The following is a 54,319-nucleotide window of genomic DNA, read 5'->3' as shown; positions in this document are numbered from 1 at the left end:
CCCTTTTTTCGGCCGCTTTTTTGTTTTTTCGCCGCTTATGCTATGATGGGCGTATGAAGAACATCCTGTTTTTACTGTCTTTTTTCATGCTGTTTGTACCGCCTGCTGCCGGCGCGGAAATCAAGGACAGCTACTATTTCATGCGGGATGACGGCGAGCAGTCCCCCGAAGAGATGGAGGAAGAGGCTCTGTACGTTTTCGAAACGTGCGACACCAACGTCTACCAGAAAAATTATTTCGATTGCGCATGTATTGCCGGCGCTTTTTTAAAAGAACGGGAAAGGTTGGGCTCCATCGCCCCGCAGGAAGAAATTGTCCATAGCCTGTACCGCAACGGTCCCCCGGAATGCACCAATACGAGCGTTATCGCGGGAGAGGCGTATCAGAACTGCCTGCGCTCCTCCGCCATTTTCCGGGAATTCAAAAAGGATAACGAGGAATATTGCAGCTGCGTGGGAAAAACGGCGGCCAAAAAATTTGCGCAGATGCCCTATTTGCGCACCGACTATATCGAACAGATACACGTGGATTCGATGGTCCTTTGCAACGAACGCGACGAAGACGGCAATCCCCTGCCGCGGGATTAATCCGCCCGTTTAAAATTTCGCGCCCAAAACGGTTTCCGGATCGCTCATCGCGGCCTGCGCCGATATCAATGCGACCGGCAAAACCTGCTGCATGTAAAAGCGCGCCGTTTCTATTTTCCGGGTCAGGAAATCGGAATCGCCTTCGCCCGCTTCCAGTTGCCTGCGCGCAGCCCTTGCAGATTTTTTCATCATCGCCCCCCCTGCCAGCACGGCAAAACTTTTCAGATAGGCGGAAGAGGCTGCCGCCACGGCTTCCGGATTTTTATCGCCGGTTTCCAAAATCCAGTCTGTCGCCTGTTCAACCGCCTCCAAAGTCTCTGCCTGCCGCCCGTCAAAAATATCCTGTATTTCCTGAAGATAGGCTTTGGCCGCGGCGCCGCCGTCGCGCAGGACTTTGCGGAAAACAAGGTCGGCGGCCTGGATACCGTTTGTGCCTTCGTAAATCGGCAGGATCCGCGCATCCCGGAAAAACTGCGCCGCGCCCGTCTCCTCGATAAAGCCCGTTCCCCCATGTACCTGCACGCCCAGAGAAGTCACTTCCTGCGCCAGATCCGTGCACCATGCTTTTACAAGCGGCGTCAATAAATCAACACGGGCCTGCGCCTTTTCATCCCCCCCGCGCGCCAGATCGATCTTCAAGGCCGCCTCATATGTCAGGGCCCGTCCGGCCTGCGTCAGGCTGCGCATCGTCAGAAGCATGCGTTTGACGTCGGCATATTCTATAATCGCTTTTTTGCCCTGCTGCCTGTCTTTGGCATAGGCTACGGCCTTTTGACAGGCGGCCTCCGCAATCGCCACGCCCTGCAACCCCACGGACAAACGGGCATTGTTCATCATCGTAAACATATATTTGAGCCCCTCATGCTCGGCGCCGATCAAATACCCGACCGCGCCGTCTTTTTCGCCAAACACCATCGTGCAGGTGGGAGAGGCATGGATGCCCAGCTTGTGTTCCAGCCCGGCGCATACGACATCGTTCCTGCGCCCGTCTTTTAAAATTTTGGGCACGATAAAAAGGGAAATCCCCTTGACCCCTTCCGGGGCATCGGGCGTGCGCGCCAGCACCAGATGGATAATATTCTCCGCCAGGTCATGCTCGCCATAGGTGATGAATATTTTCTGGCCCGTTATTTTATAACTGCCGTCTTCCTGCAAAACCGCCTTCGACCGGATGGCCGACAGATCGGACCCCGCCTGCGGCTCCGTCAAATTCATGGTGCCGGTCCATTCGCCCGAGATCAATTTTTCAAGATATTCCGATTTTTGTTCTGCGCTTCCGTGACTTTCAATCGCCTCCACCGCGCCCTGGTTAAGAAGCGGACACAGGCCAAAGGACATATTCGCCCCCTGCCACATTTCCTGCACCGCGAAGGCGAGCAGCCACGGCAGTCCCTGCCCGCCAAACTCGGGCGAAAACGGGACGGCGTTCCAGCCCCCTTCCCGATACGCGGCATATGCCTCTTTCCAGCCCGGCGCCGTTGTCACGTCTCCTGTCTTCAGGCTGGCGCCTTCCTGATCCCCGCGATGATTGATCGGCGCCAGAACCTCCGCCGCCAGTTTTGCCGCCGGGTCTAAAATCGCGTCCGTCATCTCGCCGTCTATGACGCCCAAATCGGGATGCGCCGGCAAAGACGAAAGCCCCACCACATGCTCCAGCACAAACCGCATATCCTTCAGCGGCGGAAAATAATCAGGCATATCCATTCCTCTTTCTGTTAAAAACGGGCAAAACTGGCACGGCTCTTGAAACGCTCTTTATCAGACACAGATAAAGCAGGGTTTGTAAGACATGATGAGTTTAAACGGAAATCTTTTACAAAACAACACGTTAGCAGCTCTTAGCGCACGGGCTCCCCAGAATATTCTGGGCGCGATCCAAAAAGCCAGCGCCAAAACGGGGGTCGATTTTGCCTATTTGCTGGAAAAAGCGGATGCGGAGAGCAATTTCGACGCTGCCGCAAAGGCCAAAACCGGCAGCGCAACGGGGCTGTTCCAGTTTATCGAGAAAACATGGCTCAGCATGGTTAAAAATTACGGGCATAAATACGGTCTGGGCGAATTTGCGGAAAAGATCGACGCCCGCAGCCGTGTCTCCGACAAGCTTCTCCGGCGTGAAATTCTGGATTTGCGGACGGACCCTGAAATTTCTTCCTATATGGCGGCGGAATTTGCCAGCGAAAACGAAAACTATCTGAAACGTCATGTCGGCGGCGAGATCGGCTCGACAGAGCTGTATTTTGCGCATTTCATGGGCGCCGGCGGCGCGGCGGCGTTTTTGAAAGAGATGAAAAACAACCCCATGGCGACCGCCGCAGATATTTTTCCCAAGGAGGCGCGGGCCAATCGCGGCGTTTTTTATGATCCCAAAACGGGAAATCCCAGAACCCTGAAACAGGTTTATGATTTTTTTGACCGGAAATTTTCAGGGCAGGAAACAGGCAGCTACATCCCCACCGTGCAGGCGGAAAAAGCCGAAGCCTACAAAGTCGCCGCCGCCCCCGACATGGCCAGAAAACGCGGCTATCAACATATCCCGCCGTCCCTGCAACAGCCGGTCCGTCTGGTTTCCTCCACGAACTTCCGGACCAGAAGCCTGAGCTCTCTGGCGGCTCTCTTATCGGAAGATCAGGCTCCGCGCCTGAGCCGCCTGAATACGGCCGCGGCAGGGACGGGCTTTCCCCCGTCCCTGTACAGCCGCCTGTCCATAAGCCCTTCGGAGCTTTTATTCCTCTCCGCGTTTAAGAAATAAAAGAACCTTTATTTTTCGCGCCGCCAGGCGTAAAAGCCCCAGACGGACAGGCCGCCTGTTGCAACCAAACCGACCCATGAGAGCCAAAGCGGCACCTCAACAGACCCGGCCTGAAGCGGCCAGCCATACACAACGCGGGACAAATGCGCCAGCGCCACAAGAACAAACAGGCAGGCCGAAACAATGATATACATTTTTGAGCACATTATTTTTCTCCTTTCCTTATTGTAATCCGTCTTATCACACTTATCCGGAAGACGCACGGCTCAAACGGTCGTTTATGGCAAGCCCCAGCCCGCGATCCGGGATATTCATCACCGCGATAGCCTTATGTTCCGGACGGTCCAGATCGCGCAGCATGGTAAAAAGATTTGAGGCTGCTTCGACCAGGTCCCCGCTTTCACTCAGATTTTTATACTGCGTGCCGGGCAGGTCCGACGCCGCGCCACCGCCCCGGATGCCCATAAATTTTATCGGGCCGAACGCAAGCAACGCCTCCCCCGCAGCCAAATCCACCGCATTCAGCCGCACCGGAAGAGACGGCGCATAATGTTTCAAAAGCTGCCCCGGGGACTTAATTTCCGACGGGGGCTTTCCAGAACTTCCAAAATCATATGCCACCGGGCCGAGCAAAGGCGCCAGATCCTCCGCCGTCACCGCCCCGGGCCTTAAAATCACAGGCGCCTTGCCGGATAAATCCAAAACCGTGGATTCGAGTCCGACCTCGCAGGCCCCCCCCGCAAGAATAAAAGGCACGCGACCCCCCAGGCTTTCCTGCACATGGCGGGGCGTGGTCGCGCTCGGCTCTCCTGAGGCATTGGCGCTGGGCGCGGCAACGGGAATACCCGCCGCCCGCAGCAGGCTTTGCGCAACCTTATGCGCGGGGACCCGGATGGCCAGCGTGGGCAATCCGGCGCTGGCCAGATCGCTCACGGCGCTGGCCTGTTTGCGCGGTAAAATGAGCGTCAGGGGGCCGGGCCAGAAGGCCTTCGCCACGCTGCGCGCCCGGTCGTCCATTTCCACGTATTTTTCCGCCGCTATCCGGTCCGGCACATGGACGATCAAAGGATTAAAAGACGGCCTGTTCTTGGCTTCGAAAATCCGCGCCACCGCCCGTCCATCCAGCGCATTGGCTCCCAGCCCGTAGACCGTTTCCGTCGGAAAGGCCACAAGGCCGCCCGCGCGTAAAAGCAAGGCGGCTTCCTGAATGGCGTCCTCACCGGCTGTCTTCATCTGTGTCATGGCTTATAGAATACCCCGCCGCTTAAAGGCTCTTTTACACCTGTTGTCTCCGGCAAGGTCAAGGGCAAACCCAGTTTCGCGCGCACGGCCAGATAGGCGAAGCCTTCCGCCTCCAGCGCATCGCCGTTCCAGCCGACCTCTTCCACGGGCGCGACAGGCATATCCAAAACACGGCGAAGCCCTTCCATAATGGCCTTGTTTTTCCGGCCGCCGCCCGTAACCAGAAAGCGTTTGGGCCTTGCCGGCAGGTATTTTAAAGATTCCAAAACGCTACGAACCGTAAATTCTGTTAATGTGCAGGCCCCAGCGGCATCCGGGAGCGCGGCGACCCCCGAAACATCCCAGTCCTGCCGGTCCAGCGATTTGGGCGGGGATTTTTGAAAATAAGGATCGGAAAGCCAGCCCGCCAGACGCGCCTCGTCCGCCTGCCCCTGCAGGGCCAGCGCGCCATCCTTGTCATAAGGAAGGCTCAGGCGCTCTTTTACAAAATCATCTATCAACGCGTTTCCCGGCCCAGTATCAAAAGCCAAAAGCGCTTCCCCCTCTCCCAGATAGGTCATGTTCCCGACCCCGCCGAGATTTAAAATCGCGAGCGGCTTTTCGAGCGGCGCCGCCAGCGCCTGATGGTAGAGCGGCACAAGCGGCGCGCCCTGTCCTCCGGCCTTTACGTCGGCGCTGCGAAAATCGCAGACAACCTCCATCCCTGTTTCCCGCGCCAAAAGCGCCCCATCGCCGATCTGCCATGTGAAACCGGCGGCGGGATCGTGGGTCAGGGTCTGGCCGTGAAACCCGATCACATCCGCCGGATGTCCGAAAGAGGCCACAGCCTCTATATGGGCTCCGGTCAGCAACGCTTCGGCTTCCTTTACGGCCTCATCGTGCGCCCGCCGCCCGAAACAGGCCCGCAAAACCTCCCTCAACGCCTCATCATAGGGAAAGCTCTGGAAGGCGAGAGCTTCAACATATGACCCGCCGTCACTGCGCAGAAGCGCGACATCCACCCCGTCCAGCGAGGTGCCGGACATCAGGCCAATTGCGGTATAGACTTCTGAGCTGTGCATGCGTATAGAAATGGGTTATGACTTACAAATCCGATTTTCTGAATATCTTAACCGAGCGCGGCTTCATTCACCAGTGCAGTGATTTCGATGCGCTGGATGCGCAGCTTTGTGAAGGGGTGCAAAGCGCCTATATCGGCTTTGACGCCACGGCGAAATCCCTGCATGTCGGCAACCTGACGGGAATCATGATGCTGCGCTGGTTTCAGGAATGCGGGCACAAGCCCATCACCCTGATGGGCGGGGGCACCAGCAAAATCGGGGACCCGTCCTTTAAGGACGAACAACGCCAGCTTCTGGACGACGACACCATCGATACCAACATCAGGCATATTCAGGACACCTGTTTTAAACAGTTCCTGACCTATGGCGACGGGCCGACGGATGCCCTGATGGTCAACAATAACGACTGGCTGGATGGGCTGCATTATCTGAGCTTCCTGCGGGATTACGGGCGGCATTTCACCGTCAACCGTATGCTCTCCTTTGATTCGGTTAAAACGCGGCTGGAGCGCGAAAGCCCCTTAAGCCTCCTCGAGTTCAACTATATGGTCATGCAGGGCTACGATTTTGTAGAACTCAACAAACGCTATGGCACGATCCTGCAAATGGGCGGATCCGACCAGTGGGGCAATATCATCAACGGGGTCGATCTCGGTCATAAGGCCCACCAGATGAAACTCTTTGCCCTGACCGCGCCGCTCCTGACCACGCCGGACGGGGCCAAGATGGGAAAAACCGTGAGCGGCGCCGTCTGGCTGAACGCGCACATGCTCTCCCCCTATGACTACTACCAGTTCTGGCGCAACACGGATGACGTTATGGTCGGCACGCTGCTGAAACGTTTCACGATGTTGCCGATGGAAGAGATTACCAGACTGGAAGCGCTGCAGGGACAGGACATCAACGAGGCCAAGAAAATACTGGCGTTTGAGGCTACAAAACTCTGCCATGGAGAGGACGCCGCGACAGAAGCGGAAAACACCGCGCAAAAAGTCTTCGAACAAGGCAGCGTCGGTGATGACCTGCCCTCCGTCGAAATAAACGAAAAAACACTGGAACAAGGCGTGCCGATTCTGGATTTGTTCGTTCAGGCCGGACTGGCCGCGTCCAAAGGGGAGGTGCGCCGTTTGGCCAAAGGCGGCGGCGCAAAACTAAACGACAACAAAATAGACGATATCGAAGCCGTCGCCACCAGTGCGGACCTGACCCCGGAAGGCTACATCAAACTCTCCGCCGGGAAAAAGCGCCACGCGCTTGTCAAAGCGTTAGCTGAAACTGGCCAAAGCTGAGTGAGGGGGCACAATGTTGAATAGTAGCCCTACTCTCCCGGCGCCTTGCCTTCGAAGCCCCCTTCAAACAGGATTTTGCGCAGGAAACCCGGCGTTAAAATAGAAAGCGGATTGACGGAGACCTGCGGGTCTTTGGAAGGTCCTTTCATCGTGTAAGTCGCCGCGATCAGACCGCTCCCGCCCGTCAAAATTTCTCCCACCAGCGGAATGGAGCTTAAAAGAGAGTTCACTTCCGTCATGGGAATCAACGTGCCCCTGATATCCGTCGTATTGTCCCGCTGGTCGACCGTTCCTTCGAAAGTCAGCCCGATGGAAGATCCGGAAGTGCGCCCGTCTTTCAGGATCAGAAGGTTTCCGCCCGGGCGAAACCGCCATTCAAAATTCGACTCCAGCTTGCTGAAGGAAAGACCCTCCTTGTCCAGAAGACTCTGGACCCCGCTTAAGCTCATCACGGACAAAAGCTTGGCCAGTGCGGGCGCTTTCACAACATGGAAATTCTCGATTCTGGCCACGCCGTCCAGATCCCCGTAAAGATTCCGGCCTCTTGGCTCGCCATAGATCAAAAGCGTTCCGCCGCGCGCGTTGCTGTAAAGGTCCATGGCATATAAAAACGCGCCGGCATCCTCGGCCTCCATACGGAAGGTTCGCTTTCCGGCCGCGTCCGGTTTAAAGCGGATATACATTTGCCCGCTTCCCGCCACGGCGTCCATTTCCAGGCGGGTCATGTCTCCCTGCCGGTCCGTCTCCACATAAAGATTTGTGTTTTTGAGACTGCGGTCGTCTTTCGTAATCATCTTGTCCGCGCGCACAGAAATCATCATCGGCTGCTGTTTTTCGCCTGACGGTTTTTCTTTTTCTTCTCTGGACGTAAAGGGCTGCGCGTCCAAAACCGGGCCGCTGGCAGACACTTTTAAAATATCCTGCCCTGTCACTTCAAAATCCAGAGACGTCATATGCGTCGCCCCGATCACGGCCTTTTTCGCCGTCCCGCGGCGAAGCTCGGCCTGTTTTCCGTTCATCGGCGCAAAGATCAAACGCGTGTCCGATAAAAGAAACGCATTTGTTTCCAAATTCAGATTTTGAATCTCTTTCAAAACGCCTTTGGTCAGGAAAGCTTTCAGGCTCAATGTGCCTGCGGTGCCGGACGGTTTTTTATAGTCGAAAGGGTCAATGTGAATCTCAAGGGGCGCCAGATCTCCTGTCACCTGAATGACGGCGCTCCGGTCGCCGCGATCCGTATACACCACATCGACGGGCAACGGGCCGCTCATATATTCGTCCAGCGCGATTCCGAAATGGTTTCGGAGGCTCTGGTCGGTAACAATTTGCGCCTTTATTTGCGACTCGAACGGTTTGCCTGCAGGATCGAAATACTGCGTCCAGTCCAGCGTGACATCCCGCCCGTCCAGCTTCCCGTCTCCGTTTACGAAAAAGGCGCCTTCTTTCGTTTCCAGCTTGAGCGGTCCGCCGGTCAGGTCCAGCCCTTCAACCACTTTCGGAATGGTCACCTCCGTCAGCGTCGCCTGAACCTTCACATCGACCTGCTCCTTTGGAACATCCTTGATCGTTGGAAAATTAAGCTGCGCCGCCATGTCGATGCGGCCCTTGACGCCGTTCACATCGAACCCCAGCGTATCGCCCATCGCAATCGGTTCGTCGGAAATATATTTAAACGCCGTAGAAAGTGGCCCGGCGGCTTCGAAAGAAATATTGGCCATGCCGCCGCCGGCCACCAGGATATCGGTAAAAACGAGTTTGGCATTCCGCCCGGTCACGTCACCGATTTCGGCATATTCTCCGTTGATTTCCAGGCGGTCGCCGGAAAAATCGAACCGGCCCGTGCCTTTGCCTTTTTTGGCGGGCATCAGGCTGTCGCTGTATTTGACATCCACCCCGTCAAAGGAAAAATCAACAAGCGTGTCAGACGTTTTGACGCCCCACCCGGACCCGGCCTCTTCCTTTTCCGCCAGCAGGGTCGTCTTAAAAGACACGTCTGAAAAACCGCCGCCGCTCAACCTGTGCAAAAGCCACTCCGCCGCCTCGCCGTCTTTTTCGGACTTCGGGAAAAAGGGCGGGAAAGCCTCCAGCGGAAGTGTCTTGACCTGCAAAGACAAGGGCGCCGTTATTTTTTCCGCCTCAAACAGGGCCTCTCCCTGCCCGTCAAAGGACACATTGTTTATGTCCGCCTTGAACGAGCGGACGGACAACTTCTTTCCCCCGGCATACGCAAGTTGGGACGAAAGGTTTTTAAGAGTAATCGGATGATCGAAGTGATCGGGAAGATCGAGTGTTCCTTCCGGGATGTCCAGTTTTACGCTGGCCTCCTGCAGGTTTAAATTTTGGTCGAGGCCCGCCAGAATTTCCCCGTTTAAAATAAAATCCTGTCCCTCCATCCGAATATCTTCCGGAAGAAACTTTGAGAAGATAACAGGATTCATCTCATGAATATTGGCGCTCAACGTAAAATCTTTCTGGGCGTACCGGTACATCAGATCAAGCTTCACCCCGGCAAATCGGTCCGCCGCCGAAGGCAGGCTCAGCCCGAGAAAGGCGTGAATACCCTCCTTTTGCTCCCGCAGGTAAAAATTTAAATTGCTCAGGTACCATGACGTTCCCTGTTCGTAATCGCGAATAAAGGCGCGCGCCTGCCGGATTTCGATGTTACGCAAGGCTTCAAAAACGGTCATTTTCCGGAACTTCGGATCTGCCGCTTTTTCAAAAAAGCGGATGACTTCCTCTTTTATGCCGGACGTACCCTGATCCTGCGGTTTTTCCTTTGGCGTATCCCCGGTGATTTCCTGATCCTGAATGAAAAAATCTATATTCCCGTCCCTGCGCACCAGCAAAACGGAAGGACTTTGCAAAATCAGGGAGACAGGCCGCACACGCCCGAGCAAAAGATGCGGATAGGAAAACCGGAGATCCACATCATCCACCGACAAAGCGGACGTTCCCGCTTCCTCTTTCAGCAAGGACACCTCTTCCATATGAAAGAGAATGGGCCCCTTCCGCTCCGGCCAGGCCAGCGACAGCGCGCCGATTTTAACATGAAGGCCGCTTTCGCGGTCTTTCAGCGCGGCCTCGACATAGGGCTTGGCGAAAGCCAGATCGACAGGCCCCGCGCTCATCCGCCAGACAAATATGCCGCCCGTGACAAACAGGAAAACGGCCAGAATGCCCAGACCGTGCAAAAAATGCATCAAAGAGCGGTGACTTAACTGTAGAAATCCTGATTTCAAAACCGGCCTTCCGGGGTTAAAATGTTCACACTTCATTTATACGCATTTGCGCAGCGGAAAGCACATAAGAAAAAGGAAATAAATCATGGCAAAACTCAAAACAGGACAAAATGCGCCTGATTTCACGCTCCCCCTTGACGGGGGCAAGACACTCACGCTCTCGGCATTGAAGGGAAAGAAGATTGTCCTCTATTTTTATCCAAAGGACGACACGCCCGGCTGCACAAAGGAATCCTGCGCTTTCAGGGATCATCTGGAAGAATTCGGCGCCCGGAACGCCCTTGTCCTCGGCCTGTCGAAAGACAGCGTCAAGAAGCACGATAAATTCAAGCAAAAATATGACCTGAATTTCCCGCTGGTATCCGACGAGGAAGGAAAGGCGTGCGAGGCTTACGGCGTCTGGGTTGAAAAAAGCATGTATGGCCGGAAATATATGGGCATCGAACGCACGACCTTCCTGATCGACGAAAGCGGAAAGATTTCGCATATCTGGCATAAGGTAAAGGTCGAAGGCCACGTGGAAGACGTTTTGAAGACCCTGACGAAAAAAGCAAACGAAGCCGCCTAGGCGATCTTTTTCAAATCGAGCTTGACGTTGCGGCCGCTCTTTTCGGCCTTGTTCATATGGTCATGAACGTGGGAAATCATAAGATCGGTCTGGTCGTGGAAAAAGTGGTTGGCCCCGTCGACCACGCGGTAGTCGATCTTTATGCCTTTTTGCGCATGAAGTTTCTCGACCAGTCCGCTGACGGAAGATTCCAGCACGACATCATCGTTCCTGCCCTGCAAAATCAGGCCGGACGACGGGCAAGGCGCCAGAAAGCTGAAATCGTAGAGATTGGCGGGCGGCGCAATCGAAATAAAGCCTTCGATTTCCGGGCGGCGCATCAAAAGCTGCATGCCGATCCAGGCCCCGAACTGGAATCCGGCCACCCAGACATAAGGCGTTTCGGGATTAAGGTCCTGCATCCAGTCCAGCGCCGTGGCGGCGTCGCTCAGCTCCCCTTCGCCGCGATCGAAACACCCCTGGCTTTTCCCCACGCCGCGAAAATTAAACCGCATGGTCGAAAATCCCCGCAGGCGCATGGCCTGATACAGCAGGTAGGTAATCTTGTTGTTCATCGTCCCGCCATGCTCGGGATGAGGGTGCAGGATAAGGGCCAAAGGCGCATTTGGAAGTTTGGAAGGAGAGTAGCGGGCTTCAAGACGGCCTTCGGGGCCGTTAAAAATAATCTCGGGCATTTTAAGCGACTCTACTCCTTATGATTTTTCTATAATCTTTTACAAGAGTTGTCCGTCCTTATAGATGAGCGAATCGGTAAAGTCCAAATATTTCTTATAACGTGTTGATTTTATTGTGGATAGTCACTATACAGGCAAAAACTGATTCAAAGGGCCTTGAATATGGACTCTATCTATCTTGACTGCAACGCGACAATGCCGATCCGGCCTGAGGTGCTGGAGCTGGTCGGGCAGGTCATGCAGGAAACGGGCAACACGTCTTCCGTCCATCATTTCGGACGCCGCGCCCGCGCGCATACGGAGCAGGCCCGTGAAGCCGTCGCCAACCTGACGGGCGTCCGGCCGCAACAGGTGGCATTCAATTCCGGGGCGACGGAAGCCAACAACACGGTCTTGTCCGCTTTTCGTGAAAGCCCTGTCCTTATTTCCGCGATCGAGCATCCTTCGGTTTTCAAAAACGCCCCGCAGGCCCGCATGATTCCCGTCACAAAAGACGGCGTTGTCGATCTGGAGGCGTTTGAAAAAATCCTGAAAGAAGGGAAGCCGCCCGCCCTTGTCTCCGTTATGCTGGTGAACAGTGAAACCGGGGTCGTGCAGCCCGTCAAGGAGATTGCCGCGCTGGTCAGGGAAACGGGCGCGCTGGTCCACACCGATGCCGTGCAGGCCGCCGGACGCATTGCGCTGGATTTCGAAGATCTGGGTGTGGATTTTATGAGTCTCTCCGCCCACAAAATGGGCGGGCCGCAAGGTGTCGGCTGTCTTGTTATCAGGGAAGGCGCAGACTTGCCCTCTTTTATGTGCGGCGGCGGGCATGAGCAGGGACGGCGGGCAGGAACGCTTAATACCGCAGGTATCGCCGGATTCGGGCTGGCTGCAAAGCTGGCGCAGCAAAATCTTGGCACATGGGAAAAAATCGAAAAACTGCGCGATCATCTGGAAAAGGAACTTCAAAAAACCGCTCCCGAAGCGGTCATATACGGGCAAAACGTCCCGCGGGTGGGTAACACGTCCAATATCGGCCTGCCCGGCGTTCCGGCACAGACGCAGCTTATGGCCCTTGACCTGGAAGGCATTGCCGTATCTTCCGGCAGCGCCTGTTCTTCCGGCGCCTTTAAACCCTCTCACGTTCTCACCGCGATGGGCGCCGACGAAGACGCGGCCAAAAGCGCCTTGCGGATTTCCCTCGGATGGGCTACGACGGCGGACGAAATAGAACGCTTCATCGAGGCCTGGTCAAACATTTATCAAAGGACAGCGTAAAACAAATGCCCAAAATAACCATGATTATGAAAGACGGGGCCGAGAAAATCATTGAAGCCCCTGCCGGGCTGTCCCTGATGGAAATCGCCGTCAAAAACGGAATCGAAGCCATTGAGGGCGCTTGCGGTGGGTCCCTTGCCTGCGCGACCTGTCATCTCTACGTCCATCCCGACTGGTGGGACAGGTGCCTCGGCGAGGAAGACGAAAAATCCGAAGAGGAAGAGGACATGCTCGACCTGGCCTTTGACATCCGCAAAAAGTCCCGGCTGGGCTGCCAGATTATGGTTACCGAAGACATGGACGGCCTGATTGTCGCCATGCCAGGCGCAAAGGTGGACTGGGCCTGAACGTACAAACATCTTCCGAACGTCCTTGCCGGATGCTTTTTCCTTTTTCCTGTGTTAGCATGGGCGTGGAAAAAAGGAAGCGCATTACATCATGACAACTCACCCCCTTCCCCTGACAGGCGTCGAGCGCCTTTTGAAAAAGGACGACATCATCGTCAGCAAGACAGATCTCAAAGGCCGGATTACCTACGCCAACCGGGTATTCATGGATATTGCCTGTTATGAGGAACATGAGCTGATCGGCGCGCCGCACAGCATCGTCCGCCATCCCGATATGCCCCGCTGCGTTTTCAAACTGCTGTGGGATACGATCGAAGCCAAAGGCGAGATCTTCGCCTACGTTGTCAACAGGGCCAAAAACGGGGATCATTACTGGGTGTTTGCCCATGTCACGCCGAGTTTCGATGCAAACGGAAACCTGACCGGTTATCATTCCAGCCGCCGCGCCCCCGATAAAAACATTGTGCAGAATACGATCGTTCCGCTGTACAAGACGCTTCTGGAAGAAGAAAACCGCCACAGCAACCGCAAGGACGGCATGAACAGCGCTACCAATATGGTGCTCAACCTGCTCAAGGAAAATAACGTAGGGTATAACGAGTTTATTTTCTCGCTGCTTTAACGTTGAAACATTATGGCAATTTATTGCTTTTTGGCGCATAAAGCCATATAGTCCGCGCCATGACCGGAAACCTCAACAGCCTTGGAATAGATAAGGACCCGAAAGACACCCGCGTCGTGGTGGCCATGTCCGGCGGCGTGGACAGCTCCGTCACGGCGGTGCTTTTGCATGAGCAGGGCTATGACGTGGTGGGCGTCACGCTCCAGCTTTACGACCATGGCGCGGCGACCATGCGCAAAGGCGCCTGCTGCGCGGGGCAGGATATCTATGATGCCAAGCGCGTGGCCGAAGAAAAAGGCTTCCCGCACTATGTTTTGAATTATGAAGACAAATTCAAAGAATCCGTGGTGAACGATTTTGCCGACAGCTACATGGAAGGCCACACGCCCATCCCTTGCGTCCGGTGCAACCAGACCGTCAAATTCCGCGATCTTCTGAACGTTGCCCGCGATCTGGGCGCCGAATGCATGGCCACAGGCCATTATATCCGGCGCACGGTCAACCCCGAAACGGGGCGGGCCGAATTACGGCGCGCCGTTGATGAAGACAAGGACCAAAGCTACTTTCTTTTTGCCACGACACAGGAGCAGCTTGAGTTCCTGCGCTTTCCCCTCGGTGGCTGGACCAAGGAAAAAACGCGGGAAGAGGCCCGGCGTCTCGGGCTGCTTGTCTGCGACAAACCGGACTCGCAGGATATCTGCTTTGTCCCGAACGGCGATTATGCGGCGGTCGTTAAAAAAATCCGCCCCGAAGCCGGGACACCGGGCGACATCGTGCATATAAACGGGCAGGTTCTGGGCCGGCATAACGGCATCGTGAACTACACCGTCGGACAGCGCAAAGGGCTGGGTATTGGCGGCGGGTTCAATGACAATAACGACCCGTTCTATGTGGTGCGCGTGGACCCGAAAACCCGCCGGGTGATCGTCGGCCCCAAAGAGGCGCTGGCCCGCGATATCATCGAAATAGAAGAATGTAACTGGCTCGCCGATATCCCCGCGGAGGGGCTGGATGTCGAAGTCAAACTCCGCTCCGTCAGTTCATCTTCGCCCGCGCGGCTTTTTGCAAAAAATGGCGGGAAAGCCGAAATCCGTCTCGAAACCCCGCAATATGGCATCGCCGCGGGGCAGGCCGCCGTGGCCTACGCGCAAAACCGCGTGCTGGGCGGCGGCTGGATTATTGCGGCGCACAACAGCGATAATTCTATTTAAAATCAACAGGGTAACCCCCCCTAAAAACAGCCTCTTATGCGCCCCAGTCTTAGGAAAGCGTTAAGGGGTGTGTGTTATTATGTCCACTATTGGAAATAAAGCACGGTCTTGTAGTATAATTATACATAATATTACAAGATGGTAAAAAAACGGGGAAAAATAACATGGCAGACTGTACAGATATAAAAGGTTCGGCGCTTGCCAAAACCGACATGGCTATGGTCAGAGAAGGGCTGATGACACCTCAGAATGCCTGCGAAGCGAAAGGCGGGACATGGAATGCCGAAGGCGAGGCCCTGCAGGCAAAAAACGTTCCCCCGATAAGACAGGAATTCGAGGGCAACAGACAGGAACTCTCCTCAAATGAACGGGACTTTATGCAGCGCTACGACAGGCAGGCCCTCTTTGCCAATAACGGGGTGGCCTCTCCCGATCCTGCGTCGAAGCAGATCACGCCCGAAATCATGGAAGGAATTGACGCGCAAGAGGCAAGACATCCTATTGTCCAAAGGGCTTTTGACGACGTCATGGGCCGGCCGGAAGCTTTCAATCTGAAAGTTGAAGAAAATAACTTTGTAGAGCAAAAACTCGGACAGGGCGCGCACGACTTTACGGCGATGAATCCCTAGAAACCGGACAAACCTCCAAAACCATTCCGGGCCGCGGGCGGACGTAAGCACGCCCGCAGGTCTTTTCTCGCATCAAAAAATAGCGGCGCCCAACACCATGCGCTTGACAAAATCATCCTAAAAAGGCGATAACGTCGCGGTTGGTGTACGCCAAAAGGCGGTGTAGCTCAGTTGGTTAGAGCAGTGGAATCATAATCCATGTGTCGGGTGTTCAAATCACCCCACCGCCACCATTTAAGGACCGATCATATGAATCAACCGAAAATCGCCGCCACGTCCCCGGTCGAAGTCGAACTGGAAAAAGGAAAATCTTACTTCTTCTGCACCTGCGGGCACTCCGGCACGCAGCCTTTTTGCGACGGCACGCATAAAACCGAAGCGCCGGATTTTAAGTCTTTTAAATTTGAGGCTGAAAAAGACGGAAAAGCCTGGCTGTGCCGGTGCAAACAAACCAAAAACCCGCCCTTTTGTGACGGCGCTCACAAAAACCTGTAATGAAATCCGTCTCCCCCGCCTTGCTTGTCCCGATGGATATGTTTTGCGGGGAAGAACCGCTCGCCGTTGACCTTGCCTATGCCGTCGCGGATCATCCCGAAAATATTTTCGGCCGGATTTACCGCGGCGACGCCCGCCTCTGGAGCCATATAGATCTGGCCCGCGTTATAATTCTGACCGCCCGAAGCCTCCATGCGGAGTTTGGATATATGCTGGAGCTGAAAGATTCCCTGCGCACCGTGGACGCGCAGGAAGCCATGCAGGAAACGCCGGTTGTCAAAGCCAATCCGCACTGGTGCGCGGAGGGTCCCGCGCGCCTGCTCGCCCCGCCCGGGCATGGCGGCCATCCGCGCGGCATGGCGGTGGATGTGTGCGTGCTGGACCGGGACGGCGCGCCCGTTGATATGGGCACAAAGTTCGACCATATGGAGCCGAATGCCGCCCGCAGCTATACGGGGTTTAACGAAAAAATCCTGCAAAACAGGAAAAACCTCGAAAGCGCTTTTGTTTCGTCCGCCAAAACCCTTGACCTCCCGCTATTGCCCCTGCCGTCCGAGTGGTGGGATTTCCGGTTTCCTGCGGATACCTACACGCAATACGCGCCGTTAAGGGACGCCGATCTGCCGCCGCAAATGCAAATGACGGGGCAACAGGACTCCGGCATCCCCGATTTCCCTGAAACGCACTTTGACAAACTGAAAGAAACCCTTCTTAATTCTCTCCCGTCATGAAAATTTATACTGCATTGGAGAACCTACCTGAAGATGCCCAAGGCGCCGTCATCGCCATCGGCAATTTTGACGGCGTGCATAAGGGGCACCAGGCGCTTTTAAATGCGGGAAAAGCCCGCGCAGCGGAATTGGGCACGGCCTTTGGCGTCCTGACATTCGAACCCCATCCCCGCCGCCTCTTCCGGCCGGATGAGCCGCCCAGCCGGATTACCCCGGCAGCGCTCAAGGCCCGGCGGCTCGCCGCCCGTCATGTCGATTTTCTCTGCACGCTTACATTCGACTGGGACTTTGCCTCCCAAAGCGCCGAAGCCTTTATAGGGAGCGTCCTCAAGGGCGCCCTGAAGCCCGCCCATATCATCGTCGGGTTCGATTTTTGTTTCGGGCAGCTTCGCAAAGGCAATGCCCAAACGCTCCGGCAGGCGGGGTACGAGGTCACCTCCATCGAAAAAGTCACAGGCGAAAAGGGGCAGGATTATTCCTCCAGCCGCATCCGGCAGCTTTTGCGCAAAGGCAATATCGAAGCCGCCAACGATATTCTGGGCTGGGAATGGGAAATGGAAGGCCCCGTTTTTCACGGGGACCGGCGCGGCCACGATCTGGGATTCCCGACGGCCAACGTCCTGCTCGGGGAAACGCTGCATCCGGCCTACGGGGTCTATGCAGCGCTCGTAAACATCGAAGGTGAAGAGGGCTGGCGCCCCGCCGCGACCAATATCGGCATCCGCCCGATGTTCGAAGTCCCGGAAGGCCAGATCGAGGCCCATATTCTCGACTTCGAAGACCGGGATATTTACGGGCGCCTCCTGCGCGTGCGGCCTGTAAAACGCCTGCGCGGCGAAGCCAAATTCGAAAATCTCGAAGATCTCGTCACGCAAATGAAAACAGACTGCGCCCAGACCAGATCCTTACTAAACACTTGATTTTAGCGGCTTAACTTCGCATATTGCGCGCTATGAGCGATACACAAGACAGCAAAGACAAATTCAAAGACACCGTCTTCCTGCCGAAGACGGATTTTCCGATGCGCGGCAACCTGCCGCAGAAAGAACCGGACTTCGTCAAACAATGGCAAGAGATGAACCTCTACGGGAAACTGCGAGAAGCTTCCAAAGACAAACCCAAATGGATTTTGCATGACGGCCCGCCTTACGCCAACGGCAATATCCATATGGGGCATGCGCTCAACAAAATCCTGAAGGATGTGGTGAATAAAAGCTGGCAAATGCTGGGTTATAACGCCCCTTACGTGCCGGGCTGGGATTGCCACGGCCTGCCGATCGAATGGAAGGTCGAGGAAAGCTACCGTAACGCGGGCAAAAACAAAGACGACGTTGATTCCCTTACCTTCCGGGCGCAATGCCGCGATTTCGCGCAAAAATGGGTGGATACGCAAAGCGCCCAGTTCCAGCGCCTCGGCGTGATCGGGAACTGGGAAACCCCGTATCTGACCATGACGCGGCATGCGGAAGCGCAGATTGTGCGCGAAATTCACAAATTCGCCCTCAACGGCGGTCTGTATAAGGGGCTGAAACCCGTCATGTGGTCCACGGTGGAAAAAACCGCTCTCGCCGAAGCCGAAGTCGAATATAAAGACCATAAATCCGTGACCGTCTGGGTGAAATTCCCGGTAAAAGAAACCAAAACCGATGCCCTTAAAGGGACCTCCATCGTGATCTGGACCACGACCCCGTGGACGCTTCCCTCCAACCGCGGCATTGCCTGCGGGGAGGAAATGGAATACGGCGTCTACACGGTCGATGCGGTCGGCGAAGACAGCCGCGCGCAAATCGGCGATCGCCTGGTCCTTGCCGACAGTCTTTTGGAAGACGCGAAGGAAAAAGCCAAAATCGAACAACTCACGAAAGAAGCGGGCCTGAAAGGCACGGATATTCTGGGAACGGTTTGCGCCCACCCGCTCCACGGCAAAGGCTACGACTTTGACGTGCCTGTCCTGTCTGCCGATTTTGTGACGGAAGAAACGGGGACCGGCTTTGTGCATATCGCCCCCTCCCACGGCGCGGACGACTTTGTTCTGGGCAAAGCCTCCGGCCTTGAAATCACCGACAATCTGACCGATGACGGAAAATTCCGTGACAGCGTCCCGCTTTTTGGCGGCATGGAAATCTATGACCGGGACGGCAAGATGGGGGAAGGCAATTTTGCCCCGATCAAGGCGATTGACGAAGCCGGGTGCCTGCTGGCCAAAGGCTCCCTGAAACACGAATACCCACATTCATGGCGCTCCAAGGCGCCGGTCATCTTCCGCGCCACGCCGCAATGGTTTATCGCGATGGATAACGAGATCGGACTGCGCACAAAAGCCCTGAAAGCCATTGAAGACACGCGATGGATTCCGGAGAAAGGAAAAGCCCGCATCACCGCCATGATCGAAAACCGGCCCGACTGGTGCATCTCGCGCCAGCGCGCCTGGGGCGTTCCGATCGCCCTCTTCGTCTCCAAAAAGGATGGCAGTGTTTTAAAAGACGAAGCCGTTTTCAAACGCATTGCCGACGCCTTTGAAGAAGAAGGGGCCGATGCGTGGTGGTCGAAAAGCGCGCAGGACTTTTTGGGCGGCAAATATAAAGCCGAAGACTTCGAACAGGTCTTCGATATTGTCGATGTCTGGTTTGAATCCGGCTCCACCCACAGCTTCGTCGTGGACAACCGGGAAGAGCTGGGCGTAGAAAAATCGGACCTTTACCTTGAGGGCTCCGACCAGCACCGCGGCTGGTTCCATTCTTCTTTGCTGGAATCCTGCGGCACGAAAGGCCACGCGCCTTATAAAAATGTTCTCACCCACGGGTTTGTTCTGGATGAGAAGGGCTACAAGATGTCCAAGTCTTTGGGCAATGTCGTCGATCCGTTAAAAATCATGGAACAATCCGGCGCGGATATTCTGCGCCTGTGGACCATGACATCCGATTACGCCGAAGATATCCGCATCGGGCAGGACACGCTTAAAAACACGTCCGACCTGTACCGCCGCATTCGAAACACGCTGCGCTTCCTGCTGGGCGCGCTGGAGGGTTTCACGGAAAATGAAAAAGTGGATTTAAAAAATCCGAAGGATTTGCCGGAACTGGAGCAACTCCTGCTGCACGAGCTTTCGCAAATGGACAAAGCCGTTCGTCAAAGCATCGAAGGCTATGATTACGGACGGCTGGCCGGCAGGCTCCACGGTTTTTGCAATAACGAACTCTCCTCTTTCTATTTCGATATCCGCAAAGACCGTCTGTACTGCGACGCGCCGGACAGCTTCGAACGCCGCGCCTGCCGCAGCGTTATGGCGCATATCTTTGATTGCCTTGTGACATGGCTCGCGCCGATTGTGTCCTTCACGGCGGAAGAAGCCTGGTCCTGCCGCCCGCAGGGCGTTTTTGAAAATGCAGAAAGCGTGCATTTGCGCGAATTTCCCGTTCTTCCTGAAAACTGGGAAAACGAGCAATTGGCAAACAGGTGGAATGAAATGAAGCTGCTTCGTAAACAGGTCCTTGAATTCATCGAACCCCTGCGCGCCAATAAAGAACTCGGGTCCTCTCTGGAGGCCGAAGCCATAATTACGACGCCGCTTGATACCGTTCTCGAAATGAAAGAAGAAATGGCCGACATTTGCATTATATCGCAAATTGAATTTAAAAAAGGCGATCCTGCAATCGTCATCAGAGAAGCCGAAGGCGAAAAATGCGTGCGCTGCTGGAAAGTCCTGCCGGAGGTAGCGGAAAGCGCCGATCATCTGTGCTCGCGCTGCACGGATGTCGTCACCCATAAAAAGGCGGCTTAGACTTGGGCTTATTTGTTTTTACGGTTCACGCGTCCGCAAAACCGTCGGCGACGCCTTGAAACATATGCTTGAAATTTATCACGATTTCGATTTACTAGGGTCTGTGCAATTCCGTCTTGCCGGATTTTATTCCAAAAAGGAGAAAACCGAATGATTTGTGCCTGTTCAAAGAAAATAGACGAGATGATTGAGCCGCTGCGCAATTTGGCCGGTAATATCGGCGCGCCGCTATATGACCTCGCCATTCGCCTGTATATGGCCGATATCTTCTTTCGGGCCGGCTGGCTTAAGTTCCAGAATTATCTGGAGGATGACTGGGGCTCGACCATTCTCCCGTTTGAAGAAATTTATCCTGTTCCGGGCCTGTCTCCGGCCATCGCCGCGCTTTTAACGACAGGCGGGGAGATTATTTTGCCCGTCCTTCTGGCCTTTGGCCTGTTTGGCCGCTTTGCCGCCGCCGGCCTTTTAGTCATAACGATTGTTATCGAGTATCTTGTACCGGAAAGCTACGGCCTGAAAAACGAATTGCATTATTTCTGGATGTTCCTGCTGCTTTCCACCTTCCTTCGCGGACCGGGATCTTTGTCACTGGATGCCCTTCTGCGCAGATGGAGTCGATAGACGCTGGAATTCCTTGCTTTTTAGGGGCCTCTTGGACATGATGCCTTTCTATGATGCATCCCCTTCTCAAGCCCCTGATTGGCTTTTCCCTGATTATTGATATCGTCCTGCTGGACCAGATATCCAAGTGGTTCGTGCTGGAATATCTTCTGAAACCGCGCATGGCGGGCCTGCCGGCACCGATGGACCCGATCGGGTGGATATTGGAGCCTCCTGCCCGCCTGCCCCATATATCCATTGAAGTCCTGCCTTTTTTCAATCTGGGAATGGTCTGGAATGAGGGAATCAGCTTCGGCCTTCTGGAAGGCAGCGGCCCTTTGGCCCTGATCCTTATGTCTGTCCTCATTTCCGCCCTGTTTATGGTCTGGCTTGCCCGCTCCCGGCGCTGGGTACAGGCGATATCCCTTGGCATGGTCATCGGCGGGGCCTTAAGCAACGCCATCGACCGCCTGCGCTTCGGCGCTGTCGCCGATTTCCTCGATTTTCACCTCTCCGGCTGGCATTACCCGGCCTTTAACGTCGCGGACAGCTGCATCACGCTCGGCATTGCTTTTCTGGTGTTTGATGGGCTATTCTTGGAGCCGAAACAGACAAAAGAGAAGAATAATCCAGAGTGAAAAAAATGAGACACCCTTTTTTACTGCTTGTCGCTGCTGCGTTTTCTCTCGCGCTCGGTGCGTGCGAGAACACGAAAAAGCAGTTTGATTTTTCCAAAAAAGCGCCGGATGAATTTGCGGTAACCAAACGGGCGCCGCTGGAAATGCCGCCGGATTACTCCCTGCGGCCGCCGCAGCCGGGCCTCCAGCGGCCACAGGAAAAAACAACGGACATGCGGGCGCGTCAGGCCGTTCTGGGCGAAAAGACGGAAGGCTCACAGGCGCCAAGGGAAATCACCGCCGGGGAATCCATCCTTCTCCAGAAAACGGGGGTGAAAACCGCGACGCCGGACATCCGCCGCATTGTCGATCAGGAAACCGCCGCGATTGCCAAGGAAGAAACGCCGACCATCGACCGGATTATGAAAGTCACCGGCAAAAAAATCGAGGCCCCTGCGTCTGTTGTCGATCCTGTCGCCGAAACAGAGCGCATCCGTAAGAATGACACCGAAAGCAAAACACCTACGATCGAAGACTGATATGAAATGTTTTTTGTTTCTGGCCTTTTTGTTTCTGGCCGTTCCCGCGCACGCCAAAACATTTAACGCCGAGACATTTACGCTTTCAAACGGATTGCAGGTTGTCGTTATTCCCAATCACCGCGCGCCGGTGGTCACCCACATGCTCTGGTACAAGGTCGGGGCGGCGGATGAATTGCCCGGCGCCTCCGGCATGGCGCATTATTTTGAACATCTGATGTTTAAAGGTACGGAAACGCTGGAGCCGGGAGAATTTTCAAAAACCGTTAAAAAGCTGGGCGGCAACGACAATGCGTTTACAGGGCAGGACTACACCGCCTATTTTCAGTCTGTCTCTGTGGAGCATTTGCCAAAGGTCATGCAGATGGAAGCGGACCGGATGTTTCACCTCTCGCCGCCGCCGGACCATTACCTGTCCGAGAAAAACGTCGTTCTGGAGGAGCGCCGCCAGCGGACGGAAAACGATCCGCAAAGTCTTTTTTCGGAAACGATGATATCCGCCCTTTTTATCAATCACCCTTACGGCACGCCGATCATTGGCTGGATGGAGGAAATCAGGGGCTACGAATGGAAGGATGTCAAAACATTCTATGACCGCTGGTATGCGCCCAACAACGCCATTCTGGTTGTCAGCGGCGACATCACGGCGGAAGAGCTTGAACCGATGGCCGAAAAATTTTACGGCCACCTCCCCGTCAAACCCATACCGCCGCGCGCACGGCCCGATGTCCCGCCGGCGATAGGGCAGACAAAAATGACATTGCGCCACCCTTCTATCCGGCAGCGGACATTTCAAAAGATTTTCCTGATGCCGAGCGCCCGTCAAAACAAGGAAGACTCCCTTGCGCTTCAACTGCTGCAGGAAATTCTGGATGGCGGGGCGACCACGCGCCTTTATAAATCCCTCGTTGTCGAGCAGAAGAAAGCCACCTCCGTTTCTTTTTCCTATGCGTCCGATTCGCTCGACTACGGAACGCTTTGGATGGCGGCCACGCCGGCGGAAGGCGTCTCTCTGGAGGAACTGGAGACATTGTTCGAAGCCGAAATCCAAAAAGTGATCGAGGCAGGCGTCACGGACGAGGAAGTCAATGATGCCGTCCAAAGATTGCAGGACTCCGCGATTTACGCACGAGACTCCATCGCAGGGCCGGCCATGATTGTCGGACGGGCCCTTACGACAGGCAGCACCCTTGACGATGTTGAAAACTGGCCGGACGATATCGCGCGAATTTCCGCCGGGCAGATTCAGGCCGCGGCTGAAAAATATCTGAGTCCCGAGGCCCCGTGGATACGCCCACCGGTCACGGGATATCTCCTGCCGGAAGGAGCAAGCGAATGAGACTTTTTCTAGGTGTAATCGCCGCCTTCCTGCTTATATCCTGCCGTGCGGACGCGCAGGGAAAAATTCTGGACATTCAGGAATTCAAAACGCCTCAAGGGCTGAATGTCTGGCTGAACGAAGACCATACCCTGCCGATTATCGCCCTGAAATTCATCTTTCTGGATTCCGGCACGGCGCTGGACCCGGAAGACAGGCAGGGGCTTGTGCGTCTTTTGTCCAACACGATGGATGAGGGCGCGGGCGACCTGGACTCCCAGAGCTTTCAAAAACAGCTCAGCGACCGGGCCATTACGCTGCTTTTTTCCGCCAGCCGCGACGGCTTCGGCGGCGACCTCAAAACGCTGAGCCGGCATAAAACCGAAGCCTTTGATCTGCTGCGCCTTGCCCTGACGGACCCCCGCTTTGACGCGGAAGCTGTCGAGCGCATGAGACAAGGCAACATGACCCGCATCCGCTCTTCCCTGGGGAAACCGGACTGGATCGCCGCCCGGATTCTGAACGACCGCGCCTTTGAAGGGCACCCCTACGCCATGAACAGCGGCGGCACCCTGACCTCTTTACCTGAAATCACGCGCAAAGACTTAATGGATTTCAAAAATACGTGGCTTACCAAAGACAGGCTTCTTGTTTCCGTCGTTGGAGATATTGACAGGGAAGAGCTGGGACCGGTGCTGGATTCCATTTTTTCCGCGCTGCCGAAGACGGCCCCGGCAAAAACAATTCCTGACTTCGCCGTTCAAAATGCCGGTCCGCCGGCCCTTTATAAAAAGGACGTGCCGCAGACCGTCATGAATATGATGCTGCCCGCCTTTGGACGCGAAGACCCGGATTATTACGCGCTGAAAGTCATGAATTACATCTTTGGCGGCGCGGGCTTCGGCTCCCGCCTGATGGAAAGCGCGCGGGAAAAGCGCGGGCTGACCTACGGCATCTATTCGGACATTGAAAATTACCGCCATCTGGATTCCCTGTCCATTTCAACCTCTACCAAAAACGAGAGCGTCGGGGAAATGCTCGCCCTCATTTCGGAAGAAATGCAAAACATGAAAGACCGGCCCGTTCAGGACGGGGAACTCAAAGATGCCAAATCCTACCTGACCGGCTCCCTGCCGCTGTCTTTGGCTTCGACGGACAAAATCGCCACCGTGATGCTGTCCCTCCAGATCGAAAATCTCCCCGCAGATTATCTGGATCACTATGCCGCCAAAATCAACGCCGTCACCGCAGAAGACATCCAGCGCACCGCAAGGCGCGTGTTGATACCGGAAAATATGACGAGCGTTCTGGTCGGACAGCCGGAAAACATAGATCCTGTTATCCCTGTAACGGACATTCCCAATGCCGAATAACCCGACAAAAACGCCGGAATGGAAAGCCCTGACGGCGCATAAACAAAGCCTTGAGACGCGCCACATGAGGGAGATGTTTGAAAGCGATCCGGCGCGTTTCAGGAAATTTTCCATGGAGCTGGATGGCCTGTTTTTCGATTATTCCAAACACAGGATAACGGACGAAACGCTTCCACTTCTGTGTGATCTGGCCCGCGCCTGCGGCGTCGAAGGCAAACGGCAGGACATGCTTTCGGGTAAAAAAATAAACCGGACCGAAGATCGCGCGGCCCTGCACACGGCCCTGCGGAGACCGGCAGGCGATACGCTTGAGCTTGACGGCCAAAACATCCTTCCGGCCATTCACAAAACCCTCTCCCGGATGAAAGACTTTAGCGATTCCGTTCGCGGCGGCACGTATAAAGGGCACACGGGAAAACCCTTTAAACACGTCGTGAATATCGGTATCGGCGGCTCGGACCTTGGACCGCATCTTGTATGCGACGCGCTGGAGCCTTTCTGCGAAAAGGGCCTTTCCCTGCATTTTGTCTTCGATATAGACGGCGCGCAAATCGCCCGGACATTTAAACGCATCGATCCGGAAACCACGCTGTTTCTTGTCGCGTCCAAATCTTTTTCGACGCAGGAAACCATGACCAATGCGGCGGCGGCAAAAGACTGGCTTATTCAGCGGATGGGGGACCCGGAAGCCGTGCAAAAGCATTTTGCCGCCCTGTCTTCAAACACAGGCGCCGCAAAAGATTTCGGCATTCCGGAAGACCGTGTATTCGGGTTCGAAGACTGGGTCGGGGGGCGCTATTCCCTCTGGTCCGCCATAGGCCTTCCCGTTTGCATAGGCGCCGGGTTCGGGAATTTTCAGAAATTGCTGGAAGGCGCCCGCGCAATGGACCGGCATTTTGAAACCGCCCCTTTCGAAAAAAACATGCCCGTTATCATGGCCCTCATAGGCATCTGGTACCGGAATTTCTGGAACTTTGGCAGCCATGCTATCCTGCCCTACGCCCACGGTTTAAAGCGCTTTCCGGCCTACCTGCAACAGCTTGATATGGAATCAAACGGCAAAAGCGTTGATGGCAACGGACAAAAAATTACCGGTTACAAAACCGGCCCGGTTGTATTCGGAGAATCCGGTCCCAAGGGCCAGCACGCTTTTTACCAGCTTCTTCATCAGGGAACGGATATCATCCCCTGCGATTTCATTGCCGCCGGACGCAGCGAATATAACATGCAAAAACATCAGGATTTGTTGCTCGGTAACATGCTCGCGCAGGGGCAGGCGCTCATGCAGGGCCGGAAAGACGAAGCGGCCCCTCACCGGAATTTTGAAGGAAACCGGCCCAGTTCGACCCTTCTTTTGGAGCGCCTTGACCCCCGTCGTCTGGGGATGTTAATTGCTTTATATGAGCATAAGATTTTTGTGCAGGGCGCGATATGGAACATCAACAGCTTTGACCAGTTCGGTGTGGAGCTGGGAAAACAATTGGCAAAAGACATCGAAAAAGAAGGTGCGGATCTGGATTCTTCGACAAGGGGGCTGCTGGAGCGCTTGCGATGAGTGACAACACAATTCCCCCGCCGGACAGGCTTCCCAGACTGACGCAGAGCGAGCTGGACGAAATCATCAGGAAACATGAAACCTACACGGACGGACGGCCGAACGGGTCGCGCGCGCTTTTGAGGTTTATGAATCTTGAAGGCTTGAACTTCAGGGGAAAAGACCTCTCCTTCGTCGATTTTACAAGCTCCAGCCTCTTTGGCGCGAACCTGTCCGGCGGAAAATTTGAAGGCGCCGTCTTCTTTGCCTGCGACCTGCGCAACGCACAGCTTGAAGACGCCTCCTTCAGACGGGCGGATTTTCGCGGCGCTTTTGTGGCGGGCGCCAATTTGAGCGGCGCGGATCTGGACTCCGCCGATCTTCGCGAGGGACAAATCATGGAGAATAACGCGCAGGGCCAGATCGTCGCGCGGCAGCGGCAGGGCGTTCCAAGCGGCGACATCGGCTGGAAAGCCATTTTCACCGGCGCAAAACTTTCGGAAACAAGCCTGAACAAGGTCAAGGCTCACGCCGCCGATTTTTCCGATGCGGATTTAAGCGGGGTCGCGATGACCGGCGCGGATCTCTCCGGCGTCAATTTCGACGGGGCCAACCTTACCGATGCCGATTTCTCCGGCGCCAATTTAAGCGCCGCCCATCTTCACGGGTGCATTATCACGGGAATGATCCTTGAGGACGCCGAGTTGCAGGATGTGGACATGGAAGACTGCAGGGATGAAACCGCCATGGGAGAAAAACTCGGCGCACGCGGTCAAAATCTGACGGACCTTCTGGCCGAACATAAAGCCTGGATTTCTTCCGCCGGAAAACAGGGAAAGCAAATGAATTTAAGCGGCGCCGATCTCCGGGACATTCCGGATTTGCACAAATATCCGCTCACAGCCGTAAAATCCGTGGGCGCCATCTTTGTCGGGCAGGATTTAACCGCCGCCCAGATCCAAAGCGCCACGCTAGACCGTTCGGACCTTCGGGATTGCCGGCTGGTCCGAGCCGATTTGCGCGGCTCCTCTCTCAAACACGTCAATATGATACGGGCGGACCTAACGGGCGCCAATCTTTCCGCCCTGAAATTCGATTCTCCCGGCGGCGGCGGCGTCCACCTCCAGCGCGTTAATTTGAGCGGCGCCCGGATGCGCTTCGCCGACCTGTCCGGGGCAAATCTGCGGGATTCGATCCTGATGGGAATCGATTTAACCGGCGCGACGCTGGAAGGGACCGATTTCCGCGGCGCAGACCTGACAGGCGCCCTTTTAACGGATACGGATCTTTCCACCGCGCTCACGCAAGGCGCAATTTTGGATTGATATTCGCCCGTCCGGGCCTTTATCTTATAGGTCATGCGAATCCGTCATTTACCAGACCATCTGGTCAACCAGATTGCCGCCGGCGAGGTCATCGAGCGGCCGGCCGCCGCCGTCAAGGAACTGGTCGAAAACGCGCTGGATGCCGGGGCCGGAAACATCGAGGTCGATATCCGCGACGGCGGGAAAAGCCTGATCCTTGTGCGGGACGACGGCAGCGGCATGAACAAAGAAGAACTCGCCGCCGCGCCGGACCGGCATGCCACGTCCAAATTGCCGGAGGACGACCTTGTCCATATCGAGCATCTGGGCTTTCGCGGCGAAGCCCTCCCGTCTATCGGGGCTATCGCCCGCCTTTCCCTTAAATCACGCGCCGGGGATTCGCAAGAGGCCTGGGGCATCCGGGTTGAAAACGGCAAAAAATCGGACGTCTCTCCCTGCGCCCATCCGCAGGGCACATCGGTTGAAATCCGCGACTTGTTTTATTCCACGCCTGCACGCCTGAAATTCCTGAAAACGGACCGCAGCGAATATGCCGCCGTAAAAGATGTCCTCTCGCGCATCGCGATGGCCTTTCCGGAAGTGACCTTCAAGCTCACCCATAATGACAAAACCGCCCTGAGCCTGACCTCGACACAAGGGGACTTGCTGGAAAGCCGCCGCGCGCGCCTGTCCGCTATCCTCGGCAAGGATTTCGGCGCCAATTGCGTCCGCGTCGAGGCCGAAAGGGAAAACGCCGGCGTAAGCGGATATGCCGGCCTGCCCAGCTATGATCGCGGCGTCTCGGGCTATCAATATCTCTTTGTCAACGGACGGCCCGTGCGGGACAAGATGCTTTTGGGCTGTGTCCGGGCGGCTTATGCGGACCTCCTGCCGCGCGGGCGCTATCCGGTGCTGGCCCTGTTTTTAACCCTCCCGCCGGAAGAGGTGGACGTGAATGTTCACCCGGCGAAGGCGGAGGTCCGTTTCCGGGACGCGGGACTGATCCGCGGCCTGATAATCAGCGCCCTCAAACACGCCTTGCTGGAAGGCGGGCAGACAACGTCCTCGACCATTTCTTTCCAGGCCCTCAGCGCCATGAAAAGCGGCGTACAAAGCCAAGGCCCGGGGCTCCCTTATACCGGCCCCCGCGGCCCCTCATATGGCGGTGGCGGACGCCTCGCGGAAAAAATTCAGACACATTACGCCCCCCTGATGGATATGGCCCCCGCGGCCCGGTCCGAAGCCCCGCCTGTACAAAACGAGGAGGTTTCCTACCCTCTCGGCGCGGCCCGCGCCCAGATTCACGAAACCTATATTGTGGCGCAAAGCGAGGACGGGCTGGTGATTGTCGACCAGCACGCCGCCCATGAACGCCTGACCTATGAGCGGTTTAAAACCCAGCTGCGGGACGGAAAAATAGAATCCCAGGGGCTTTTGACGCCGGAAATCATCGATATGGAAGAGACACAAGCCTCGGCCCTTCTTGAAAAAGCGCCGGCGCTGAAACGGCTTGGACTGGAAATCGACTCTTTCGGCGCGGGCGCGATCGCCGTGCGCGCGGTTCCTTCCATACTGGGCGGCCGCGTAGATATTCCGGCCCTGATCCGCGATCTGTCCGATGACATTTCGGAGGACGGCAGCGCCGGCCTTCTGGAAGAAAAAATAAACGAACTGCTGGGAACCATGGCCTGCCACGGCTCTGTCCGGTCGGGACGGCGGCTGGGGACCGAAGAAATGAACGCGCTTTTGCGGCAAATGGAACACACGCCGAATTCCGGCCATTGCAATCACGGCAGACCCACTTATATTAAGCTGAAGCTCGAAGACATCGAGAAACTCTTTGGAAGGCGATAAAGATGAACAAGGAACAAAAAACGATACTACAGCTTTACGCGGTTTTTTCGGCCGGGATTTTGATGAATTTTATTCCTTCCGCGGTTGTGCAGGTTTTCGCCCTGTGCCTTTTGGTCGTGGTTCTCTTTGCCGCCTATATCTACAAGGCGAAAGCGAAACTCGACAGCCTGATGTACAACCACACCACCTATCTCATCGGAACGATCTGGGCCAGTTCCATTCTCCTTTTCATCGGCATGGTGATCGCCACGTTCTGGGTTTACGAGAAAGGCGACCACGCCCTTATCGAAACCATTATCACGGGCATGAATGACGGCGTCATGTTCACGGAAAAGGAACTGGCGGGCATCTTTTCGGATTATATACACCAGAACCTGACCCTGCTGATTACGGCGACCGTCTCCACCCTTGGCCCCGGCCTGATCTACATGGTTTACCGCGTAAGCAAGGGCACGGCACGGGCCATGAAAGGCCACCGCGTCGCCAAACCTGCAAGCTGGTGGTCTTGACGATATGCGTATTGCGTTTCTTGCCTCCCATAACGGCTCCAGCGCCCGCGCCATCACACAGGCATGCGATCGGGAGGACCTGAAGGCGAATCCCGCCGTCCTCATCAGCAACAACCCCGAGAGCAATGCGCTCAAATGGGCGCGGGACGAAAAACTGAAAACCTATTGCCTGAACGATAAAAACATACAGGACCCCGACCGGGAAATTGCGAATATCCTTGAAGACCATAAAATCGATCTTGTGGTTTGTTCCGGCTATATGAAACTGATCGGCCCCGAAACAATTTCCGCCATGAAGGGGAAAATCCTGAATATCCATCCCGCCCTCCTGCCGAAATACGGCGGCAAGGGGATGTATGGCGCCCGCGTTCACCGCGCCGTCAGGGAAAGCGGGGAGACGCAGACCGGCATAACGATCCACCTCGTAGACGGGGAATACGACCACGGAAAAGTCCTATCCCAAAAAACGCTGCCCGTTTTGCCTGCGGATACCGCCGAAGACATACAGGCCCGCGTTCAGGCCCATGAGCCGGACTTTTACATCGAAACACTGCAGAAAATTCTGGCGGGAGAGATTTTACTCTAAGGCATACATCCTCCAGCCTGCACCGGAACGTGTTACCGCGCAGCGGAAACGGGGCGAAGGAAAGCCCGCCGCGCGTCCTCGACTTCCTTCCGGCAGAAACAGCCCTCCACATGGTCGTTGACCAGTCCCATGGCCTGCATATGGGCGTACATTGTTGTCGGTCCGACAAACCGGAATCCGCGTTTTTTCAAGTCTTTGGACAAGGCGACCGATTCCGGGCTGGTCGTCATGGCGGTGACGGCCCGGTAGTCAATCAGGGCCGGACGCGATGAGTCCGGCGGCTCAAAAGACCAGAAATAGGCCGCCAGAGACCCGTGCGCCCCGACAAGCTCGCATGTCCGCTGCGCATTGTTGATGGCCGCCTCGATCTTTCCGCGGTGGCGGATGATTCCCGCATCGCGCATCAGGCGCTCCACATCCTCCCCGGTGAATTTGGCCACTTTTTCAAACGCGAATCCGGCAAACGCTTTTCTAAAATTCTCCCGCTTGCGCAGGATGGTCAGCCAGCTTAAGCCCGCCTGAAAACCCTCCAGACAAAGCTTTTCAAACAAACGGGTGTCGTCGCAAACAGGGCGGCCCCATTCTTCGTCATGATAGCGTAAATAACCCGGATCGTTTCCATGCCACCAGCAACGGAGCCTTCCATCCGGCCCTTCGATCAGACCCGCTTCATTCATCCAGCAGATCGAGGAAGCGGCGCGCCGCGTTCAGGTCCGACATATCGGCCTTTTCTCTTGCTTCCTGATGCGGCGCCTTGCCGTGTATATTTTCACGATAGATCACAGAGCGGTAATTTTCTTCAACGTGGCAGGCGCGGAAAACATCCTCCGGTGTTGCTTCCCCGTCCAGAAAGGCCAGCGCCAGCACAATCGAGCCGGTCAAAGAGGTCGTAATGTGCAAGATGGCAAAATAATATTCATCCAGAGATTCCATATAGTTCCAGATGCGTTTATGGGTATCTTCATCCTGCTTGAGGGCTTCAAGCTTGTAGGTGGTATAAAGCGGGCTCTCAAAATGTTCGTCAAACCATTTGAGCCACGGCGTCCAGGCTTCGTTTTGCTGCTGGGAAACGGCCTCCGGCTCTTTGGTCGGATAACAAAGCAAATCCGTATCGAGATATTTGAGCAGGCTTTTCGTGATGCTCTCCCGGTCGCGCATTTTGTCAATCGCCGTATTCAAAATCTGCGTGAGCGGCATCGTCTGCGGATCTATATTTTCTTCCTGCGCGCCCCACTCCGCGACAATCGCCTCTGCCAACGGCTTTGTGGGCGCAACCAAATCCTGACCCGAAGGCGTTTTAACGCCCTTCCCGTCAAGCTGGATGGCGTAACCTTCATCCGTTTTCTTTGAAGAGGCGAGCGTATAAAAGCGTTTCATTTTGTGTTGCTGTCCTTGAAGTATTTTGTGCATTGTTTTTCCGTTTGTTTTAAATCTCCGGCCGTTTCAAAAAGGCATGAAAACAGATTGTCCTCTCTTTTTATTCCGATCGTTTCCGGTCCCCAGCTTTTTTCCGGCGTTGCGCCCGTCTTGCTCTTCATGACGGCCTCCCCCAAAACAGGGCCATTTTCGCTGCCCCTGAGGGTTCCTTCAAGCATTATATCGCCTATGGTCAGAAAAATTGTAGAAATATCGGAAATCCGGTAGAGCGTTTTTCCGTTATAGTTCGACCTGGAAACGGCGCCAACGCGTGCAAGGAGCGGCTTTCCGGCATATTGCCCTGAAAAGGAAAAATAAGGGACCTGCGTTTCTTTCTCCACCTCGATAGTCCCCTTGTCCAGGGTTAAAGCATGGGGCGTAAGCGCTTCTTCCTGCGCCTCCAGGCCTTTCAGGGAGAAAAATTCAGCCGCGTGGTTTCCAAGCAGGAACGTATAAAAAGGGATTGAAAAAGAGAGGCTGTCGATTTTCATCTGCCTGTTTTCCGCATCCCGGGGATCGAAAAAATCGATGTCCTGCATGGAGATATGCACATCCGGGAAAAATTCGCTCTGGCTCAGTTCTCCGATATGGGCCTTCATCCCCGACGTTTCGGACATGAAATTCTCTATTCCCTCTTTCAAAGGCGCGCCGGAACGTCCCAGAATCTTCAGGGAAAAAATCCCCAGTCCCGTAACAACGGCCAGAACGATCACGGTTTTTGTCAGGATTTTGAAAACTTTCCGGGTCATTTTTTCAATATAGCCCCCCTGCCTTTACCGGGAAAGCTGAATATCTGCAAAAACGCGATCGCCGCCGCGCGCGTCGAATCCCAAAGTCGCCCACGTCTTTTGAAGGTCCGGCGGCAGGGGGGCCTGAATGGAAATTCTCTTCTGGCTTACGGGATGAAAAAACGAAATCTGCCGCGCGTGAAGATGAACCCTGCGCACCAGATCAAGCCCGTCCAGACTGGCCGCCCGTCCGCCGTATTTTCCGTCCCCCAACAAAGGGCAGTTCATATAGGCCGCGTGAACGCGCACCTGATGGGTCCGGCCCGTGCGCGGCCAGAAGGCGACAAAAGCGGCTTTTTTTCCGGCCCGCTCGACGACTTCAAAAAGGGTTGTCGCTTCCTGCCCGTCTTCGGGATCGACAATCGTTTTTTCATTGCCCGGCGCGCCGGCTTTCCGAAGGGGGGCGCGGATGGTCCCTTCATTCATTTCCGGCGCCGGCACGGTAACCGCCCAGTAAATTTTCCGGATATGGTGCCCTTGAAAAATCCTGCCCAGTTCCCGCGCCATCTCCGCCGAGCGCGCCAGAAGCAAGAGGCCGGACGTATCCTTGTCCAGACGGTGGACAAGGCGGGGGCGCACCCCGTCTTTGTCTGCCAGCCCGTCCAGCATGCCGTCGATATGGTGCCTGATATTCGTTCCGCCCTGCGTGGCAAGGCCGGCAGGTTTGTTCAGGGCGACTATTCCGCCTTCGTCATAAATCACCAGAGATTTGATAAAAGCGCGGTCCGCCTCGGACAGTTCCGGTTTTGCATCCTTGTCCTGCGGGACGAAAGGCGGCACGCGCACATCCTGCCCCGCGACAAGACGCTGGTTTGCCTTGGCACGTTTTCCGTCCACCCGCACCTGCCCTTTTCGAATGACTTTCTGGATAATGAAAAAGGGAAGCCCCTGTTTTTGCAGCCAGCGGTCCAGCCGCTGCCCGTCGTCGTCCCTGGAGACTTCCACATGTTGAACGCCGCCGCTCATGAAACCATTTGCCTCACGAGATACAGCCCCGCAAACAGCGCCCCAATGGACGCGCTCACAGAGATCAGGACATACCCGCCTGCCTCCAATATATCGCCGCGTTCCCACAAGGTCGCCGTATCCAGAGAAAAGGTGGAAAAGGTCGTCAGCGCGCCCAGAAGGCCCACCGTTAAAAAGCCCCGGACTTCCTGCGAGGGGTTTCCGAAATGCGCAAAAGCGGCGATCAGGACGCCCATCACGAAAGACCCGCCCACATTCACAATCAACGTGCCCCACGGAAACCCGGAACCGAAAAGATGCAGGGACGCCGCGCCCGCGAAATGCCGTAAAACCGCTCCCATCGCGCCGCCTGCCGCAATCGCGAAAATCATGTTCATAATGGCCTATCCATTCTTTTTCTTCTCTCTCAGCTTCGCCCAGTAATCGAGGCGTTTGCGGATGTCCCGCTCAAACCCGCGCTCGGGCGGATCGTAGAATGTTTGCCGCGCCATGTCATCGGGAAAATAATTCTGGCCGGAAAACCCTTCCTTGGTATCGGGATCGTACTGGTATCCCGCGCCATAGCCTTCGTCCTTCATCAGTTTTGTCGGCGCGTTCAGGATATGCCTGGGCGGCATGAGGGAGCCTGTTTCCTTCGCCGTTTTCATCGCCTTGTTGATCGCCGCGTAGGCCGCGTTGGATTTGGGTGCGGTGGCCAGATACACAAGCGCCTGCGCCAGCGCGAGTTCCCCTTCCGGGCTGCCCAGCCGTTCATATGCTTCCCACGCGGCCACACATTGAGGCAGCGCATTCGGCTCCGCCAGCCCGATATCCTCCACCGCCATACGGGTGAGCCGCCGCGCGATATAACGCGGGTCTTCTCCGCCCGCCAGCATCCGCGCAAACCAGTACAAGGCCGCATCGGTGTCGCTTCCGCGGACGGATTTGTGCAGGGCGCTGATGAGATTGTAATGCCCCTCGTCCTTTTTATCGTAGAGCGGCGCGCGGCGCTGAAGCAGGCGGGAGAGGGCCTCGCGGTCCAGCTCTGTCTCCTGCGCCAGGACTTTCTCGGCCAGGGATAAAGCATAGCGCCCGTCCCCGTCCGCCATGGCCAGAAGAGTCTCCCTGGCCTCCGGCGTCAGGTTCAGTTTCTTTCCGGCCGCGTCTTCCGCCCGTTTGAGAAGCCTCTCCAGCGCGGCCTCCTCCAGACGCTTGAGAACGAACACCTGCCCCCGCGATAAAAGGGCGGAATTGAGTTCAAAAGACGGATTTTCCGTCGTCGCCCCGATGAGCGTAATCGTGCCGTCTTCCATCACAGGCAAAAAGGCGTCCTGCTGCGCCTTGTTGAATCGGTGGATTTCATCCACGAACAGGAGGGTCCTCTTCCCGTTTTTGCGCCGGATGCGCGCCGCTTCAAACACTTTTTTCAGATCCCCGACACCGGAAAAAATGGCCGAAAGCTGTTCAAAATGGCAATCCGTATAGCCGGCGATAATGCGCGCCAGCGTCGTCTTCCCGCAGCCCGGCGGCCCCCAGAGGATCAGGGAAGACAACGTCCCGCCCTCCAGCATCCGGCGCAGCGCGCCTTCTTCGCCCAGCAGGTGGTCCTGCCCGACAACCTCTTCAAGATGTTTCGGGCGCAGGCGGTCCGCCAGCGGGCTTTGAAGATCGCTTGAGTCCGCCTGTTCCTCTTCCAAAGGAAACAAATTATTCATGCGCGCCCCCCAAAGCCTTGTCGGCGCGACAGGAGGCCGCAAAAACGCGCCTTTTTCCCACATGTTCCGCAATCTTGTAATAAGAACGGGTCAAAGGATAAACCGCTTTTGCGAGGCCGCGCAGGTCGCTGGCCTTGTTAAAGCGCTCTTCCCCGATGGCGGAGTCCAGGGACAAATCCTGCCGCACAATCGGGTTGACCGCGTAAGCGTTGACGCCCGTTTCCCAGCAGCGTCCCAAGATCGTGTCGATCGGATAGGCCACCTTTTTGCGCGCCATATAAGAAAGCAGTTTTTGCGCGCCCTCCTTTGACACCATATAGGCATGCGCGCCGCCATGAACGGACGGCAGGCGTCCAAGCCAGAAGCCTTCGCTCAAAGGCGTGATTTTCCGGTAGCCTTTGCGCTCGATTTTGGGGCTGCCCATAAAACGGATGACATCAAAGGATATTTCTTTCTGCAGAATCGTTTTCAGGACCTCCGGGAACCTGTCGTCCGGAATGGCGTCATCCTCGAAAATAATCGCCCGCGCTATATTTTCCGCGCAAATCTTTTCGTAAAGAGCCTTGTGGGATAAAAAGCAGCCCCATTCTCCCCCCGTTAAATGCTTGCCGAAATACAGGGCGCGTTTTCGGGCGTGATAAAGGGGCTGGGCCAGAACGTCCGTTTTGCGCCCGTCCACCGCGTCAAAAAATTCGAAGTCCAGCCCCAGGGACCGCAGCTTTTCCGCCATGCCGGAACGCCTTTCCTCCGCGCCGGAAAGGGAAATCACGAAAATGGGAGGAAATGGAGCATTCATAAAAGGAACATAGAAGGAACAAACGGGAAAAGCGAGTCCTAATCCCTTCTACCGAATAACAATCCGGCTCTTGCGGCCGCCGCGGTCGACCATCAGGCTAAAGCCGTTCCCCTGCCGGACGGCCTGCTCCAGAGCGCGGGTTACGTCTTTTACGCTGCCCGTTTCGCTGCCGTTGATCCCCATGATGACATCGCCGGATTTGACAAAACGGCCCGCCTGCGTGCCGCGCTCGGCCGCCATGACGACAACGCCTTCAAGCCCCGTCGAAAGCCCCAGTTCGACCGAAACCGCCGGGCTGATATTCGCAATCTTCGCCCCGTTCAAAGGATGCGGCCCTTCAAGGGTCACTTCATCGCGCGGCGGCACTTCCGGCGGCGCGATCGCTTCCACCTCAAACTTAAGCGCCTTTCCTTTCCGTAAAACGTCCATTCCGGCGTTCTGGCCGAGCGGCACCGTGGCCAGACGGAATTTCATTTCGGCAAGATTTTTGATTTTTTTGCCGTTGACCGAGGTCACCACGTCACCGACCCTTATGCCGGCTTTCAGGGCCGGGCTTGCGCGGTGCAGCTTCGTGACAAGGACCCCCGCCGGACGGTCTATCTCCAGAGACTCCGCAATGTCGGCGGTGACCTGCTGCCCTGAAACGCCAATCCACGGACGAACGACACCGGCGCTGCCGGCCCCGCTTTTTTCCGCCGCCACCACCGTGGCCACCATTTCGGAGGGAATGGCGAAACCGATTCCAAGGCTTCCGCCGCTGCGGGAGAAAATCGCCGTATTAATTCCGACAACGCCGCCATCCATCGCCACCAGCGGCCCGCCTGAATTGCCGGGGTTAATCGCCGCATCCGTCTGGATAAAGAAATCGAAGGCATTGATATTCAAAGAGGAGCGCGCCAAAGCCGACACAATGCCGCTGCTGACGCTCTGCCCCACCCCGAAGGGATTCCCGATGGCAAGGACAATGTCTCCGACTTCAATCGTCTCGCTGGGCTTCAAATGCGCAAAGGGAAGTTTTTCCCCTTTTGTGTCTGCGCGCAGCACCGCCAGGTCGGACCGCTCGTCCAGCAAGGACAATCCGGCGTCAAACTCCCGCCCGTCCGGCAGGACCACGGAGATTTCCTGCGCATCTTTCACCACATGCGCGTTTGTAATCACAACGCCCTCCGGCTCGATAATCAGACCCGAGCCCAAAGCGCTTTCCACCTGCCGGCGCGTCAGGCCGCCTATCCCGTCGGCGCCGCCAAAAAACCGTTCAAAAAAAGGATCGTTCCCGAAGGGGCTTACCCGCTTTGTCACCACGCGCTTGGTGTAAATATTCACCACCGCTGGAGAGATTTTTTTTACCAGCGGCGCGTAGGAAAACACCACCTGTTCGCGGCTGGAGGGGATCTCCCGCTCCTGCGCAAACGCGCTTGCCCCGATCAGGATAAAAACAACGGCTATAAATTTGAGAATCGTCTGTCCCATAGCGGAAGAAATTAATGCGGGAAGAGGGCAAGGGCAAGACAGAACTATGGCAGAAAAATGGTTTACACGGCAATTCAAGCTGTGGTTATGTGGCTCTATGACAAGAAAGAGCATTACGCAAATTATCCAAAACAAGGGCGAACGGACCCCTCTCGTCTGCCTGACGGCCTATACGGCGCCAATGGCGCAATTGCTGGACCCGCATTGTGACGTTCTCCTCGTGGGCGACAGCATGGCCATGGTGCTTTACGGCATGGACTCCACGCTCGGCGCGGATATGGAGATGATGATCCGCCATGGCGCCGCCGTTGTGCGGGCGAGCACACAGGCCTGCGTTGTCGTGGATATGCCCTTCGGCTCCTATCAGGAAAGCAGGGAAGCGGCCTTCCGCAATGCCGCCCGCCTTTTAAAGGAAACGGGATGCGCCGGCGTCAAGCTTGAGGGCGGCACGGAAATGAGCAAGACGGTTTCCTATCTGGCGCAGCGCGGAATTCCTGTGATGGGGCATATAGGCCTGCAGCCGCAAAGCGTTCATACGCTGGGGGGGTACCAGGCGCGGGGGCACGAAGACTCCGAAGCCAAAAAGATTCTGAAAGACGGACAGGATATCGCAGCGGCCGGGGCTTTTTCGATCGTCCTTGAAGGTATCGCCGAACCGCTGGCCGCCGCCATTACTGCGGCAGTGCCTGTTCCCACCATCGGCATCGGCGCCAGCGCCGCGTGCGACGGGCAAATTCTTGTTACGGAAGATATGCTCGGCCTGACGGCGGGCGGCAAGAAACCGAAATTCGTCAAAAGCTATGCCGATCTTTCCCCCGTGATGGAAGAGTCCGTCAAACAATACGCGCAGGAAGTGCGCCGGCGCAAATTTCCTTCTGCGGATTACGTTTACGCGCAGCGGAAAGTCGCCTGATCCTTTAACAAAAAACGGCCCTTGCGGGGCCGTTTTGAATTTTCAACTCTGGAAAGGCTTTAAGCCGTTTTCTTTTTCTTGGCTCTTGGCTTTTCTTCGACAGGCGCTTCGGCGGTGATTTCCTCACCGTCTTCATCAAAGACAGGGCCGCTGTCCTGACCTTTGGCGCTTTCATCGCGGTCCACCAGCTCAATAACGGCCATCGGCGCATTGTCGCCGTAGCGGAAACCGGCTTTCATGATCCGGCAATAGCCGCCTTCGCGGCCTTCATACCGTTCGGCCAGCGTATCGAAGATCTTGCGGGTCTGCGTTTGATCCCGCAGTCTGGACATCACCTCACGGCGGTTTGCCAGCGCGTTTTCCGGGTTGGCCCGCGCCTTTTTGCCCCATGTAATGAGCTTTTCAACAAGAGGACGAAGCTCTTTGGCTTTGGGCAGGGTCGTCGTGATCTGCTCGTGCTTTACCAGCGCCGCCGCCATATTCGCGAACATCGCCTGCCGGTGAGGGCTTTTCCGGTTCAGTTTTCTTTGTTTAACGCCGTGTTTCATGGCTTTTATTCCTTACAAATATAATTTCCGGTTTTGCCCTTAGGAGTTAAAGGGGTCATCCAGTTTTTTGGCCAGTTCTTCGATATTCTCGGGCGGCCATCCTTCGACCTGCATGCCCAGATGAACGCCCATCGCGGTCAGAACTTCCTTGATCTCGTTCAGAGATTTCCGTCCAAAATTCGGCGTGCGGAGCATATCGCTTTCGCTGCGCTTCACCAGATCGCCGATATAAAGGATATTGTCGTTTTTCAGGCAATTGGCGCTGCGGACGGACAGTTCCAGTTCGTCCACTTTCCGCAGAAGGTTTTTGTTGAACGGCAGTTCGTCTTCTTCTTCCTGATGCACTTCGCCTTTGGGCTCGTCGAAGTTTACAAAGACCTGAAGCTGGTCCTGCATAATGCGGGAGGCAAAAGCCACCGCATCTTCGGGCGAAATAACGCCGTTGGTTTCGATCTGCAGCGTCAGTTTATCGTAGTCCGTGATTTGTCCGACCCGCGTATCTTCGACTTCATAGGTGACTTTACGCACCGGCGAGAAAACGGAATCGACGGGGATCAGGCCGACAGGGGACTCTTCCGGACGGTTTTGCGCCGCCGGACGGTACCCCTTCCCTGTATTCACCGTCATTTCCATGTTGAGTTTTGCCCCTTTATCCAGCGTGCAGATAACCAGCTCGGGGTTCATGATTTCGATATCCGCGCCGGCTTCAATCATACCGGCCGTGACTTCGCAAGGGCCTTCGACGGACAGGCGCATTTTCTTCGGTCCTTCCACATGCATGCGCACGGCGATGGCCTTTACGTTCAGAATAATGTCCGTGATGTCTTCGCGAACCCCTTCAATCGAAGAGAATTCATGCAACACGCCTTCAATCTGGATCGCCGTTACGGCCGCCCCTTGCAGGGAGGAAAGCAAAATACGGCGCAGCGCGTTTCCGAGCGTGAGGCCAAACCCGCGCTCCAGCGGTTCCGCGACGATTTTTCCGCTTACTTTTGAATCGGCCCCGTGATTGATATCGATTTTGGACGGTTTAATGAGTTCCTGCCAGTTTTTCTGTATCAAGGTCTTATCCTCTTCTCTCTCTTTTCCTGTTCGTTAAACGCGGCGTCTTTTCCGCGGACGGCATCCGTTGTGCGGGATCGGCGTAATATCTTTAATGGAACGAATGATAAAGCCGATCGAGTTCAAAGCACGCAAGGCCGATTCACGTCCGGATCCCGGTCCCTTCACCTGGACGTCCAGTTCTTTCATCCCGTGTTCCTGTGCTTTGCGGCCTGCATCTTCTGCGGCCACCTGAGCGGCAAAAGGCGTGGATTTCCGCGACCCTTTAAAGCCCATCATGCCGGCGGAAGACCACGACACGGTATTGCCCTGATCATCCGTAATCGTAATGATCGTATTGTTGAAGGTCGAAACCACGTGCACCCTGCCGGACGTGATATTCTTTTTAACCTTCTTACCCGGTTTTTTTACTGCTGGTTTTGCCATGAGTCTTTATTCCTTACTTCGTAACCTGTTTTTTACCGGCGATCGGCCTCGCGGGACCTTTACGGGTCCGGGCGTTGGTGCGCGTACGCTGGCCGCGGACAGGAAGGTGTTTACGATGGCGCAGGCCCCGATAACAGGCCATATCCATCAAACGCTTGATATTCATGGACACTTCGCGGCGAAGCTCCCCTTCAATTATATATTTGCCGGAATCGATGATCGCGCGAATATTGTTCAGTTCGTCTTCGCTTAAATCGTTCATGCGGCGGGCTGTGCTGACGCCTGCTTCTTCACAAATATCCCGCGCTTTTTGCCGGCCTATCCCGTGGATATAGGTCAGTGCGATTGTGACGCGCTTGCGGTCAGGAATATTTACCCCTGCTATACGGGCCATGTTTTCATCCTTTTTTCGGTTATCTCAAACGATGCCGTAATATCAGCATCTACACTCCCAAAACCCTGAAAACACTCACTTTTACGCAAAAGCAAAATACGCGCAGGGGTCTTAGAATGCGCGCATTATAGGGATTTTGCCCGAGCCGTCAACAGCTATTTTTACGCCGCCTGCGCCGCTTTCAAAAATCCGTCGATTTGTTCGGAAACATCGTCAATCGGCGCCATGCCGTCCACCTTGCTCATAATCCCCACTGCCTCGTAATAAGGGATAATCGGCGCGGTCTGGTTACGATACACCTCAAGGCGCTTGCGCAGCGTTTCTTCGTTATCGTCCGCCCGGACTTCCTGACCGGCTTCCTTGGCCTGACGGATACGGGTATTGAGCCGTCCGACGAGTTCGTCTTCATCCACGATGATCTGGATCACGGCGCTTAAGGGCTTTCCCTTATCCTCCAGCATGGCGTCCAGCGCCTGCGCCTGATCGACCGTGCGGGGAAAACCGTCAAAAATAGCGCCGCTCGCGCAATCCGGCTGTTCCAGCCGCGCCGCGATCATATCGACGATAATTTCATCGGAAACCAGTTCCCCGCGATCCATGATGGCCTTGGCTTTTTTCCCAAGCTCGGACCCGGCGGAGACTTCCGCACGGAGCATATCGCCGGTCGAAAGCTGCTTCAGCCCGTATTTGTCCTGTATAAAAGCAGCCTGCGTGCCTTTTCCGGCCCCCGGCGGGCCAATCAGAATAATATTCATCGTCCGCGTCTCCCTGTTCCTCTGAGTTTTGCTTTTTTAATCAGCCCTTCATATTGGTGCGCAATCATGTGCGAGTGCACCTGCGCGACCGTATCCATCGTCACCGTCACCACAATGAGCAAGGAGGTGCCGCCGAAATAAAAGGGCAGGCTGTATTGCGAAATCATAAATTCCGGCAGCAGGCAGATAAAGACAAGGTATAACCCGCCAATAGCCGTCACCCGCGTTAAAACATGGTCCAGGTAATCCGCCGTATGTTTTCCGGGGCGGATGCCGGGGACAAAACCGCCGTATTTACGCAGCATCTCCGCATTTTCTTCCGGATTGAAAACGATCGCCGTGTAGAAAAATGCAAAAAACAGGATCAGGCCGCCGTAAAGCAGCATATAGACCGGCTGCCCGTGCTGTAAAAAACGGGCGATCGTGGCGGTAATATCGCCCCCTTCCGTGCCGGTAAAGCCCACGATGGTCAAAGGCAAAAGCAGCAGGGAAGAAGCAAAAATGGGCGGAATAACGCCGGACGTATTCAGTTTGAGCGGAATATGGTTTTGCTGCCCCATCTGCATCTGGTTGCCCATCTGGCGCTTGGGATACTGCACCACCACGCGGCGCTGGGCCCGCTCCATAAAGACGATCAATGAAATGGCGCCGATAACCATGCCCACAAGGAAAAGGAGTTCCAGCAAATTAAACTGCCCCTGACGGCCCAGTTCCAGAGTCGAGCCGATAGCGCGCGGCATACCGGCCACGATCCCCGCGAAGATAATCAGGGAGATGCCGTTCCCGACCCCGCGCTGCGTAATTTGTTCGCCCAGCCACATCAGGAAGACCGTTCCGCCGACAATCGTTATAACGGTTGAAAGACGGAAGAAGATGCCCGGATCGATCACGGCCGCGCCGGAAGAGCTTTGCATGCCTTCCAGGCCGACCGCCAGGCCATAAGACTGGATGGCTGCCAGAATAACCGTCAGGAAACGCGTGTACTGGTTAATCTTGACCCGTCCGCTCTCGCCTTCTTTTTTGAGCGCTTCGAGTTTGGGCGACATCGCCGTCCCAAGCTGCATAATAATGGAGGCCGAAATATAAGGCATGATGTTCAGCGCAAAGATCGTCATGCGCTGCAACGCCCCGCCGGAAAACATGTTGAACATATCCAGAATGCCGCCGCCTTTTTGGGAATAGATTTCCTCCCAGATCACGGGATCGATTCCCGGCACGGGAATATAGGTCCCGAGGCGGTAAACCAGAAGCGCCCCCAGCACGAACATAATACGCTGTTTCAGCTCCGTGGCCTTGGAAAAAGCACCCCAGTTTGCGTTTTTCGCCAGTTGTTCAATGGCAGACGTCATAAAAGTTATCCTTAATTTGAAACTTATGAAGATATAGAGAATTTACGAAGGGCAGACAAGCGCTTATAGGACAAAAAATAACCCCCGCAAAAAAAGCGGGGGTTATAGAAAAACCCGTCTTTAAAAAACGCTAGGAGGCTTTTTTACGCGCGATCGGCGCGACTTCGATTTGAATGATCTCGACCTTTCCGCCCGCTTTTTCAACGGCTTCGATGGCGCCCTTGGTGGCGCCGGAAAGCTTCAGATTCACCTTGGTTTTCAGCTCACCTTTGGCCAGAAGCCGCACGCCGTCTTTTTTGCGGCGGATAATTTTCGCTTTCACCAAGGCGTCTTCATCGAGCGTGTCCTTGGCATCGACCAGCTTTTTATCCAGCGCCGCCTGCAGCCTCGCGAGCGTCAGTTCCGTATAGGATCTGGCAAATTTGTTTTTAAATCCGCGTTTGGGCAAACGCTGGTAGAGGGGCATCTGCCCGCCTTCAAAGCCTTTGATGGCCACGCCGGAGCGGGATTTCTGACCTTTTTGGCCGGACCCGCAGGTTTTCCCTTTACCGGAGCCAATACCGCGCCCGACACGTTTTCCTGCAGGCGTTGCCCCTTTATTCGGTTTTAATTCATTCAGTTTCATTGCCCTAAAATCCCTTAAGCCGCGTCATCCACTTTGATCAAGTGGCTGACTTTGTTAATCATTCCGCGCACAGACGGCGTATCTTCCAGCGTTTTTGTCCGCCCGATTCTCCCCAGCCCCAAACCGACAAGCGTGGCCTTCTGATAGTCATAACGGCCTATCGAAGACCCTGTCTGTGTCACCGTTACGGTTTTACCGGCTGCTTTTTTTGCCGCCGGTTTTTTCGCTGCAGCCTTTTTAGGCGCTGCTTTTTTGGAAGCCGCCGGCGTCGCCTTTTTGGTTGTTTTCTTTTCTTCAGCCATAATAACTATTCCCTCTACGCTTTGTCTTCAGCCGTTGCCGTTTCGCCGCTCATCTCGCCGCTGGGACGAGAGATTTCACGTTGCGCAACCACTTCGCTCACTTTTTTGCCGCGCCGCGCCGCAATCTGGCGCGGGCTCTGCATCGTTTTCAGAGCTTCCAGAGTCGCTTTCACCATGTTGTAAGGATTGCTGGAACCGAGCGATTTGGCCACCACGTCCTGCACGCCCAGCGCATCGAAAATCGCCCGCAAAGGACCGCCAGCGATAACGCCTGTTCCGCTCGGAGCGCTGCGCAGATGGATTTTTCCGGCGCCGAAGATCCCCTCAACGTCATGGTGAAGGGTCCGGCCGTCCCGCAGCGGCACGCGGATCATGCTGCGCTTTGCCGCTTCCGTTGCCTTCCGAATCGCTTCCGGCACTTCCTTGGCTTTTCCGTGGCCTGAGCCCACACGGCCTTTTCCGTCCCCGACAACCACCAAAGCGGCAAAACCGAAACGGCGACCCCCTTTGACCACTTTGGCCACACGGTTTACCGCGACAAGTTTCTCATGAAACTCGCTCTCTTCGTTGTGGTGTCTTTCTTCAGCTCTTGCCATTCTTCAGATACTCCTTAAAAAATTTGTCGTCGTCTTTGACTTTTTAAAAATCCACGCCGCCTTCACGGGCGCCCTCTGCCAGGGCTTTCACCCGGCCATGATACAAAAATTCACCGCGGTCAAACTGAACCTTCTTCACGCCCGCTTTTTTCGCGCGCTCCGCCAGAAGCTTTCCGACCGCCTGCGCAGCTTCGGCATTGCCGCCGTTTTTCAGCTTCAACTCCTTGTCCAGGCTGGAAGCCGCCGCGACGGTCACCCCTTTCAGGTCATCGATCACCTGCGCGTAGACCTGCTTGTTCGTGCGGTGCACGGACAGGCGCGGGCGAATTTCACGCACGGCATTCTGGTTGATATTCACGTTCCGCAGCTTTTTGCGCGTTCCGAATTTTCTTTTTGTATTTGCGTTTAAACGTTTCATTACTTCTTCTTACCCTCTTTGCGCAAAACATATTCGTCTTTATAGCGAATACCTTTTCCCTTATATGGCTCCGGCGGTTTGTAACCGCGGATTTTCGCGGCCACCTGCCCGACCAGCTGTTTGTCGATTCCGCTCACGCTGATGAGGGTTTGTTTATCGACGGCCACCTGGACGCCTTGGGGAATTTCATACTCCACGTCATGGCTGAAACCAAGCTGCATCACGATCTTGTTGCCCTGCATATTGGCCCGGTAACCGACCCCCTGAATTTCGAGGTTTTTTGTATATCCCTCCGTCACGCCCACCACAAGGTTGTTCACCAGCGTCCGCATGGTCGGAAACAGTTTTTTGGCCTGCAGGGATCTGGAACGCGGCGCGAAAACGGCTGCGCCGTCTTCCATCTTCACGGACACCTCGTCATGCACCCGCAGACTGAGTTCCCCTTTCGGGCCCTTTGCTTTCACATTCTGGCCGGACACGTCCAGCGTGACGCCTTCCGGAACCGCAACAGGTTTATTTCCAATACGTGACATCTCTTCTTTTCCTTTTCATTCCTCAATGGCTCTCGCCTTCACTTTACCCTAGAAGACGCGGCACAAAACCTCTCCGCCGACATTTTCAGACCGGGCTTTATGATCCGCCATCACGCCATGGGGCGTAGAAACGACGGAAATACCCAAACCGTTATAGTAAGGCGGCAGGTCTTTAATCCTCGAATAAACCCGCTGGCCCGGCGAAGACACCCGGCTGATCTCGCGAATGGCAGACTCGCCCTGATCGTATTTCAGCTCGATTCTGAGGTCTTTCTTGCTGCCTTCCAGTTCCACGACCTTGAAACCGCGGATAAATCCCTCGTCCCGCAAAACACGGCAAACATTCTCCCGCAGTTTGGACCATGGGCAGTTTATCACGCTTTTGCGCGCCTGCGCCCCGTTCCGGATGCGGGTCAACATATCTCCTAAAGGATCACTCATTGTCATTGTTCAAAATCCTCTTCCTACCAACTTGCTTTCGTAACACCGGGCAGTTCGCCTCTGGATGCCAAATCTCTTACAGATATACGCGACAGGCGGAATTTCCGGTGATGCGCGCGCGGGCGGCCGCTCAAAGCGCAGCGGTTGCGAACGCGCGTCTTGGACGAATCCCGTGACAACTCAGCCAGTTTCAGCACGGCGGCAAACCGTTCTTCCATGCCTGTTTCCTTGTTGCCGATTATCTTTTTCAGCGCCGCACGTTTTCCGGCCAGACTTTTGACCCGTTTGCGCCGCTTCAAATCCCGTTCAATTGAACATTTTTTTGCCATTTATCTTTCCTTTTTCCTCGTCAATTCTTGAAAGGCAGCTTGAAGCCGCGCAGTAATTCTTTTGCGTCTGCATCATTGCTTGCGGTCGTGCAAATAACGATGTCCATGCCGCGGATTTTGTCCACCTTGTCATAGTTGATTTCCGGGAACACGATATGTTCCTGAATCCCCATGGCGTAGTTCCCCCGCCCGTCGAAGCTCTTGCCGTTCAGGCCGCGAAAGTCACGCACCCGCGGCAAGGCGATCGTTATCAGCCGGTCCAGAAATTCGTACATCTGCTCGCGGCGCAGCGTCACTTTGCATCCCAGCGCCATGTCTTCGCGCACTTTGAACGCCGCATTGGATTTCTTGGCCCGCGTGATAACAGGCTTCTGACCGGCAATAAGCGCCAGGTCTTCCGCCGCGCTTTCCACGGCCTTGCGGTCCTGCGTGGCATCGCCGACACCCATATTGATGACGATCTTATCCAGCTTCGGAATCTGAAGATCGTTTTGAATGCCGAGCTTTTCCTTCAAAGCGGGCCTGATATCTTTTTCGTAAATCTCTTTATAACGCGGTTGCATCTCTTGCTTACCTTTTATCTAATCAATCGTTTCGCCGGATTTTTTGGCAATCCGTACTTTTTTACCGTCTTTTAAAACCTTGTACCCTGCGCGGGTGGCCTTGCCCCCTTTCGGGTCGGCCAGCGCCACGTTGGAGACGTCAATCGACAATTCCGTTTTTTCAATTCCGCCCGGGGACATCTGGGTCGGCTTCTTGTGTTTTGTCGCGACGTTCACGCCCTGTACGATAACGCGCCGTTTTGCGGTCAAAACTTTCAGCACCTCGCCTTTTTTGCCCTTGTCTTTTCCGGCGATAACGACAACGGAATCACCTTTTTTAACCTTCATTTTATTTACTTTTTGAGGCGCAGACATTTTAAAGGACCTCCCCTGCCAGAGAAATAATTTTCATGTACCCTTTTCCGCGCAGCTCACGTGTGACAGGGCCGAAAATCCGGGTACCGACCGGCTCGCCCTGCGCGTTAATCAGCACGCAGCTATTCGTATCGAAAGAGATTTTTTCGCCGTTCGCGCGGTTCAGGCCGTGTTTTGTCCGCACGATGACGGCGCGCTGCACATCTCCTTTTTTGACGCGTCCGCGCGGAATGGCTTCCTTCACGGAGACGATCACCACATCGCCGATATTCGCAGTGCGGCGGTGCGACCCGCCGATCACCTTGATACACTCGACGCGGCGAGCGCCCGAGTTATCGGCAACTTCCATATTTGATTGCATCTGGATCATGACTAATCTTCTTTTTTCTTCGTTGTTGTCTTTTTGGCGGCCGGTTTTTTAGCCGCGGATTTCTTGTCTGCCGTTTTTTTCGGCGCTGCTTTCTTCGCGTCCGGCTTCACCTCTTTCGCGGGGGCCGCATCGACGCCGTCCGTTATAACACGCCAGCATTTACGCTTTGAAATGGGCGCACATTCAACGATCTGGATATGATCCCCGGTCTTGAAAGCGTTATTTTCATCATGCGCGGCGTATTTGTTCGTGCTCTTGATATATTTTTTGTACATCGGATGCATGAAGCGGCGCTCGACCAGAACCGTGACGGTCTTGTCCATTTTATCGCTAACAACAGTGCCTTCCAAAACGCGGCGTGGCATGACTTTTCTCCTTCAATTCTTGTTATGCAGCTTTTTCTTGCTGGCGTATCATTGTTTTCACCCTGGCAATCTCGCGGCGGGTTTTCCGAATCTCTGCCGTATTCTCGAGCTGTCCTCCGGATTGCTGGAAACGCAGGTTGAGCTGCCCTTTCCGAAGATCCAGCAGCATCTTCGTCAGTTCATCAACCGTCTTCCCTTTCAATTCTTCCGCTTTCATTACCGTAATCCTTCTTATCTTCTTTCTCTTTTATTCACCCAGACGGGCGACAAACTTCGTTTCAACAGGCAGTTTGGCTGCCGCCAGCGTCAGCGCCTCTTGCGCGAGAACTTTCGGCACGCCGTCCAGTTCGAACATAATCCGGCCCGGCTTCACACGCGCGGCCCAGAATTCGACGGACCCTTTCCCTTTCCCCTGCCGCACTTCCAGAGGTTTTTTGGAAACCGGCACATCCGGAAAAATACGAATCCAGATTTTCCCCTGCCGCTTGATGTGGCGTGCAATCGTCCGGCGGGCCGCTTCGATCTGGCGGGCCGTAATCCGCTCCGGCGATACCGCTTTCAGGCCGTAAGCGCCGAAAGCCAGGCTGCTGCCCCCTTTGGCATTTCCATGGATGCGCCCCTTATGGGCTTTTCTGTATTTCGTTTTCTTTGGCTGTAACATTGTCTTATACCATCACTTAGAATTATGTAATTTATATGCCGTATATCCTGTTAAAAATATTCTACCGGCGCTGCATACCGCCTTGCGCTTCGTCCATCCGTTTGTCGCGGGCCAGCGGGTCATGGGCCATTACCTCGCCCTTATAGATCCAGACCTTCACCCCGATAATCCCGTAAGTGGTCAGGGCTTCGGCAAAACCGTAATCCAGATCGGCGCGCAGCGTATGCAGCGGCACACGGCCTTCGCGGTACCATTCCGTCCGCGCAATATCCGCGCCGCCCAGACGGCCGGCCACGTTAATCCGGATACCAAGCCCGCCCAGACGCTGTGTGCTCTGGACCGCGCGTTTCATGGCGCGGCGGAAAGAAACGCGGCGTTCAAGCTGCTGGCAAACACCTTCGGCCACAAGCTGCGCATCAATTTCGGGTTTACGAATCTCGACAATATTCAAAGCCACATCGCTGCCGGCCCGCTTGGAGAGCTGCCCGCGCAGTTTTTCGATGTCTGCCCCTTTTTTGCCGATAATCATACCCGGACGCGCGGTGTAAACCGTGACGCGCGTATTTTTTGCGGCGCGTTCAACCATGACCTTGGAAATACCGGCAGGTTTCAGCGTTTCCTGAACATATTTCCGCAGCTCAAGATCCTGAACGAGTTTGTCCGCATAATTGCGATCGTCAAACCAGCGGGAATCCCATGTGCGATTGACCCCGACGCGAATACCGATTGGATTAACCTTCTGACCCATTTTCTATTCCTTATCCTTTTTTGTTTCAGCCTTTGTAGATTTGGCCGGCGCTTTCTTCGCCGCCGGCTTTTTGGCTGTTGCCTTTTTCTCAGTGTCTTTCTTCTCTGCTGTCTTCTTCGGCGCGGCCTTCTTTGGAGCGGTTTCCTTTTTGGCTTCTTCTTTTTTCTCAGGTGTCTTTTTGCTTTCCGTTTTCTTCGGCGCGGCTTTTTTGGCAGGTGCTTTGACCATTTCGTCTTCGCGCTCGCGCACCACCACCGTCAGACGGCTGAAAGGCTTCATAATCTTCGCGCTGCGCCCGCGCGCCCGCGCCCGCCAGCGTTTCATCATAATGTCTTTTCCGACATAGGCTTCGGCAACATACAGGCGGTCAACATCCAGGCCGTGATTGTTTTCCGCGTTGGAAACGGCGGACTTAAGAACCTCATGCACGGCTTTTGCGATCCGGCGGGGCGAAAATTCCAGATCCGTGAGGGCTTTTCCGGCGGATTTTCCGCGGATCATCTGTGCAACCAGATTCAGCTTCTGCGGAGAGGTCCGCAAATGCTTTGCCATTGCCCGCGCCTCGTTATCGGCGGCTCGTTTTTTGTTTTCTGTCTGTCCCATAACCTTAAACCTTCAAATGTTTATTTCTTCGCTTTCTTGTCGGCCGCATGCCCGTAATAGGTCCGGGTCGGCGCGAACTCGCCGAGCTTGTGACCGATCATCTGGTCCGTAACCAAAACCGGAATAAACTTGTTCCCGTTATGGACCCCGAAGGTAATGCCGATCATCTGCGGCAAAATCGTAGAGCGGCGGGACCAGGTTTTCACAACCCCTTTTTGAGCGCCCGAGCGAAACGCCTCTACCTTCTTCAGAAGATGACGGTCTACGAACGGACCTTTCCAGATACTTCTAGCCATTATTTTTTCTTCCTTTTCCGAATGATGTATTTATCGGTCGTTTTATTCTTACGTGTCTTATATCCCTTCGCCGGAACGCCTGTCGGGCTGACAGGATGACGGCCGCCGGAGGATTTTCCTTCTCCACCGCCATGCGGGTGATCGACCGGGTTCATCACCACGCCGCGCACACTCGGACGGCGGCCTTTCCAGCGGGTGCGCCCGGCCTTTCCGTCATTCGTATTCATGTGATCCGGGTTGGAAACGGCTCCGACCGTTGCCATGCAGTCCTGATGCACGGTACGAAGCTCGCCGGAGGCCAGTTTCACCTGGGCATAACCCTGGTCACGGCCGACAAGCTGCGCATAGGTCCCGGCGCTGCGGCACATTTGCGCGCCTTTCCCCGGCTTCATTTCAAGATTGTGAATAATCGTCCCGACCGGCATCGCCTTCATCGGCATGGCATTGCCCGGTTTGATATCCGCTTTGTCCCCGGCGATGACTTTATCGCCAACCCGCAGACGCTGGGGCGCCACGATATAGGCTTTTTCGCCGTCTTTATATTCAATCAGGGCAATGTAAGCCGTGCGGTTCGGATCATATTCCAGACGCAGGACCGTGGCCTCCACATCGTATTTGCGGCGCTTCCAGTCGATCACACGGTATTTCTGCTTATGCCCGCCGCCGCGGTGACGCACGGTAATGCGACCCGTATTGTTCCGTCCGCCGGACTTTCTCTTGCCTTCCAGCAAGGTTTTTTCCGCCTGACCTTTATACAAGCCCGAACGGTCAACCTGAACCAGTTGACGTGTGCCCGGCGTTCTTGGTTTAAAATTTTTCAGTGCCATCGGTCTTGATCCCTAAATTCCTGTTCCAACATCAATCGTCTGACCTTCTTCCAGAGAGACGATCGCTTTTTTAACATCTTTCCGCCGCGCCTGGATTCCTTTGAAACGTTTGGTCTTTCCTTTTTGAACCAGCGTGTTTACGCCCTTTACCTTCACCTTGAAGAGCGTTTCAACAGCTGTTTTAATCCGCGGTTTCGACGCGGAAAGCGGTACGCAAAACGTCACCTGCCCGTGTTCGGACCCCATCGTGGATTTTTCGGTCACAACGGGATGAGAGATGATTTCATACATCCACTCCGCCGCTGCCGCTTCTGTTTTTTTCTTCGCAGCCATAATTTTTAACCCTTCAGTTTTTCTGTCAGATCGCTGACAGCTTCTTTTGTCAGCACCAGGGTGTCCCGGCGCAAAATGTCATACACGTTCGCCCCCTGGGACGGCAGCACATCGATTCCCGGAAGGTTCGCCGTGGCGCGCGCGAAATTCGGGTCAATCTCTTTCCCGCCGACGATCACGGCGGACCCGAACCCGAACTTGCCGAGCATGGCAGCCATCGGTTTGGTCTTGTGGTCCTTGGCTTTGGCCTCGTCGATCACGATAAGCTTTCCGTCTTTTGCTTTGGAAGACAGGGCCGTTTTCATCGCAAGCTTGCGAACGTTTTTCGACATTGCGATCGCATGGGAGCGAACGCGCGGGCCGTGCACAACCCCTCCGCCGCGGTCGATATTGCGTTTGTTATCTCCCCGGCGGGCGCTGCCCGTTCCTTTCTGTTTGAAAGGCTTTTTACCTGTTCCGGCAACTTCGGAACGTTCTTTGGTTTTGTGCGTTCCGGCCTGACGGCGGCTCAGCTGGTAATTAACCATCTGGTGCAGGAGGTCCTGACGAACGTCTGCGCCAAAAACCTCATCGTCCAGCGTTATTTCACCGGCGGCCTTGTTCTCAAGTGTTTTAACGGCAACTTTCATGGTTTTTATTCCTTGTCCTCAGCATGTTCCGGGGCGGTTTCTTCGGCATCCGCGGCAGCAACAACCGGCTCTGCTTTTGCCTCGGCCTTTGCCTCCTGTTTGACACCGGCAGGGAGAGGAGCTTCTTTCGGCAGCGCTTTTTTCACGGCGTCTGTCACCAGAACCCATCCATCCTTCGGACCGGGTACGGAGCCTTTAATCAAAACGAGATTGTCTTCCTCATCAATGCCCACAACTTCAAGGCTCTGCGTTGTCACGCGGGCCGCGCCCATGTGACCGGCCATTTTCTTGCCTTTAAAGACCCTGCCGGGGTCCTGACACTGACCGGTGGAGCCCAAAGCACGGTGAGAAACGGATACGCCGTGCGTGGCGCGCATCCCGCCGAAATTATGCCGCTTCATTCCGCCCTGAAACCCCTTACCGATAGAGGTCCCGCAGACATCGACATACTGGCCGGGCACAAAATGGCTTGCGACAATCTCCGCGCCCACTTCCGGCACATTTGCCGGATCGACCCGGAACTCGGCCACTTTTTTCTTCGGCTCCACCTTGGAGGCCGCGAAAACGCCGCGCATGGCTTTGGAGGTCTGCTTGACCTTCGCCGCGCCGGCGCCAAGCTGCACAGCCGTATAGCCGTGCTTTCCTTCTTCCCGAATCCCGGTAACCTGGCAATTGTCAATTTTGAGCACGGTGACAGGAATACGGCGCCCCTCTTCAGAGAAGATCCGCGTCATTCCTTCCTTACGTGCAATTACACCTGTTCTCATTTTCTTTTTCCTTCCAGAGGGTGGCCTTTCCCGGGTCACCTTAGATCCAGCCGCACCATGCGACAGGACAGTTTCAAAACCTACGCGGCCATCTGGCCGATTTTAATTTCGACATCGACACCCGCCGCCAGATCCAGCTTCATCAGCGCATCGACGGTTTGCGGTGTCGGGTCAAGAATTTCGATCAGGCGCTTGTGCGTGCGCATTTCGAAATGCTCCTGCGATTTTTTGTCCACGTGCGGTGAACGCAAAACCGTAAAACGTTCTTTTCTGGTCGGCAGCGGAATAGGGCCGCGCACGCCGGCGCCTGTGCGCTTGGCGGTATTCACAATCTCACCCGTCGACGTATCCAGGATACGGTGATCGAATGCTCTCAAGCGAATGCGTATTGTTTGTGCGTCCATTATTCCGCTGCCTTCCTAAGTTCCTTAATATCTACTCGATAATTTTTGCCACAACGCCGGCGCCGACAGTGCGGCCGCCTTCGCGGATAGCAAAACGCAAGCCCTCATCCATCGCGATCGGCGCGATCAGGTTCACTTCCATCTCGCAGTTATCGCCGGGCATCACCATTTCCGTTCCTTCAGGCAAAATCACCTCACCCGTCACGTCCGTTGTCCGGAAGTAAAACTGGGGACGGTAGTTTTTGAAGAAAGGTGTGTGGCGGCCGCCTTCGTCTTTCGACAGGATATAGGCTTCGGCCTTGAACTTCGTGTGCGGCGTAATCGAGCCGGGTTTGCAAAGAACCTGACCGCGCTCCACTTCGTCGCGTTTCGTTCCCCGCAAAAGCGCGCCGATATTGTCGCCGGCTTCTCCGCTGTCCAGAAGTTTGCGGAACATTTCAACGCCCGTGATCGTCGTTTTTTGCGTGTCTTTGATTCCCACAATCTCGACCTCGTCACCGACATTCACAACGCCCTGTTCTACACGGCCCGTGCAAACGGTTCCACGGCCGGAAATCGAGAACACGTCCTCGATCGGCATCAGGAAAGGTTTGTCTTTCGGACGCTCGGGCTGCGGAATGTACTCGTCAACGGCTTTCATCAGCTCTTTAATAGAGTTCTCACCAATCTCCGGATCGCGCCCTTCAACGGCTGCCAAAGCGGAGCCTTTGATAATCGGAATATCGTCTCCGGGGAATTCGTAAGAGGAAAGCAGTTCGCGCACTTCCATCTCAACCAGTTCCAGCAGTTCTTCATCGTCCACCTGATCCACTTTGTTCAGGTAAACAACCAGAGCAGGAACACCCACCTGACGCGCCAG

66 protein-coding genes and 1 tRNA gene (1 of these 67 only partly in view) are annotated in these 54,319 nt (G+C 55.3%); 25 read left to right on the top strand and 42 right to left on the bottom strand.

Features of this window, described 5'->3' with window-relative positions; all coding sequences use genetic code 11:
• The first annotated feature begins 53 nt into the window (after positions 1–53).
• Positions 54–587, top strand: a complete 534-nt coding sequence (locus H6853_03570; GenBank protein USO04361.1) for a hypothetical protein — start codon at positions 54–56, stop codon at positions 585–587.
• A 9-nt stretch (positions 588–596) separates the two neighbouring features.
• On the opposite strand, the gene H6853_03565 is transcribed toward H6853_03570, so the two are convergent.
• Positions 597–2,285 (bottom strand): acyl-CoA dehydrogenase, encoded by a 1,689-nt coding sequence (locus H6853_03565; protein USO04360.1) that lies wholly within the window; start codon positions 2,283–2,285, stop codon positions 597–599.
• 91 nt (positions 2,286–2,376) lie between these two features.
• Between H6853_03565 and H6853_03560 the strand changes: the two genes are divergently transcribed.
• Positions 2,377–3,336 (top strand): transglycosylase SLT domain-containing protein, encoded by a 960-nt coding sequence (locus tag H6853_03560; GenBank protein USO04359.1) that lies wholly within the window; start codon positions 2,377–2,379, stop codon positions 3,334–3,336.
• Between the two features lie 8 nt (positions 3,337–3,344).
• On the opposite strand, the gene H6853_03555 is transcribed toward H6853_03560, so the two are convergent.
• The 3 genes from H6853_03555 to H6853_03545 are packed head-to-tail and all read right to left on the bottom strand — an operon-like array spanning position 3,345 to position 5,639.
• On the bottom strand, positions 3,345–3,542 hold the full coding sequence (locus tag H6853_03555; protein ID USO04358.1) for a hypothetical protein: 198 nt from the start codon (positions 3,540–3,542) through the stop codon (positions 3,345–3,347).
• 40 nt (positions 3,543–3,582) lie between these two features.
• Positions 3,583–4,578, bottom strand: a complete 996-nt coding sequence (locus tag H6853_03550; protein USO04357.1) for a threonylcarbamoyl-AMP synthase — start codon at positions 4,576–4,578, stop codon at positions 3,583–3,585.
• Positions 4,575–5,639 carry an anhydro-N-acetylmuramic acid kinase gene (locus tag H6853_03545; protein USO04356.1) on the bottom strand — a complete coding sequence of 355 codons (1,065 nt, stop codon included), beginning with the start codon at positions 5,637–5,639 and terminating at the stop codon, positions 4,575–4,577. The genes H6853_03550 and H6853_03545 overlap by 4 nt, the downstream gene beginning before the upstream one ends.
• A gap of 17 nt (positions 5,640–5,656) precedes the next feature.
• Here H6853_03545 and H6853_03540 point away from each other — a divergent pair, with 17 nt between their 5' ends.
• On the top strand, positions 5,657–6,928 hold the full coding sequence (locus H6853_03540; GenBank protein ID USO04355.1) for a tyrosine--tRNA ligase: 1,272 nt from the start codon (positions 5,657–5,659) through the stop codon (positions 6,926–6,928).
• A 29-nt stretch (positions 6,929–6,957) separates the two neighbouring features.
• On the opposite strand, the gene H6853_03535 is transcribed toward H6853_03540, so the two are convergent.
• On the bottom strand, positions 6,958–10,128 hold the full coding sequence (locus H6853_03535; GenBank protein ID USO04354.1) for an AsmA-like C-terminal domain-containing protein: 3,171 nt from the start codon (positions 10,126–10,128) through the stop codon (positions 6,958–6,960).
• 124 nt (positions 10,129–10,252) lie between these two features.
• On the opposite strand from H6853_03535, the gene bcp reads away from it, so the two are divergent.
• Positions 10,253–10,735: a thioredoxin-dependent thiol peroxidase gene (gene bcp / locus H6853_03530; GenBank protein USO04353.1), complete on the top strand. Its 483-nt coding sequence runs from the start codon at positions 10,253–10,255 to the stop codon at positions 10,733–10,735.
• Here the strand turns inward: bcp and H6853_03525 are convergent.
• The gene (locus H6853_03525; protein ID USO04352.1) at positions 10,732–11,409 is read right to left on the bottom strand and encodes an alpha/beta hydrolase; all 678 of its coding nucleotides are present in this window, start codon (positions 11,407–11,409) and stop codon (positions 10,732–10,734) included. The genes bcp and H6853_03525 overlap by 4 nt on opposite strands.
• Positions 11,410–11,571: 162 nt before the next feature.
• Here H6853_03525 and H6853_03520 point away from each other — a divergent pair, with 162 nt between their 5' ends.
• The 20 genes from H6853_03520 (at position 11,572) to purN (ending at position 30,719) form a co-directional block, all read left to right on the top strand.
• Positions 11,572–12,669, top strand: a complete 1,098-nt coding sequence (locus tag H6853_03520) for a cysteine desulfurase (GenBank protein ID USO04351.1) — start codon at positions 11,572–11,574, stop codon at positions 12,667–12,669.
• A 5-nt stretch (positions 12,670–12,674) separates the two neighbouring features.
• Positions 12,675–13,016 (top strand): 2Fe-2S iron-sulfur cluster binding domain-containing protein, encoded by a 342-nt coding sequence (locus H6853_03515; GenBank protein USO04350.1) that lies wholly within the window; start codon positions 12,675–12,677, stop codon positions 13,014–13,016.
• A gap of 91 nt (positions 13,017–13,107) precedes the next feature.
• Positions 13,108–13,638 carry a PAS domain-containing protein gene (locus H6853_03510; GenBank protein ID USO04349.1) on the top strand — a complete coding sequence of 177 codons (531 nt, stop codon included), beginning with the start codon at positions 13,108–13,110 and terminating at the stop codon, positions 13,636–13,638.
• 59 nt (positions 13,639–13,697) lie between these two features.
• The gene (gene mnmA / locus H6853_03505; protein USO04348.1) at positions 13,698–14,849 is read left to right on the top strand and encodes a tRNA 2-thiouridine(34) synthase MnmA; all 1,152 of its coding nucleotides are present in this window, start codon (positions 13,698–13,700) and stop codon (positions 14,847–14,849) included.
• Between the two features lie 164 nt (positions 14,850–15,013).
• Entirely contained in the window at positions 15,014–15,478 is a 465-nt protein-coding gene (locus H6853_03500) for a hypothetical protein (GenBank protein USO04347.1), read from the top strand.
• Positions 15,479–15,634: 156 nt separating this feature from the next.
• Positions 15,635–15,711: transfer RNA gene (locus tag H6853_03495), tRNA-Met, on the top strand.
• 16 nt (positions 15,712–15,727) lie between these two features.
• Positions 15,728–15,973 (top strand): CDGSH iron-sulfur domain-containing protein, encoded by a 246-nt coding sequence (locus tag H6853_03490; GenBank protein USO04346.1) that lies wholly within the window; start codon positions 15,728–15,730, stop codon positions 15,971–15,973.
• Positions 15,973–16,704: a D-Ala-D-Ala dipeptidase gene (locus H6853_03485; protein USO04345.1), complete on the top strand. Its 732-nt coding sequence runs from the start codon at positions 15,973–15,975 to the stop codon at positions 16,702–16,704. Before H6853_03490 ends, H6853_03485 begins: the two co-directional genes overlap by 1 nt.
• On the top strand, positions 16,701–17,624 hold the full coding sequence (locus H6853_03480; protein ID USO04344.1) for a bifunctional riboflavin kinase/FAD synthetase: 924 nt from the start codon (positions 16,701–16,703) through the stop codon (positions 17,622–17,624). Before H6853_03485 ends, H6853_03480 begins: the two co-directional genes overlap by 4 nt.
• A 32-nt stretch (positions 17,625–17,656) precedes the next feature.
• A complete protein-coding gene (locus H6853_03475; protein USO04343.1) occupies positions 17,657–20,485 on the top strand; it encodes an isoleucine--tRNA ligase in 2,829 nt (942 codons plus the stop codon).
• Between the two features lie 150 nt (positions 20,486–20,635).
• A complete protein-coding gene (locus tag H6853_03470) occupies positions 20,636–21,106 on the top strand; it encodes a DoxX family protein (protein ID USO04342.1) in 471 nt (156 codons plus the stop codon).
• A 53-nt stretch (positions 21,107–21,159) separates the two neighbouring features.
• Positions 21,160–21,723 carry a signal peptidase II gene (gene lspA, locus H6853_03465; GenBank protein USO04588.1) on the top strand — a complete coding sequence of 188 codons (564 nt, stop codon included), beginning with the start codon at positions 21,160–21,162 and terminating at the stop codon, positions 21,721–21,723.
• A 5-nt stretch (positions 21,724–21,728) separates the two neighbouring features.
• Complete coding sequence (locus H6853_03460) at positions 21,729–22,241, top strand: DUF3035 domain-containing protein (GenBank protein ID USO04341.1); 513 nt, start codon at positions 21,729–21,731, stop codon at positions 22,239–22,241.
• A 1-nt stretch (position 22,242) separates the two neighbouring features.
• Entirely contained in the window at positions 22,243–23,580 is a 1,338-nt protein-coding gene (locus tag H6853_03455) for an insulinase family protein (protein ID USO04340.1), read from the top strand.
• Positions 23,577–24,932, top strand: a complete 1,356-nt coding sequence (locus H6853_03450) for an insulinase family protein (GenBank protein USO04339.1) — start codon at positions 23,577–23,579, stop codon at positions 24,930–24,932. Before H6853_03455 ends, H6853_03450 begins: the two co-directional genes overlap by 4 nt.
• Positions 24,922–26,487 (top strand): glucose-6-phosphate isomerase, encoded by a 1,566-nt coding sequence (pgi, locus tag H6853_03445; protein USO04338.1) that lies wholly within the window; start codon positions 24,922–24,924, stop codon positions 26,485–26,487. The genes H6853_03450 and pgi overlap by 11 nt, the downstream gene beginning before the upstream one ends.
• Entirely contained in the window at positions 26,484–27,791 is a 1,308-nt protein-coding gene (locus H6853_03440; GenBank protein ID USO04337.1) for a pentapeptide repeat-containing protein, read from the top strand. The genes pgi and H6853_03440 overlap by 4 nt, the downstream gene beginning before the upstream one ends.
• A gap of 33 nt (positions 27,792–27,824) precedes the next feature.
• On the top strand, positions 27,825–29,624 hold the full coding sequence (gene mutL / locus H6853_03435) for a DNA mismatch repair endonuclease MutL (protein USO04336.1): 1,800 nt from the start codon (positions 27,825–27,827) through the stop codon (positions 29,622–29,624).
• Between the two features lie 2 nt (positions 29,625–29,626).
• Positions 29,627–30,133 carry a hypothetical protein gene (locus H6853_03430; protein ID USO04335.1) on the top strand — a complete coding sequence of 169 codons (507 nt, stop codon included), beginning with the start codon at positions 29,627–29,629 and terminating at the stop codon, positions 30,131–30,133.
• A gap of 4 nt (positions 30,134–30,137) precedes the next feature.
• Positions 30,138–30,719: a phosphoribosylglycinamide formyltransferase gene (purN, locus tag H6853_03425; GenBank protein ID USO04334.1), complete on the top strand. Its 582-nt coding sequence runs from the start codon at positions 30,138–30,140 to the stop codon at positions 30,717–30,719.
• 32 nt (positions 30,720–30,751) lie between these two features.
• On the opposite strand, the gene H6853_03420 is transcribed toward purN, so the two are convergent.
• Genes H6853_03420 through H6853_03385 form a run of 8 tightly spaced genes read right to left on the bottom strand, consistent with a single transcriptional unit; the run spans position 30,752 to position 37,837 of the window.
• On the bottom strand, positions 30,752–31,396 hold the full coding sequence (locus tag H6853_03420) for a DNA-3-methyladenine glycosylase I (GenBank protein USO04333.1): 645 nt from the start codon (positions 31,394–31,396) through the stop codon (positions 30,752–30,754).
• Positions 31,389–32,096, bottom strand: coding sequence for an ATP12 chaperone family protein (locus H6853_03415; protein ID USO04332.1), 708 nt, complete (start codon positions 32,094–32,096; stop codon positions 31,389–31,391). The genes H6853_03420 and H6853_03415 overlap by 8 nt, the downstream gene beginning before the upstream one ends.
• Entirely contained in the window at positions 32,093–32,884 is a 792-nt protein-coding gene (locus H6853_03410; GenBank protein USO04331.1) for a hypothetical protein, read from the bottom strand. Before H6853_03410 ends, H6853_03415 begins: the two co-directional genes overlap by 4 nt.
• A gap of 24 nt (positions 32,885–32,908) precedes the next feature.
• A complete protein-coding gene (locus H6853_03405; protein ID USO04330.1) occupies positions 32,909–33,889 on the bottom strand; it encodes an RluA family pseudouridine synthase in 981 nt (326 codons plus the stop codon).
• On the bottom strand, positions 33,886–34,266 hold the full coding sequence (gene crcB, locus H6853_03400; protein ID USO04329.1) for a fluoride efflux transporter CrcB: 381 nt from the start codon (positions 34,264–34,266) through the stop codon (positions 33,886–33,888). The genes H6853_03405 and crcB overlap by 4 nt, the downstream gene beginning before the upstream one ends.
• Positions 34,267–34,272: 6 nt before the next feature.
• Positions 34,273–35,583, bottom strand: a complete 1,311-nt coding sequence (locus H6853_03395) for a replication-associated recombination protein A (GenBank protein USO04328.1) — start codon at positions 35,581–35,583, stop codon at positions 34,273–34,275.
• The gene (locus H6853_03390) at positions 35,576–36,379 is read right to left on the bottom strand and encodes a glycosyltransferase family 25 protein (protein USO04327.1); all 804 of its coding nucleotides are present in this window, start codon (positions 36,377–36,379) and stop codon (positions 35,576–35,578) included. Before H6853_03390 ends, H6853_03395 begins: the two co-directional genes overlap by 8 nt.
• Positions 36,380–36,427: 48 nt before the next feature.
• The gene (locus H6853_03385) at positions 36,428–37,837 is read right to left on the bottom strand and encodes a Do family serine endopeptidase (protein USO04587.1); all 1,410 of its coding nucleotides are present in this window, start codon (positions 37,835–37,837) and stop codon (positions 36,428–36,430) included.
• Positions 37,838–37,895: 58 nt separating this feature from the next.
• On the opposite strand from H6853_03385, the gene panB reads away from it, so the two are divergent.
• Positions 37,896–38,762: a 3-methyl-2-oxobutanoate hydroxymethyltransferase gene (gene panB, locus H6853_03380; protein USO04326.1), complete on the top strand. Its 867-nt coding sequence runs from the start codon at positions 37,896–37,898 to the stop codon at positions 38,760–38,762.
• Positions 38,763–38,821: 59 nt separating this feature from the next.
• Here the strand turns inward: panB and rplQ are convergent, their stop codons facing one another.
• The 28 genes from rplQ to tuf all read right to left on the bottom strand — a co-directional run.
• Positions 38,822–39,310, bottom strand: a complete 489-nt coding sequence (gene rplQ / locus H6853_03375; GenBank protein USO04325.1) for a 50S ribosomal protein L17 — start codon at positions 39,308–39,310, stop codon at positions 38,822–38,824.
• A gap of 39 nt (positions 39,311–39,349) precedes the next feature.
• Positions 39,350–40,372, bottom strand: coding sequence for a DNA-directed RNA polymerase subunit alpha (locus H6853_03370; protein USO04324.1), 1,023 nt, complete (start codon positions 40,370–40,372; stop codon positions 39,350–39,352).
• Between the two features lie 33 nt (positions 40,373–40,405).
• Positions 40,406–40,798: a 30S ribosomal protein S11 gene (rpsK, locus tag H6853_03365; protein ID USO04323.1), complete on the bottom strand. Its 393-nt coding sequence runs from the start codon at positions 40,796–40,798 to the stop codon at positions 40,406–40,408.
• Between the two features lie 13 nt (positions 40,799–40,811).
• On the bottom strand, positions 40,812–41,192 hold the full coding sequence (gene rpsM / locus H6853_03360) for a 30S ribosomal protein S13 (protein USO04322.1): 381 nt from the start codon (positions 41,190–41,192) through the stop codon (positions 40,812–40,814).
• 161 nt (positions 41,193–41,353) lie between these two features.
• The gene (locus H6853_03355) at positions 41,354–41,947 is read right to left on the bottom strand and encodes an adenylate kinase (protein ID USO04321.1); all 594 of its coding nucleotides are present in this window, start codon (positions 41,945–41,947) and stop codon (positions 41,354–41,356) included.
• Complete coding sequence (secY, locus tag H6853_03350; GenBank protein USO04320.1) at positions 41,944–43,296, bottom strand: preprotein translocase subunit SecY; 1,353 nt, start codon at positions 43,294–43,296, stop codon at positions 41,944–41,946. Before secY ends, H6853_03355 begins: the two co-directional genes overlap by 4 nt.
• 130 nt (positions 43,297–43,426) lie before the next feature.
• Positions 43,427–43,921 carry a 50S ribosomal protein L15 gene (locus H6853_03345; GenBank protein ID USO04319.1) on the bottom strand — a complete coding sequence of 165 codons (495 nt, stop codon included), beginning with the start codon at positions 43,919–43,921 and terminating at the stop codon, positions 43,427–43,429.
• A gap of 14 nt (positions 43,922–43,935) precedes the next feature.
• Positions 43,936–44,223 (bottom strand): 50S ribosomal protein L30, encoded by a 288-nt coding sequence (rpmD, locus tag H6853_03340; GenBank protein ID USO04318.1) that lies wholly within the window; start codon positions 44,221–44,223, stop codon positions 43,936–43,938.
• Positions 44,224–44,237: 14 nt separating this feature from the next.
• A complete protein-coding gene (gene rpsE / locus H6853_03335) occupies positions 44,238–44,819 on the bottom strand; it encodes a 30S ribosomal protein S5 (GenBank protein ID USO04317.1) in 582 nt (193 codons plus the stop codon).
• Positions 44,820–44,862: 43 nt separating this feature from the next.
• The gene (gene rplR / locus H6853_03330; protein USO04316.1) at positions 44,863–45,237 is read right to left on the bottom strand and encodes a 50S ribosomal protein L18; all 375 of its coding nucleotides are present in this window, start codon (positions 45,235–45,237) and stop codon (positions 44,863–44,865) included.
• Positions 45,237–45,770, bottom strand: a complete 534-nt coding sequence (gene rplF, locus H6853_03325) for a 50S ribosomal protein L6 (GenBank protein USO04315.1) — start codon at positions 45,768–45,770, stop codon at positions 45,237–45,239. The genes rplR and rplF overlap by 1 nt, the downstream gene beginning before the upstream one ends.
• Positions 45,771–45,818: 48 nt before the next feature.
• Positions 45,819–46,217 (bottom strand): 30S ribosomal protein S8, encoded by a 399-nt coding sequence (gene rpsH / locus H6853_03320; protein ID USO04314.1) that lies wholly within the window; start codon positions 46,215–46,217, stop codon positions 45,819–45,821.
• 17 nt (positions 46,218–46,234) lie between these two features.
• Positions 46,235–46,540, bottom strand: coding sequence for a 30S ribosomal protein S14 (gene rpsN / locus H6853_03315; GenBank protein ID USO04313.1), 306 nt, complete (start codon positions 46,538–46,540; stop codon positions 46,235–46,237).
• 20 nt (positions 46,541–46,560) lie between these two features.
• Positions 46,561–47,103 carry a 50S ribosomal protein L5 gene (gene rplE / locus H6853_03310; protein USO04312.1) on the bottom strand — a complete coding sequence of 181 codons (543 nt, stop codon included), beginning with the start codon at positions 47,101–47,103 and terminating at the stop codon, positions 46,561–46,563.
• A gap of 18 nt (positions 47,104–47,121) precedes the next feature.
• Positions 47,122–47,430 (bottom strand): 50S ribosomal protein L24, encoded by a 309-nt coding sequence (gene rplX / locus H6853_03305; GenBank protein ID USO04311.1) that lies wholly within the window; start codon positions 47,428–47,430, stop codon positions 47,122–47,124.
• A 28-nt stretch (positions 47,431–47,458) separates the two neighbouring features.
• Positions 47,459–47,827, bottom strand: a complete 369-nt coding sequence (rplN, locus tag H6853_03300) for a 50S ribosomal protein L14 (protein ID USO04310.1) — start codon at positions 47,825–47,827, stop codon at positions 47,459–47,461.
• Positions 47,828–47,829: 2 nt separating this feature from the next.
• Entirely contained in the window at positions 47,830–48,192 is a 363-nt protein-coding gene (rpsQ, locus tag H6853_03295) for a 30S ribosomal protein S17 (protein USO04309.1), read from the bottom strand.
• A 22-nt stretch (positions 48,193–48,214) separates the two neighbouring features.
• On the bottom strand, positions 48,215–48,409 hold the full coding sequence (gene rpmC, locus H6853_03290) for a 50S ribosomal protein L29 (GenBank protein USO04308.1): 195 nt from the start codon (positions 48,407–48,409) through the stop codon (positions 48,215–48,217).
• A gap of 30 nt (positions 48,410–48,439) precedes the next feature.
• Complete coding sequence (gene rplP / locus H6853_03285) at positions 48,440–48,853, bottom strand: 50S ribosomal protein L16 (protein USO04307.1); 414 nt, start codon at positions 48,851–48,853, stop codon at positions 48,440–48,442.
• 61 nt (positions 48,854–48,914) lie between these two features.
• Positions 48,915–49,601, bottom strand: coding sequence for a 30S ribosomal protein S3 (rpsC, locus tag H6853_03280; GenBank protein USO04306.1), 687 nt, complete (start codon positions 49,599–49,601; stop codon positions 48,915–48,917).
• Positions 49,602–49,604: 3 nt separating this feature from the next.
• Positions 49,605–50,204: a 50S ribosomal protein L22 gene (gene rplV / locus H6853_03275; protein ID USO04305.1), complete on the bottom strand. Its 600-nt coding sequence runs from the start codon at positions 50,202–50,204 to the stop codon at positions 49,605–49,607.
• 20 nt (positions 50,205–50,224) lie between these two features.
• Positions 50,225–50,500, bottom strand: a complete 276-nt coding sequence (gene rpsS / locus H6853_03270) for a 30S ribosomal protein S19 (protein ID USO04304.1) — start codon at positions 50,498–50,500, stop codon at positions 50,225–50,227.
• Positions 50,500–51,327, bottom strand: coding sequence for a 50S ribosomal protein L2 (gene rplB / locus H6853_03265; GenBank protein ID USO04303.1), 828 nt, complete (start codon positions 51,325–51,327; stop codon positions 50,500–50,502). The genes rpsS and rplB overlap by 1 nt, the downstream gene beginning before the upstream one ends.
• Positions 51,328–51,339: 12 nt before the next feature.
• Complete coding sequence (locus H6853_03260) at positions 51,340–51,660, bottom strand: 50S ribosomal protein L23 (GenBank protein ID USO04302.1); 321 nt, start codon at positions 51,658–51,660, stop codon at positions 51,340–51,342.
• A 5-nt stretch (positions 51,661–51,665) separates the two neighbouring features.
• On the bottom strand, positions 51,666–52,289 hold the full coding sequence (rplD, locus tag H6853_03255; GenBank protein ID USO04301.1) for a 50S ribosomal protein L4: 624 nt from the start codon (positions 52,287–52,289) through the stop codon (positions 51,666–51,668).
• A 5-nt stretch (positions 52,290–52,294) separates the two neighbouring features.
• On the bottom strand, positions 52,295–53,056 hold the full coding sequence (rplC, locus tag H6853_03250; protein ID USO04300.1) for a 50S ribosomal protein L3: 762 nt from the start codon (positions 53,054–53,056) through the stop codon (positions 52,295–52,297).
• Positions 53,057–53,136: 80 nt separating this feature from the next.
• Positions 53,137–53,460, bottom strand: coding sequence for a 30S ribosomal protein S10 (gene rpsJ / locus H6853_03245; GenBank protein USO04299.1), 324 nt, complete (start codon positions 53,458–53,460; stop codon positions 53,137–53,139).
• A 31-nt stretch (positions 53,461–53,491) separates the two neighbouring features.
• Positions 53,492–54,319, bottom strand: the 3' portion of a protein-coding gene (tuf, locus tag H6853_03240; protein USO04298.1) for an elongation factor Tu. The gene runs 348 nt beyond the window's last position; only the last 828 of its 1,176 coding nucleotides appear in the window; its start codon lies beyond the right edge, outside the window; its stop codon occupies positions 53,492–53,494.

Source organism: Rhodospirillales bacterium (assembly GCA_023898765.1).
Classification (GTDB): Bacteria; Pseudomonadota; Alphaproteobacteria; order Micavibrionales; family Micavibrionaceae.
The sequence above is the reverse complement of the archived record's forward strand: the minus strand, read 5'-3'. Positions and strand labels throughout refer to the sequence as shown.

Excerpts from the sequence above, each read along its gene's own strand:
- H6853_03570 (USO04361.1), top strand. The coding sequence starts at position 54 with ATGAAGAACATCCTGTTTTTACTGTCTTTTTTCATGCTGTTTGTACCG.
- H6853_03565 (USO04360.1), bottom strand. The coding sequence starts at position 2,285 with ATGCCTGATTATTTTCCGCCGCTGAAGGATATGCGGTTTGTGCTGGAG.
- H6853_03560 (USO04359.1), top strand. The coding sequence starts at position 2,377 with ATGATGAGTTTAAACGGAAATCTTTTACAAAACAACACGTTAGCAGCT.
- H6853_03555 (USO04358.1), bottom strand. The coding sequence starts at position 3,542 with ATGTGCTCAAAAATGTATATCATTGTTTCGGCCTGCCTGTTTGTTCTT.
- H6853_03550 (USO04357.1), bottom strand. The coding sequence starts at position 4,578 with ATGACACAGATGAAGACAGCCGGTGAGGACGCCATTCAGGAAGCCGCC.
- H6853_03545 (USO04356.1), bottom strand. The coding sequence starts at position 5,639 with ATGCACAGCTCAGAAGTCTATACCGCAATTGGCCTGATGTCCGGCACC.
- H6853_03540 (USO04355.1), top strand. The coding sequence starts at position 5,657 with ATGACTTACAAATCCGATTTTCTGAATATCTTAACCGAGCGCGGCTTC.
- H6853_03535 (USO04354.1), bottom strand. The coding sequence starts at position 10,128 with ATGCATTTTTTGCACGGTCTGGGCATTCTGGCCGTTTTCCTGTTTGTC.
- bcp (USO04353.1), top strand. The coding sequence starts at position 10,253 with ATGGCAAAACTCAAAACAGGACAAAATGCGCCTGATTTCACGCTCCCC.
- H6853_03525 (USO04352.1), bottom strand. The coding sequence starts at position 11,409 with ATGCCCGAGATTATTTTTAACGGCCCCGAAGGCCGTCTTGAAGCCCGC.
- H6853_03520 (USO04351.1), top strand. The coding sequence starts at position 11,572 with ATGGACTCTATCTATCTTGACTGCAACGCGACAATGCCGATCCGGCCT.
- H6853_03515 (USO04350.1), top strand. The coding sequence starts at position 12,675 with ATGCCCAAAATAACCATGATTATGAAAGACGGGGCCGAGAAAATCATT.
- H6853_03510 (USO04349.1), top strand. The coding sequence starts at position 13,108 with ATGACAACTCACCCCCTTCCCCTGACAGGCGTCGAGCGCCTTTTGAAA.
- mnmA (USO04348.1), top strand. The coding sequence starts at position 13,698 with ATGACCGGAAACCTCAACAGCCTTGGAATAGATAAGGACCCGAAAGAC.
- H6853_03500 (USO04347.1), top strand. The coding sequence starts at position 15,014 with ATGGCAGACTGTACAGATATAAAAGGTTCGGCGCTTGCCAAAACCGAC.
- H6853_03490 (USO04346.1), top strand. The coding sequence starts at position 15,728 with ATGAATCAACCGAAAATCGCCGCCACGTCCCCGGTCGAAGTCGAACTG.
- H6853_03485 (USO04345.1), top strand. The coding sequence starts at position 15,973 with ATGAAATCCGTCTCCCCCGCCTTGCTTGTCCCGATGGATATGTTTTGC.
- H6853_03480 (USO04344.1), top strand. The coding sequence starts at position 16,701 with ATGAAAATTTATACTGCATTGGAGAACCTACCTGAAGATGCCCAAGGC.
- H6853_03475 (USO04343.1), top strand. The coding sequence starts at position 17,657 with ATGAGCGATACACAAGACAGCAAAGACAAATTCAAAGACACCGTCTTC.
- H6853_03470 (USO04342.1), top strand. The coding sequence starts at position 20,636 with ATGATTTGTGCCTGTTCAAAGAAAATAGACGAGATGATTGAGCCGCTG.
- lspA (USO04588.1), top strand. The coding sequence starts at position 21,160 with ATGCATCCCCTTCTCAAGCCCCTGATTGGCTTTTCCCTGATTATTGAT.
- H6853_03460 (USO04341.1), top strand. The coding sequence starts at position 21,729 with ATGAGACACCCTTTTTTACTGCTTGTCGCTGCTGCGTTTTCTCTCGCG.
- H6853_03455 (USO04340.1), top strand. The coding sequence starts at position 22,243 with ATGAAATGTTTTTTGTTTCTGGCCTTTTTGTTTCTGGCCGTTCCCGCG.
- H6853_03450 (USO04339.1), top strand. The coding sequence starts at position 23,577 with ATGAGACTTTTTCTAGGTGTAATCGCCGCCTTCCTGCTTATATCCTGC.
- pgi (USO04338.1), top strand. The coding sequence starts at position 24,922 with ATGCCGAATAACCCGACAAAAACGCCGGAATGGAAAGCCCTGACGGCG.
- H6853_03440 (USO04337.1), top strand. The coding sequence starts at position 26,484 with ATGAGTGACAACACAATTCCCCCGCCGGACAGGCTTCCCAGACTGACG.
- mutL (USO04336.1), top strand. The coding sequence starts at position 27,825 with ATGCGAATCCGTCATTTACCAGACCATCTGGTCAACCAGATTGCCGCC.
- H6853_03430 (USO04335.1), top strand. The coding sequence starts at position 29,627 with ATGAACAAGGAACAAAAAACGATACTACAGCTTTACGCGGTTTTTTCG.
- purN (USO04334.1), top strand. The coding sequence starts at position 30,138 with ATGCGTATTGCGTTTCTTGCCTCCCATAACGGCTCCAGCGCCCGCGCC.
- H6853_03420 (USO04333.1), bottom strand. The coding sequence starts at position 31,396 with ATGAATGAAGCGGGTCTGATCGAAGGGCCGGATGGAAGGCTCCGTTGC.
- H6853_03415 (USO04332.1), bottom strand. The coding sequence starts at position 32,096 with ATGAAACGCTTTTATACGCTCGCCTCTTCAAAGAAAACGGATGAAGGT.
- H6853_03410 (USO04331.1), bottom strand. The coding sequence starts at position 32,884 with ATGACCCGGAAAGTTTTCAAAATCCTGACAAAAACCGTGATCGTTCTG.
- H6853_03405 (USO04330.1), bottom strand. The coding sequence starts at position 33,889 with ATGAGCGGCGGCGTTCAACATGTGGAAGTCTCCAGGGACGACGACGGG.
- crcB (USO04329.1), bottom strand. The coding sequence starts at position 34,266 with ATGAACATGATTTTCGCGATTGCGGCAGGCGGCGCGATGGGAGCGGTT.
- H6853_03395 (USO04328.1), bottom strand. The coding sequence starts at position 35,583 with ATGAATAATTTGTTTCCTTTGGAAGAGGAACAGGCGGACTCAAGCGAT.
- H6853_03390 (USO04327.1), bottom strand. The coding sequence starts at position 36,379 with ATGAATGCTCCATTTCCTCCCATTTTCGTGATTTCCCTTTCCGGCGCG.
- panB (USO04326.1), top strand. The coding sequence starts at position 37,896 with ATGGCAGAAAAATGGTTTACACGGCAATTCAAGCTGTGGTTATGTGGC.
- rplQ (USO04325.1), bottom strand. The coding sequence starts at position 39,310 with ATGAAACACGGCGTTAAACAAAGAAAACTGAACCGGAAAAGCCCTCAC.
- rpsK (USO04323.1), bottom strand. The coding sequence starts at position 40,798 with ATGGCAAAACCAGCAGTAAAAAAACCGGGTAAGAAGGTTAAAAAGAAT.
- rpsM (USO04322.1), bottom strand. The coding sequence starts at position 41,192 with ATGGCCCGTATAGCAGGGGTAAATATTCCTGACCGCAAGCGCGTCACA.
- H6853_03355 (USO04321.1), bottom strand. The coding sequence starts at position 41,947 with ATGAATATTATTCTGATTGGCCCGCCGGGGGCCGGAAAAGGCACGCAG.
- secY (USO04320.1), bottom strand. The coding sequence starts at position 43,296 with ATGACGTCTGCCATTGAACAACTGGCGAAAAACGCAAACTGGGGTGCT.
- H6853_03345 (USO04319.1), bottom strand. The coding sequence starts at position 43,921 with ATGAAACTGAATGAATTAAAACCGAATAAAGGGGCAACGCCTGCAGGA.
- rpmD (USO04318.1), bottom strand. The coding sequence starts at position 44,223 with ATGGCTGAAGAAAAGAAAACAACCAAAAAGGCGACGCCGGCGGCTTCC.
- rpsE (USO04317.1), bottom strand. The coding sequence starts at position 44,819 with ATGGCAAGAGCTGAAGAAAGACACCACAACGAAGAGAGCGAGTTTCAT.
- rplR (USO04316.1), bottom strand. The coding sequence starts at position 45,237 with ATGAAACGTTTAAACGCAAATACAAAAAGAAAATTCGGAACGCGCAAA.
- rplF (USO04315.1), bottom strand. The coding sequence starts at position 45,770 with ATGTCACGTATTGGAAATAAACCTGTTGCGGTTCCGGAAGGCGTCACG.
- rpsH (USO04314.1), bottom strand. The coding sequence starts at position 46,217 with ATGACAATGAGTGATCCTTTAGGAGATATGTTGACCCGCATCCGGAAC.
- rpsN (USO04313.1), bottom strand. The coding sequence starts at position 46,540 with ATGGCAAAAAAATGTTCAATTGAACGGGATTTGAAGCGGCGCAAACGG.
- rplE (USO04312.1), bottom strand. The coding sequence starts at position 47,103 with ATGCAACCGCGTTATAAAGAGATTTACGAAAAAGATATCAGGCCCGCT.
- rplX (USO04311.1), bottom strand. The coding sequence starts at position 47,430 with ATGAAGGTTAAAAAAGGTGATTCCGTTGTCGTTATCGCCGGAAAAGAC.
- rplN (USO04310.1), bottom strand. The coding sequence starts at position 47,827 with ATGATCCAGATGCAATCAAATATGGAAGTTGCCGATAACTCGGGCGCT.
- rpsQ (USO04309.1), bottom strand. The coding sequence starts at position 48,192 with ATGCCACGCCGCGTTTTGGAAGGCACTGTTGTTAGCGATAAAATGGAC.
- rpmC (USO04308.1), bottom strand. The coding sequence starts at position 48,409 with ATGAAAGCGGAAGAATTGAAAGGGAAGACGGTTGATGAACTGACGAAG.
- rplP (USO04307.1), bottom strand. The coding sequence starts at position 48,853 with ATGTTACAGCCAAAGAAAACGAAATACAGAAAAGCCCATAAGGGGCGC.
- rpsC (USO04306.1), bottom strand. The coding sequence starts at position 49,601 with ATGGGTCAGAAGGTTAATCCAATCGGTATTCGCGTCGGGGTCAATCGC.
- rplV (USO04305.1), bottom strand. The coding sequence starts at position 50,204 with ATGGGACAGACAGAAAACAAAAAACGAGCCGCCGATAACGAGGCGCGG.
- rpsS (USO04304.1), bottom strand. The coding sequence starts at position 50,500 with ATGGCTAGAAGTATCTGGAAAGGTCCGTTCGTAGACCGTCATCTTCTG.
- rplB (USO04303.1), bottom strand. The coding sequence starts at position 51,327 with ATGGCACTGAAAAATTTTAAACCAAGAACGCCGGGCACACGTCAACTG.
- H6853_03260 (USO04302.1), bottom strand. The coding sequence starts at position 51,660 with ATGGCTGCGAAGAAAAAAACAGAAGCGGCAGCGGCGGAGTGGATGTAT.
- rplD (USO04301.1), bottom strand. The coding sequence starts at position 52,289 with ATGAAAGTTGCCGTTAAAACACTTGAGAACAAGGCCGCCGGTGAAATA.
- rplC (USO04300.1), bottom strand. The coding sequence starts at position 53,056 with ATGAGAACAGGTGTAATTGCACGTAAGGAAGGAATGACGCGGATCTTC.
- rpsJ (USO04299.1), bottom strand. The coding sequence starts at position 53,460 with ATGGACGCACAAACAATACGCATTCGCTTGAGAGCATTCGATCACCGT.